At 67.0% G+C, this 57,671-nt stretch carries 1 protein-coding gene (running past one end of the window); it reads right to left on the bottom strand.

Annotated elements, in window-relative coordinates; all coding sequences use genetic code 11:
* Positions 1–57,085: the 5' portion of an MFS transporter gene (locus ON34_RS03970; RefSeq protein ID WP_040774450.1), read on the bottom strand. 24,476 nt of this gene lie to the left of the window's left edge; 57,085 of the gene's 81,561 nt are visible here — the first part of the coding sequence; the start codon lies at positions 57,083–57,085; the stop codon falls past the left edge of the window.
* Positions 57,086–57,671 lie beyond the last annotated feature (586 nt).

Here is a 57,671-nt window from a genome sequence, read left to right as displayed (position 1 = left end):
CCAGATGGTCGTGGAACCAGAGCAGCCCGTCGCCCAGCGTGACGCCGGACATGATTCCAGTGTCGATCGGTTCCCAGGTCAGGGTTTCCAGTCCGGAATTCAGTTCGGCGATCTGCTCGTCGAGCTCGGCGGTGTGATCGATCACCTCGAGTAGCCCGCCGAGTTCCAGGAATCGGGTGACCAGCTCCGCTTTCCGGTCCGCCCACAACGACCTCGACAGGGCATCCAAGTAGTCGGACAGCGCCGCATCGTTCTCCGGCGGCTCCGGAAGCGGCGCGACCGGTGCCATTTCCGCCAGCTCGTACCGCGGCACAGTGGTCGGATCCACGTCGAGGAACGCGCCGCCGAGTTCCAGCTGTGTCTGCAACAACATGCCGCGCAGTCGCGCAACGTTGTCCGTACCGGGGCGGAAATCCCCGGGCAGCACTTCGTATTTGGTGCTGTCGGTCTCTTTACCGCGCACCCAGGTCGGACCGTACATGCTCTTGCTGCGCGCAAGCCGCTGCTCGGTTACCCAGACCGTATGGGCCGCCGCCTCGAGTCGCGCGGCCTCGTCGAACAGCGGCTGGAGTTCGTCGGCCGAGGCGGTGCCCTGGTCGAGTCGCGCCCGAGCGACGTAGAGCTTGTATTCCAGCGCGCTGATCCGACGAACGTCGGTGTCGAGGGCGTCGATGTTGTTGACCGTCACCACCAGGTTGCGATGCCTGATCACCTGCTTTTCCGCATCGGCCAATCCCGCGGACTTATCCGTTCGCCCGATCAGTTTCGTGAGCTCGCGCCGCAGCCGGCTGTCGTCGACGAACTCCTCTGGCTCGATGCCGAGCAGCCGCGCCAGATCATCGCGCGCGTGGACGAAGCGGTTGTTCCATTCCTGCCGGGTATCCGAGTCCGGACGCAAGAGCTCCGCAACGTCCACCTTCCGATGCAGATCCTCCTCGAACTCCTTGCACATCTGAACGACGCTGTCGTGCATCGACTGGCGCTGCCGCTGGGCATTACGACGCATCCCAGCCAAGGCGGGACCCAGGTTGCCCTCGTCACGGGCGTGCGTGCTTTGGTCCAGCACCTCCGGGGCGGAGCCGGCGGCAGCAGGCGCCGCAGTACGCGTCTCGGGCTGCGCTCGCGGGTCGGGCGGCACCTGTTCGAAGCGGTGGCCGAGGCGCGCCAAACGCCAGTCGTCGAATGCGGCACGTGCTGTCGCCGCACCCTGGTCGTCGACGACGAACCGGAGTTTCCGCTGCCACCTCGATTCCCCCGGCATTTCGAGCAGACCGGCAAGGTCGTGTGCTATCCGACTCGGCTCGGGCCCCTGCACCACGACCGCCGCACGCTTCTCGTCGGAGCCCTCATGCATTTTCAAGTAATCCGCCGCTCGCTGGAGGCCCATCCGCAGCGCCGCCGGGGTGGCGCGCCCGTCCAGCACGACCACCGCCACTTCGTCAGCGGACTGAACGTCCCCGAGCACAGCGAATTGCCGGCCCGTGTTCCCGAGATCACGCAGATCCAGTGCCGCCGCATAGACCTTCGGACTGCCGGCCAGATGCGCGTCTGCCCACTGATCGACCTCGGCCAACACCTGTGCCGTTGCCGCCAGCTGCGCCGCCCGCAGGTGGCTGCCGCGCACACGCAGTTCGGCGGCTTCACGAACGAGCATCCGCAGATTCGCCTCGTGCCGCCATTGATACGCGACTCCGTCCAGGCCGACGATTCGCGCCGGCATGACCCGCACCAGTGCCCATTTCACGTCATCCGCAAGCGCATCCCACCATTTCGCGATCTGCCCGGTATCGGGGTCATTGACATTCAGTCGCATTGCGCTCCAGGCGCCTTCAGCGAGCTCCTGCTCCAGGGCGGTGGGGGCGGCGTCACGCTCGGCGGGCATGTCGCTGTGGCCGACGGCGAAGTCGGCGCGCGGGCTGGTGTGGCTGTCGTCGCCGACCGGGACCGCCTGCCCGGCTTTGTCCAGGAACATGCCGAATACCGGCTTTCCGGACGCGTCCGGTGGCACAACAAAGCTCGGCTTCAGATCGCCGCGACCGGGGTCGCGGAGCTCGATCCATTCCCGGCCGGCCTTGTCGATCCGGCGGACCAGCCAAAAGGCGTGGCCCAGGTCGCCTTCCCGGCCGGACGCGGTCGGCTGGAAGATCATCACGCCGACGCCGTTGCCGCTGCCTGGCTGCTGATCGTCGAGTTCCTTGCCCCAAGCTTTCAGCCGGGCAACCGCGTCGTCGAGATCGGCGAGCTGCTGAGCTCGGCCGCCGAGAATCTTCTCGATCGCACGGACAGTCATGCCCAACAGCGGGTCGGCTATCGGGATTGTGATGTCGTCGCGGTCCAATTCGTGCCGGATATCCGCCAGTACAAGTGGCGCGCACTGATTTCTGGCGTGCGACCACGACGACTCGTCCGGCGGCTGGTTGGGCGACCACCTGTCGAACGGCGAGTCGTACTCCGCGAGTCCGTCGCCCTCGGCCGGCGACAGTACGGGGGTTCGCCGCCACAGCCGGCCCAGCAGACGCTTGCGCCGATTCGCCTCCTTCAGCAGCGCCATGTCCACGGCGATGCGGGTCTTCTGCCACCGCGCCAAGGTGTCCACCGGTGACGAATCGTCTTGCCGCACCGACAGCCAGTGCAGGTCCCGCGCCGGGTGGAGCAGCCTCAGCGGCGTGAACATTCCGCCCAACGCGCCCTCGGCCAGCGCCTCGGGCGGATTCAGCTTGGTGTCGTCCTCGTCATCCTTGGCATAGCCGGGCAGAAGATCCTGATACTTGTTCGGCGTAAAGTCCGGCGGGAATACACCATGCGCGGCGAATTTCTGGAAACTGCCGACCATGCGTTCCGGCAGCAGCCCGCGCAGCCGCTCGTCGGTATCGAAATCGACGACGTGGATCCATTCGTGGCTGATGACGTGATAGAAGAGGTCTTCCGTCGAATACGTCCAGAAGTAGTAATCCTTCGATCTTTCCAGCAACTCCGCGGCATGGGCAAGGTCGACGGTGGCAACTATTTCGATCTGGATCGACGAAAACGATCCGCTCTTCATCGCGAGCCCCAAGGCATCGCGATCGCGGTGCGCGTTGTCGATATCGACGATGTGCACTTCGCGCAGGCTGCCCCGGCGGCCGTATTCGGCGATACGGTCGCGCAGCGCGCGAATGATGGATGCGACGGCCTGCACCTCGACACCCGGATCGTCCCAGCCGTAGATTCGGATGTGATGGTCCTCGTAGAGTTCCCGGACGATGCGCGCCTTGGTCTGGTGCGCATTCTCCGCCGACACGACGCCGGTATCATGAATACTATTGTCGGGAACCGATTTCGCTGGCGACGTCTCGGTGAATTCCGCCCACACTTCGCCCCAGGGTTCCACGCTCCCGGAGGTGGCTGCCACCAACGGCTCCGCCACCGCGGGGTCCACTTTCGCACTGTCGAAACTCCTGGAGGCCGGGGATTCGCCTCGGTAAAGCGGTTCGTAGAACCTGCCGTACACACAGGAGACGGATACCCGCAGGGACCGGGCGCCGTCCGGTCCGGTGGATATCCGAAGCTCGATCCGGACTTCGTTGTGGATCGCGCTGGAAGCATCTTCGAAATGTCTCAGCACGGCGTGCGCGGCTCGACGGACCAATTCGGGCGCAGCGTCGAGCTGGTCGGAGTCACGCCATCCCAACTCCCGCAGCCGGTCCCGGAGCGCCGCCGCGACCTTGTCCACCGAGTCCACCTGCGTCGAGAGGAGCGACACGACGAGATCCGGATCCGCAGGGCTCGCGTCCGCCGGCAGCGCCCGAATCGCATCGAAAGCCGAATCGCGGTTGTCGGCAAGGCCTGCCGCCGGGTCCTCGACGACAGCGACCGGCGACAGACATCCGATGTTCTGGTATTCGGCCACCGGGCCCGCATCGTGCGCGGCGAGCCGCAGCCGCATGCGGTCGAGGACGATGGTTGCCGCGCGGTAGGCACGCGCCGACTGCACCAGCGGATCGTCCCGGTCCTCTCGGCCCACCCGGGTCAACTCGGATTCATACCGATCCGACCGCAACTCGTCGATGTCGGCCACGCCGGCTGCTAACTGCCGCAGATCCCGCAGCGCATCCGCATAATGCCGCGCGCGCGTGACCACGTCACCGAGTAGCTGGAGCCGGGTTATCCCCATCACCGGCGGCTCGGTCTTGTTGCGGAATTCCTCGATCCACCCCACCAGCTGATCCGCCAGGTGATAGCGCCGCACCGCATCCCGCAACGCCTGAGCACTGTGCTCGGAAACATTCGCCTCGTCCAGGCGCCGCAATTCGGCCTCATGTCCGCGCGCCGATAGCAACTCCGTCAGCCGTACCTGCAGTTTCTGGGCTGCCTGCTGGACGGCCTCCAGTGCTTCCGTGCGTTCGACGACCAGATCCGCGTGAGCCTGGTCGTCGAGCGACGGATGCGGTGGCTCCGGAATTCCACGGATGAAGCCGTCCGGCGCCTCGCCGCGGGCGATGAGATCCGCCCTGCTCCGGCCTTCGACGAAGGGAATCTCCGGACGCCCGTCGATGCCGATGACGATGCCGAATACGTCCGATACCAACGGTTCCCGTGCCTGCAGCCACCTTTCGAGATCGGCTTCCGGGATGATGTGTTCGACGTCGTCTACCTTTTCGAACACCACCACCTTGCCCGCATCGGGACCGGACTCGATCCGCTTCACCCCGAAGGCGTGCGCACCCATCCGCCCGAAACCCATGGCCCCAGCGACCGCACCACCGTTCTGCCGGACATGCTCGATCACCTCACGCAGCGAACCGAACCTCCGCCAATCCCCGCCCACTGCCCGGGCGATCGCGTCCTCACGCACGCCCTGCAGGTCTATGACATCGCTGTCGTCGAGCTCGGGCAGATCCGGCGCATACCCGAGAGCGCCTGCGATGAATTCCTGGATGAACCGGACCATCGCCGGCGCGCAGTTGCCCGGCGTGGTCGCGGCCTGAATACCGAAGCGCAACTCGCCTTCGAGACCGGCGGCCAACGAGTACAGCTGGTTGAGCTCGCCGGCGATATCGACCACGGAGTCCAATCGCCAGAACTGTTCGGTATCCGGTGCCATGTCCCGGATCTCACGCAATGCCTCCGGGCCCAGCCGCAACACGTCCGCTTCGGTGAGCCCGCTGCTCCGCAGGGGAAGCGCACGAATCCGCTGGTGCAGCTCCTCGATCTGACCGTCGATGTAGCCGCTGCTGCGGGCCAAGTCGTCGAGGCGATCGGCCCAGGCCCGCAACCGCCGGAACTCCGCGGCCCACAGTTGATACGCGGCAGCGGCTTCCTGCTCCCCTGCGCCCATCGCCGCATACGCCGCCTCACGCCGGGAATACACCGCCCGCAGTGCTGCTTCCAGCGCATCGAGCTTGCGAACCCGAGCGTCGGCGTCCAGCAATTCGGTCGCGTCGGCGATCATCTCGTCGAGCCTGCGCAGCTCTAGACTCACCCCGAGGGCATCGGTATCCCCTCGCTGCAGTTTCTGGCTCGCCAGTTCGTCCAGCTGGCCGCGGTCGTACCCGTCGGCCTGCAACGGCATTTCCAGTTCCGCGATCAGCTCCACAACCCGTTCCGGGGTCAGGTCCGCCCCCAGCAGGGCGGCGTTGTCCGCCGCCAGCTGTTCGCGGATGGCCCGCAAGCGCACCAGCTCGGCAGGCAGTGCCGACATCGACACATCGTCCGAGAAAACCAGGCTCCCCGCACGCAACTCCCTGGCACCGTCCCGGAGCTCGGCCAGCGCGACGCCCAATTCGAGATTCGCGGGCAGGTTCTCGTCCTCCGGCGGCTGCCGCAAGTATTCGGCCAGGCCGTCGTGGAGATCAGCACCCAGGTCGATTTCGTCGATCATGCCCCCGAGCGCGTCTTCGACATCTTGGTCGGCAGGATCGGCCGAGTCGATATCGTTCGCCAATCGGCCGTCGGCGACCGCATGCCGCACAGCCTCCGCGCCGGTTCCGATTCCGAACAGGTGGTTGGCGGGCCGCCGACCATAAGGGGTACGCGACTGAATAGCTGCGTTCCATGCCGCAACCCCCTGCGCCAACATCGTGCCGTCCGCCTCGGCCCGATCGAAGGCGACGGTCTCGTCCTCCTCCCCCAGGGTGACCGCCGCGACGAGCGCCGCGTCGGCCCACTCCCGTTGCGCGTCATGCAGCAGCTCGACGGCTCCATCCAGCGACGAGTATTGCTCGAACAGCTCCGTCGCCATATCGGTTTCGCACCTGAAAATGGTCGCCGCGTCCATCCGGCCGAGCAGGAACTCCACCCGCAGCCTGCCGCCTGCGGCGTCTGGAACCTCCTCGAACGACAGCAGGGTCGCCGCCGGGTAACCGAGTTCCTGCGCCTTCAGATCGGCGTACGCCACCAGCATCTGGACTGTGTCGAGGTCAACACCCCGCTGCTCCAGCACCTTTCGGTTCGCCTGATCACGCACCGACGGTGGCAGCCCGATGGCACGACCCAACACCTCCGGGTGACGCTTCATCAGCAGATCGCGTATGTAAGGCGGCCACTGGGCCCATGCTGTGGCATTCCGCTCGCCCAGCCGCCGGGCTTGCTCGACCTCGGTGCCCGGGGCCCAATCACCCGGCAGCAGATCGGTCACCCGGGTCATCCCGACCCAGCGCAGCGCATCCCGCACTAGTTCCTCGGGATCGGCCCGCTGCGGCACGACCAGGTCGGCGTCGTCATGTTGCCGGATCGCGATCCGGCGCGCCATATTGTGCAGCTGGTCGTCGGCGAGCACAGTAGCCGGATCGGTATCGAAATGGGAGATCAGCACGATGTCCTGCTCCGGACCATCGGCGGTTGCCGGTTCCGGCCGAATGCTGATCAGGTCGGCGACATCCCGCGCCAGCCTGGGGGTATCCGACCCGAACCGGAATACCGCCCCCGTCGGCCGGTCGGGTGGCGCCGACAGCAGGTCGCTCATCAGCACGGACAAGCCCGCATCCGGGCTGGTGACGTGGTCCTCCCAGGCCAGTGCGTGCACCCTCAGCTCGGCCGCGATGTCGACCCGGCCGACGGCGAGCATCGGCTGCCCGTCCTCGCCGAGCGACAGCAGATGCACCTCCGGGTGCCCTGGCAGATGGGTAGCCCACCGTTGCGCAACGGTCAACCGGTCCACCCACGCGTCGAGCTTCCGTAGCCGGCTTTCGTTTTCCGGAGTGGGCTCGGCAGCCAGCATCCTGGTGCGTTCCCGGCCGAGCAGCAACCGGTTCGCAAAATCCCGTAGCTCAGGCGCAATGACCTTGTTGTGTGCCAGCAGTTCCGGCCTGGCATGCGCGATCGCCAGCAACGTTTCCGGCTTCGCTTGCTGCAGCGCACGCCAGGCGGCATCGACAAACTCCCGCCGGATCCGCTCTGCGACTGCCAGCGCCTCGACGTACTCCATCCCGGCGAGTTCGCCCGCCAATGCACGCTCGACGGCGGCACCTGCCCCGGCTTCGATCTCGGCGATAGCTTCCGTGGCCGCGTCGTGTTCCTCCTGAGTGAAGCCCGGATCGGGTGGCAACACGGTCCGCGGGTGTGGCGGGCGGGCGCCGGGCGCAGCCCCCAGCTTCCCCGCCGGACCACGGCGCGCCTGCACCTCGGCGGCACGTTCATGTTCCTCCACCATCGCCTCGCCGTTGGCCTTCAAGCCCGCCACATGGACTTCCGCGTTGCCGACCCAGCCTGAGACCACCCAGTTGTCCACGGCCTTGCCGCGCAGCAGGCCGCCTCGGGCGTTGTCGAAGACGACTACCTCGCCTTCGGTGAAGGTCTCGCCACGCGCCGAGGGAGGCAGCGCGTTCATCTTCCGGGCGAAATCTTTGTCCACCCTCGCCACGGCGAAGGCGTGGCCGAGGCCTTTACCTTCCGGGTCTACGCCGCCCACCAGGGCACCGCCGACTTGGCGTATGTGCTCGACCATGGCGTCGAGGCCCACGGTGCCGTTGCCGAAATGCTGCTCGGCCCAACCGATGTTCATGCCCGCGACGAGCTCGACCTTGTCCATGCCGGACAGCGCGATGGCCTGGTCGTTCCAATCCGCCGGGGTCATCCTCGCCCCCGCGTTGCCGGGGGCGATGTCGCGGACGAACCATTGCACCAGCGGACCGCAGTTGAACGGGCCGCCTTTGGCGTCCGGCGCGTGCCCGGTGACGTTCATCCACTGCGCGACGCCGTCGCCTTCCGGCGGCAACGGCGAGCGTCGGCCCATCGGGTCCGGCGGCAGTTGATGGCGCGGCGCGGGGGCGGGAGTCCGCTGTGGGGGAACGTCGAGCCGGTCGGCATCGGCGTCGCTACGGTCGGCGACGGGCCTGGTTTCACCCGCGAGACGCGGTTCGCCCGTGGGCTTGTGACCGCCGGCACCCGACGCGGGATCGGCGTCCTGAGGTTGCGTGGTATCGGCATCGGCGTGAGCTTCTGGTGACTCGACAATCTCGCGCTCGATCACGACGCTGGTCAGCACCACGCCGTCGCGTACCACGAACCGGCCGTGCAGGATCCGCGGCAACGGCGGGCCGCCGTCCACCGTGGAGCGGTCCTCGACCAGCAGCTCCGCGGTGAAGATGCGGGTCTTCGGATTGATGGTGATACGTGTGTCGTGGAAGTCGAGCGACCGCTCGGTCAGCGGGAACCAGGCCTTGAACACGCTCTCCTTGGCCGAGGCCATCACTTGGGGCCAGTGGATGTCGTCCCGAGTCCCCATGGTGGCCAGCCATTGCTGTTCCGCGGGAAGGACGAATTCTTCCATGCCCCTGGATCGATTGCTTTCGGCGTCTACGCCGATCGAACGGATCCGGTCGGTCGAAGCCGCCACTGCCAAGGCGTATCTGCCGTCCGCGCCGCGGGTGTGGGTGATACTTCCGGTCGTACCGGTCGGCCAGATCGGCATCCCGGTCGCGCCGTCCCCGCGCCGCGGAATAGGCGTGTCCGGGACACCGAGCTTGTGCAAGGCGCGGCGGGCGCACGTGCGCCCGTGGGTGATGTCGTACACCCGTCCCGGACGCGTGGCCGCCGTTATCAGTACCTGCTCTTCGGGCAGCAGCGCGGCGGTCGGATCTTCACCGACGATCTCCGCCGCCATGACCCCGGCAGGCAATCCGAGGCCGTCGGCGATCATGCCCGCCGCTCCGGCCGGTTCGACCCCCTCAGGGGTATCGACGACAATGCCCTGCCGAATCGTCGGCACGACACCTCGCTGTTCCGGGCGCCAGCCGAGCCAATCGGCCACTGCGTGCACTTTTGCGACGTTTTCCGGCTTTCCCCCGCCAGGATTGCCGAATACCTTGCTGACCAATGCCGCACTGACACCAGCCCCGGCCGCCACGTCTTCCTTCTTCACCCGTCGCATCGGACCTCGGCTCAGGTATCGCTGCACGAGTTCCGGGGGTAGTTCACCGACAAGTTTCAGCGCGATGGGGCCCATGTGCTGACGGATTGTCCCCTGCGTTTGCCCGGTCAGTTCGGCGATCTTGCCCGGGTACAGACCTTGTCCGAGGTACAGATCGGCCAGTCGCTGTTCGGCCGGAGTCAGCCGATCCCGGTGCGGTGTCAACACATCGGATCTGGATTGAATCGCCTCCACCAACAGCAAGGCTTGCCCTTCGGTCAACATTGCTCCGGTGGAAATCCATGCCGCCAACTGCAACTGGATTTGCGCGCGAACAACCTTGACCGAAACCGGCTCCAGACCCAACTGCTCAGCAGTCTTGTCGGCAGTCAGCGACTCCGCATACAGCAGTCGGGCAATGTCCTGGTGCTCCACCGGCAACAACTGGATTCCAGCGGCCAACTGCTGCGGCGCTGCGCCCCGGATCAGGCTGGAAGCCTTGTCCCGCGCCAACGGCGCTACCGGGGGACCGCCGACCACCGTAACCGGCGATTGCCCCGCTGAGCGATCGACCACGACGCCGGGCCGTTCCGCGCGCCATCCCAGCCGGCTTTCCGCCTTTCGGACGCGTTCGACGACTTCCGGATCGCCGGAGTTCGTCGCAAGGACCTTCTTGACAGTCGTTACGGAAACCCCGGCTTCGGTGGCAATGTCTTCGAGTTCCACTCTCCGCAGCGGGCCCTGACTCATATACCGCTGCACCAACTCGCGCGGAAGATTCCGCATGAGAGCTTGTGCCGTGTAGTAGAGGGATAGTCTGGTTCCGCTTTCCGAACGTTCCCGGACAACTGCCAGCTCGGCCACTGTGCAACCCCCGGCCAGGTAATGGTCGAAGCACTGCTGCTGGGTCGGTGTCAATTTAGGACGAAGTCGCTCGAGCTCGACGAAGTCGTACTTGGCCACAGCTTCGACCAGCATCAACGCAGCTTCATCGGAAGCCCCGCCACGCAGGTAGTTCTTGATCAGCGCCGAAGGCATCCGGCTGGTCAATTCCTGCGCTATCCGATTCAGCGAATACTCGATCTTCTTTTCGCTCGGGCTCCGCCCCTGCACGAAGTAGAGTTCGAAGAGATTCTTCGACTGATCGGACAGTTCGGAAAGATGCTGCTGCACCACCTGCGGGTCATGCATCATGATTTTTCGCAGGATTTCCGCAGCCCGAATCAGGGGGAGCTCTACACCACCTCTCGACAAAATTTCGATAGAGCGGGAGATTCGATACTTCAGCTTATATATATCTTCGGGTTCTTGCCCCAGCACAATCGCCACCACCGAGGCGGGCAGATCCATCACAAACAACAACTGGGCGGCTTCTCTGCGCTTTCTGGGCAGTTTCTTGATCAGCCGCCGCAGTTCGGACCGATCCATTTCCCGGATCCTGCGCAGCTTCTTGCCGTACGGAGAGCCATCCTGCGGCGGCCGCACCCGCGGGATCGGCGAGTCGGCCGGGCCGCCGTCGATGGTTACCGCCGAGCGCAACCCTTCGCGGACCCGCCGGAAGCCGATCTCATCCGCAGCGGTCCGCACTCGCGCGTGAGTTTCCGATCCCGCCTGAGTTGCGTCGCCGAGCGCTTGATTGGCGGTTGCCTTACTCACCCCGGCTCGCAACGCCACGTCCGGTAAGCCCATCCGCCGCAGCCTCCCGTTTCCGACATACCGTTCCCACACCTCCTCCGACAGCACGGGAGCGACTGCGATCAGCATGTTCTTCAGCGTTCGCCGGACATCATCGCGGGAGATTCCCCGTTCAGCCGCGATTACCGTCTCTCTCTTTCCTTGGTCGAGGTATCGGGTGCAGTTCTCCCGGTCCTCCTCGGAGAGATTCGCCAACAGTGGCGTCACAAGATCCCGCTCCTGCGCATACACCGCTTCCAGCAGAAGCAAGGAGGCACCTGCCGTCAACTTGCGCCGCCGAGTCATCGAACGTCGCCGCCGAGCCACCACATCCGCATCGACCAACTGACCGGTCAATTGCCTGATCAGTTCGTGCAACTGCATTCGGATCGTCTTCTCCGGGATCTCCATCACGGCGGCAATATCGGCTGCAGGCTGCCCCAGCAGCCACCGCAACAGGCACTCCTGTCGAATCGGATGCAAATCCGAAATGAATTCCTGAATCTCGTTCAGGCGAAGCTGTTTGACCGCCCGCAGAATAGCTACTTCCGCAGCAACCGCGGGCAACACCTCCACCCATCGCCCGCTTGCCGCGAGCAGAGCTCGCAGTGACTCATCGCCGGCCGTCAATACTTCCGACAGTGTCGCGCCCTGCAATTGCGACCGAATAATCGCCGAACGCCACTGATCACGAGCATCGTCGATCATCTGCGCCACGTGCGCAGCATCGGCCCGTATCCCGAGCAGTGCCGCCAACTCTTCGGGCGAATACCCCTCGAGGTCGGCCAGACGCAGCACCATCTGCATCTGATCCGGCAATGCGGCCAACGCACGGCCGACCACCGTATTCGTCAAATCCGGGTCGTTCTCCGGAGATTGCCTGGACGCCACCTCGTTCGCCACTTGATCCAGCACATGCCAGTCGTCGACGAGCTGTTGCTTTTTGGCGCGAGCAAGTAACTTGAAGGCTCTATTGTCTGCAATCACCGTCAGAGATCCGCCGAAGTTCGGCACCTCCGCGCCGGTGGCCAACATTTCGTACATTGTCGAGAAGCTTTCGGCAACCAGGTCCTCGACATTCTCCGCAGCCTCGTCGGCACCGACACGCCTACGCAGCCTCGCGCGGATTCTCCGGACATGCCTGTTGTACAACTCCGCGAACGCAGCCGTATTTCCGGCTCTGAATTCGGCCACCAGCTCTCGGTCGCGTTCGTCGTTCGCCGCCCACGCTGCCGCATCCTCCTGCCCCCGGTCCCTGCCGAAGGTGCGGTCGTCGGGCATCGGTGGGCGAGTCCTGTCGCCCAAGCCGGGCACGATCCGGCCGTTCTCGACCACAACGGCCCAGACCTCGGTCGGTTCCGGGCGGCCAGGTTCCGCGACCCAGCTGTCGAAGTCGACGGGCTCCTGGCCTTCCCGGATCACCATGACCCGACCGTCGCCGACGTGCTGCAGCAACACCGCATGGCCCATGCCGGACTCGTCGTAGACCTCGAACATCGCCGCGGCCGCACCGGCTTCGCGGCCGGCCAGTTCGGCCTTCACGGCAGCTCTATCGGTGAAGCCCGGCGGAGTGAAATTCAACGCGTCTTTGATCGCGCCACCCGATATCCCTGCCACACCGGCAACACCGAGTGCCACCCAGTCCACCAGGCGGGTGTGGGTCAGGTCTTCCAGGCCAGCCAGGGCCACCGGGACACAGTCGTTGCGGTGACCGGCGTCATCGTGGGCGATCCAGCCTCGGTTGAGCGGGACGGCTGGGGTGTGGTCCGCTCCGGGGGTCCGGTCGTGCACGAGAAACGGCAGCGCGCCACTGTCCGGCCGGGGCAGCGTGGCCTTCACTTCGATGCCCTCGGAGAGCCGATAGGGACGGTCCACGACCTCCGGGAGCTCGACCTGTTTCAGCGGAAGCAGATGATCCACGGCCAATCGAGCGGCGTAACGGTCTTTTTCGCGTTCCTCTTCGGTGAGCGCTCCGTCGCCGCGGTCGCTGTCGATACCCAGGCCGCTGTTGACGTATGGCAGGAACTGTGCGTCCCGTTCGCTGTGCTCGTCCTCGCGCTCTCGGGTCCCTTCCGCCGAATTCATCGGGCGGTCGGTGTTGCGCTCCATCCAAGACTGGTGCACCTCGTCGCTGATGTATTCGAGGATCTCGGCCATCGTGTCCAGTGGGGTCCGGTAGTCGAGTTCACCATTGGCGATCAGTTCCGCGGTGACCCGCAGCGCTGTTTCCGCGGTGGCCAGGTTCTGCCACTGGATATCTGCGGGCAGATCCTCGAATTCGGTGTTGGTGATGTCCAGGGTGTCGGTGCCGTGCGCGGCGATCCACGTTTCGTCCGTGGTCGGCCGAATGCGTTTGGTAAAGCGCAGCAGCTTCCCGGTCTCCGGATCTATCTCCTGTTCCGATCTGGGTAACCGGTATCGGGCCCGCCAGGTTTCGTGCATCCGCTGCGCGACCTGGGCGATATCGGCCGGGGTGATCCGCTCCCAGGCCCGCAGCTCCGCTTCGAGCACGGCGTAATCCTCGATACGGTCCTGGCTCTGCCGAACCGGCTCTTCGCTCTCCCGGGCCTGACTCCACAGAATCTGCGCCCGCCGACGGTAGGCCGGCGAGATCCGATACAGCCGCAGGTCCAAGTCGGCCAGCGTCCGTGCCGTCCCTTTCCAGCGGTATGCCGCGGATCCGTCCCCGCCGGGGCCTGACTGCGCCGACCGACCGAAAGCCCGACCCAGCCGCGAGCCCTCCGGTGTCCGGTTTGCGCCGTTTTCCTCGGCCGGACCACCTGCCACCGTTGTTCCAGCGCCATGCCGGATTTCCAGATACCCCTCACCGCACAGCCGTCGAAGGGCGCGTACCACAGTCGATTTCGACGCTCCGGACACCTCGGCGACGACTCGGGCCCCGGGCAGTCGCCAACCCCGCTGCAACCGGCCATCGCGGATCGCCTCCCGCAACGCGTCCGCCAGGGCCCCGACCTGCATACAACCGGCGACGATCGGCCTCAGGTCGTCCAACTCCACGACGCCGAGCACGGTGATATCCGAACCATCCTCGGAGGGAGACAGATCCGTCCGTTCACTGATGTCGGCCACCACGGTTCCGGAGCCTTGCCGGGACTCCACCAGCCCGTCGGTGTGCAACTCGGCGTACACCAAGCCAACCGTCGCCGGCGACACGGCGAAAGCATCGGCGAGCGTCGCGGCCCCGGGCAACCGCAGGCCCGCGGGCAGTCGGCCGTCGCGGATCGCGGCCCGGAACGCCGCCACCAACGTGGGGCGGGCGGGACTGCCGGCATCCAGCTGCGCCCATATGGCCTCGGCGTCGATCATCGCCAACAGTTCCGCATAAACCGGAACCTTTGTTCTACCAGTAGTGACATCGGTGGGCGGTCCGCCCGGCGGTGCGCCGCCACCGGCCGCGAGCGCCGCCTCCGGTCCGGCGTCGCGGAGGAGCCCGTCGAGCTGGTCGCGGGACACCGGGACGTCCTGGCCCCAGAGTTCGCTCGCCTTCGTCAGGTGGGTCCACAGCTCGTCACGCAGTGCGTTCCGACGCTGCGGGTCGATGCGCGGCGCATACACCAGCTCGTCGACCAGCCGCAACACCTCGCGAATGTGCAGGAAATCGCGGAACACCGCCCGGTTGGGGCCGCCCAGCTCGTCCGGGATGATGCCGCCCAGGTTCAGGTCCATGATCGCCCAGTCGTAAGCCGGGTCACCCCACAGCGCCGAGGTGAACCCGGTGAAGCCGCGCACCCGGTCGTTGGCGACCAGGATGTCGTCCCACTGGAGGCTCCCGTGCAGCAGCTCGGATGGGTTGTCAACCATGGCATCCGCGCGCGCCGCCACCGGAGCGAACGGATGGTCACTTACGCCGATCCGCCGAAGCACATTCCGCATTCGGTGCTGGCTCGGCGCCGAGAACAGGCGCATCTCGTAACCGATGAGATACCGAAGCAGGCCCGCCGAATCGCCATCCGCCGGATAGCCGCTCGGCAATTCCGCAGGTCTCTTCACCTTCGCCAGCTGTTCACGCAGGGTGATGAGCGAGGCCACGACTTCGTCTCGCATCAGCGGGCGCTCCGACTCCGCCAGCGGATAGCCGGGCAGCCGCTGCATGATGTAGGTCGACGCGCCGAATGCGGTGTCCTGTGCCTGCAGGAGATACAGCAGCCGTGGCACCCGGTCGACTCCGTCGCCCATCGCTGTCAGCACCGCAGAGTAATGGTCGCGCCATATCCGCAGCTCGGATCGGGAGCGGCCGCCCCGCCGGTCATGGGCAACCCAGAAACCGTCGCCGACGGGCACACCCCGGCGGTGCCTGCCCTCGACGCGGCCGATCTCGGCGCTATCGGCCAAAGCCACCAGCTGCCGCATCTCATCGCTGCTCAGCCCAGTCTTGTCGACCGGTACCTCACGGGTCAGATGTGCGTAGCGGCTGGCCGCAAACCTCGTGGTCGAAAGCAAAACCTCGGACGGACCGGTCATCACCTTGTCCGCACTGGTATCGCCGAAGTATCGGGTCCGCACTATGAAGCTGAACGACCGGTTGGCCCATCCTTCGCTGTGATCCGCCAATGCGGTTTCCTGTATTTCCCCCACCCAGTCGGTGATCGCGGACCGCGCTCGAGCCTGCTGCGCGAGCATCGTCCGACCGGAGTCCAGAACCGTGAACCGCACTGTCTTGTTCCACCACGGCTCGGCGGTCACCTCCGCCGTGACCACCACTTTGCTGGATCGGCTGCTCTTCAGCGCGTGCTGTACGGCCAAGCGCAGCACCTTGCGGGCTCCCGCACGCTTGGGCGCCGGCCAGTTCTTCATGGAGAATTCGAGCAGCTCCACCGCGTGGTCTGCCGCATAGTCGGCATACTCGTCGAAGCCGTCGTCATCCAACCCCAGCGCCTGTGCCTGCTGTTGTCGCCGCTGTAGTTCACCCGCAATGTGGTCGTCGCGCAGAACCAGCGTCTTGAACTCCGGTCGCGTCATACCGACCGACCGCCGCCCACGCTGTACCGCGAGGGCCGCGTTTTCGACAAGCTCCGCGCACCCCAGCACCGGCAGTCCCCAGGTCTCCCGCGCCGAGGTGTAGCTGGCCATATATGTGGTGTCGCGGCGCGGATCGTTTTCCCGGGAGGCGTCGTGAATCACCCGCTGGATATCCAGGAACTTGCGGAAGATCGCCATGTTCCGCCCGCCGATCGAGGTCGGGACGTAACCGGCGGTGCCGCGGTGATCCACGATCGTCCAGTCGAACGACGGCGGACCCAAAAGTCCCAGCTCCCAATCCAATACCGCGGTGAGGTTGCCCTCGTCGTCGATCAGAACATTCTGCGGGATGAGATCGCCGTGCAGCAGCTCGAAGTCCTCGTTCTCCAGCTGGTCGGCCAGTTCCAGGATCTCGGCGTACGGATTCTCCGGAATCTGCAACGCGTCGAACACATCGGCCATACCGCCGTCACCTTCGCGGAGCGTCTGGTAGATGCGCATCTGCTCGGCGACCAGATACCGGAGGAACCCGGCAGTGTCCCCGCTCTCCGGATAGCCCTCCGGCATGTGCCGCCGCAGCAGCTCTTCCGGAATCCTTTTCAGTTGGCTGCGCAGCTTCTCGAAACCGGCGAGGATCTTGTCCCGATGCCGGTAGAACTCCTCCTGGGTCGGGACATGGCCTTCCATCTTCCCCATGATGAGCACCGGAGTGGACGAATCCGACACCCAGCCACCGGGCAGCCGCACCCCATCCAGCACCTGGAACACCGGTGGAACCAGCTCGACGCCATACTTCTTCATCGTCTCCAGCAGCCAATGTTCCTGGAACTGCTTGGGATCCACGCCTTCGGACGGCTTCTTCAGCCGCGCCATCAGGCCGAGTTCGTCGATGAAATAGTTGTGGTTGTAGAAGCCCTCCTGGCGATCGTCCAGATCGAAGCACAGCTCGATCACCTCGAGCCCTGCGGCCTTGGACATCTTCCGCCCGGATTTTCCGCCCAGCGGCCGATACTCCCGCGCATGCAGCACACCCAGCTCGCGCCGCGGCATCTCCCGATCACGCAGACTCGATTGTTCTGGGGTGTCGGCGCCCTCCGGTGAGGTGGGGCCGGCCTCCTCCGCCCTATCCGCGCCTGTTCCGGAGCGGTCGTCGTCCGGGTTCGATTCGCCGGTGCCGCGATCCCGCCCGAAGAACCGGTCGCCGGGCAGCGGCGACTTCGGGTCGCCCAGGTTCGGCACAACCTTGCCGTTCTCGACCACCACCGCCCACACCTGAGTCGGCTCCGGACGATCCGGATCCGCGGCCCAGGTCTCGAAGTCGATGTCCGGCAGGCCCGGCCGCACCACCACCACTCGGCCGCCGCCGCGGTGCACCAGCAGCACCGCATGGCCCATACCGGTCTCGTCGTACACCTCGAACATCGCCGCCGCCGCACCGGGATCGCGGCCGGCCAGCTGGGCGACCACAGCGGCCCGGTCCGAGAACTCCGTCGGCTCGGCAGGCAGCGCCGCGTTGATCCGGCCACCCGAGGTGCCCTCCGGTCCCGGCTCGCCCAGCGCTACCCAGTCCACCAGCTGCGTCTTGGTGACCTCTTCCAGACCGGCCAGGGTCACCTGCGCGCAGTCGTTGCGGTGGCCGGGGTCTTCGTGCGACAGCCACCCCGGACGCCAGTACACAGCGGAACCCTCGGCCCGCCCGGGCGGGGCGGCGTCGGCCGACACGAACCCGACTGTGCCGTCGGTCGGAGTCAGCTTCTGCCAGGTGAAGCCGGTGGGGAAGTTTCCGGCCAGTCCCTTCCCTTGGAAGACTTTCCCAGCCCAACCCGTAGAGCCACCGAGACCGGCCCCGATGGCACCACCCACCGCGCCAGCGATCGCCGAAGGCGAGATACCGCCTGATGAGATACCGTCGCCGACCGCCGGTGTCACTGGCTCCGGCGGCGGCGTCACCAACGGGATCGTTTGCAGCAACTTCTCGAGGAGCTGCTGTTCCAGCTCGACGAGCTCGCGCTGGAGTTGCGGCAACTCAGGATCCAGACCCAGCAGATCCTTCACGTCGATACCGCTGCGGCTCGCCGATTCGCCGAGCCGCTTGCGTATCGTGTCGCGCTTCTTCTGCGTCTCGCGCAGCCGCTGTGCGAGATCGTCGAGCTTGTCGCGCTGGGTTCGCAAACGGTGCAGCCGCTCCTGCCACCGGGCCAACCGCGTGGTGGCGCCCGCCAGCTGCCCAGCCGCTCGGTCGTCACGGCGCGAGCGCTGCAGAGCAGCAAGCCGATTCGCCGCCTCTCGCTGCCGCGAATGCGCTTCTACCAGAGCGTCTTCCAACCTGTCGAGCACGATGCCCTGGACCACGGCATGTCCATCGGCGTCGACGAACGCAGACGCGAAGCGCCGGACCACATCGAGTTCGACCAATTCGTGGACGACGTCGATCGCGTCCGAGCCGCCCAGCCCCGGCTCCAGCTGCCCCGCGATTTCCGCGACCCGAGCCGGAGTCAGATCCTGCTCCGTGACGTCGCTGAGCAACCCAGCCAGCCGCTCAGCCAGTGCGTCCCGCCGGTCCTTCAACTGGTTCAGCTGTTCAGGGCCCACGCCGTCCAGGAACAGCCCGAATCGGGGGCCGAGCCGAGCGAGCACCGCGCGGTACGCATCCCGCCGGTTCGTTGTCGCCAGCCGCAGTGCAACCAGCTCTGCCCCCAGCCCGATCCTGTTGTCGGGCAGGTTTTCCGGCGCAGGCCGGGCCGAGACCACGTCCGCCAGACCGGTATCCAGCCGGTCTTCGAGTTCATGCAGCCGGGACGCCTGCGCGTCGATCTCGCCGAGCACATCGATCAGGCTGCGCAGCCGCTCGAATTCCTCTGCCAGCGGCTCTATTTCCAGCACCCGGACAAGATCGCTGCCGAGCAGCCGTGCGACCTGTTCGACGGTCGGTGCATCCAGATCCACCCCGGGCAGAGCGTCGGCCAACTGCATCCCGGCCGTCGCAAACCGGTCACGCAACACCTGCTCGGCATTTTCGCTCGGTCGCAATTCCCCAGGCTGCCAACCATATTCGGGAGCGCCGAGAACCTGCTGCGGCCACAGCGGCTGGTCCTGCACCTCATGCCGCTCGGCCGCCAGTCGACCCAGCCGAGCGGCGTCCGCCGCCAGCGACCGGAACTCCTCGGCGCGCTCACCATCTCGATACGCCTCGAACAGGAACGCTTCCAACCTGTCGACCTGCCCGATCCGACGGGAGAGGCGATCGGCCTCCTCGAACAACTTCATCTGTTCGTACAGATCGGTGAACAACCGCTCGATCGGCTGCACTATCGCCGCGGGGAGACCCATCGCCTGCAGCTTCGCAAGCTCCCGTCGCACTGTGGCCTCATCGGTCAATGTCCCGGATGGCAATCCGCACAGGCCCTCCAACGCCCGCACCAGGGTGAAGTGAGTCAGCGACAAACTGACCTCAGCAAGCGCCCCTGGGACCAGGTCCTCTTTGCGGAAATCGTGTCGGATCAGCAGTTGCGCATGTACCTGCTCCAGCCGCATTTCGGCGGCGCGCCGCAACGCGACCAGCGCCGCAGGCAGCAGTCCGTCAGCCGGCTCGTCCCCATCCTCCGGCGGTGGCGACGGCGGGCCGTCCCCGTCTCCCCCCTGGTCACCTGCGCCGCGCCCGCCGGACTCGACGGAGCTACCGGTGTCACCATCGATGCGCCCGTCCACGTTTCGCGTCGAGGCATCCGCACCGGTCGACTCGCCGCCCTCGGCCGCGTCGGGCGAGTCCAGCTGCACGACCGTGCCGTACCGGTCGATCACGATCAGCTCGCGCAACCCCACGATCGGCCTGCGGCTCAACTCCCGCGCCAGCTCCTGCGGGCCGACGCCGGCTTCGACCAGATCCACCACGATCCGGTCGGCCGGCTTGCCTGCCACCGTGTGCTCGAGCCAGGAACGCAGCGCGCGCAGCCCGGACACCCGCGGCGCGACATGCGCGAATTCCCTGCCATCGACCCGCAAGTCGAGTCTTTGTTCGACCCGGAAACCGGTCTGGGCCAACAATGTCGCCGAGGCGTGCTGGGATCGGGCCAGATCATCGGCCAGGCCGACCGGGAACCCGACCGGTGCGGTGCGCGCCCCGACCAGCACACCCCTGATGCGTCCCTTCGGCCTCGAATGGGCGATGATCTCGGCCCGGTCGCGACCCTCGACGAACCGCTTCTTCGAGCTGGGATTCTTCTCGGCAACGATCCCGAGTACCCGTCCCACGCCGACGTCGTGCCACTTCGCCAGCCACTGCTGCACTCGCACGTCGCCGATCCAGTGCTCGACCTTCCCGGCAACCCTCTCGAAGACCTCGATCTGGCCGTCGGCACGCATCTGCACACCGAACGCATGCCCGCCCGCATCGCCGAATTCCATCACACCGGCCACCGCTTTGCGGGTGCTCAGGTCCGCCGGGTCGTAGTTGCGGACCAACCGCAACACCGCGAGCAGCCCGTCGACCCCGACTCCGAAGCCACCCTCTTCCCACTCGAGCCCGACCCCGCGCGCGATCGCATCCTCGTAAACGCCCTGCTGGTCGATCTGCGGCGAATCGGCCAACCCCGGCCCCCGCTGCGCGCCGATCTCGTCCTGGAAGTCGTTGATGAACCCGACCATCGCAGGCGCACAGTTGAACGGTCCTTCCCGCAACACCTCCGGGAGGATGAAAGCGGTTGTCTCGCTTGCTATTTCGTGCGCATTCGGCTCCCCGGCACGGGGGCCGGGGAACCCGGACATGGCCGGGTGCGACGCAACCGGGGCGCCGTCATTCCGACCAAAGTGCCAGCTCCGCACATCGCCGTCACTGCCTTCGATCGCGACGTCGAGTCCGCGATTCTCCTGGGGACCGGCGAGTATCACTGTCAGCTCACTGTCGATGCCGGACAGTGCCAGGCGCAACGCCTCGACAATGCGCGTAGACCGCGGCCAGCCGACCACCAGTCCGGATATCAGTCGCGACGCGATGTCGGCCCGCCGTGGATCATCCTGGCGCAGCGGCATTTCCACGCTCACCGCAGCGTCCGGGCCGGCGCCGACCCGGACGGTCAGCACCGGTCCGTTCCGATCGACGACCGGGATACGGGCAACCTCGCCGACCACTTCCACGTCGCCGATCCGGGCGCCGGGGAGGTTGAGCGCGCCGTCCACCAGCCGGAGCACCGCATCCCGGGGGGCGGCGTCCAGATCTTCCACCGCATCCACCACCGCCTGCAGCCAGCCGGTGTCGGACTGCTGGGAGTCCGCCAAAGTGGCGGCTAGCTCGGCGTAGAGTCCGCGCAGCCGCACATCGTGGTCGCGGAACCCGTCGAGGAATGCGACGAGCCGCCGCAGCTCCTGGAACCGAGTGGTGAGTTCGGCTTTCGCGCTGTCGGCACGGGCCTGGGACCGCAATGCTTCCCGACGCTGTATCCAGGCCGCGCGCTCCTGCTCGTCTTTCGGCGGATCTTGGGAATCCAGCGCGTATTCGACAATCACCTGATGCAGTTCTGGGGTCGGCGCCCATTGCTCCAGATCGGCGTCACTCAGTGGCATCGGGTCGGTGCCCAGCAGTGCAGCCAAGTCCCAGCGGGCTTTCTCGCACTTGGCCCGCAGCCGCGCCTCGAGGTCCCCGCCGGTGATCGTCTGCCCGGGAACCAAACCGTGCTCGGACAGGATCGCCGTGACCGGGCGGTCACGCACCGGCTCGGGCAGCCGGGCCCGGGTCTCGAGGGCCAGCACCGCCGCGGCGGCGTCGTCGGCCCGGGCGACGGCGGCGGCTATCCGGCGGAACTCCGCGACCGTGCACGTTCCCTGCCGCAGTCGCCGGTAGGTGTCGCGCAACCGATGCTCCAGCGCGGCCAGCTGTCGTGCCTGCCGTTCGTGCCGCTCGGCCTCCTCGAGCCGGATCAGCAACTCGTACGGCTGGTCGAGCGCCTCCGGCACCTGCTCGCCCGCGGCGCGCCGCTCGGCGACCAGCTGTTGCATCTGTTCCGCGGAGACCATGTCCTGCGGGCGGACTCCCATGTCCGCCAACGCTTCCCGCGCTCGCTGCTGCTCCGCCAGCAACCGGGCCCGCGCCGTGGACTCCGGCCGCAGCAGTCGCGCCAGCACCGGGTCGGCATGCAGCTGTCGCAACGCGAGTTCGCTGTGGTGGCGCAACCGGACCGACGCCGGGCCCGCATCGGTCAACTCCTGTCCGGTCGCCGTGCGCACCATGGCGTCGGTGAGAATCGCGGTGACCGTGCCCCGGGCGGCCGCGTCGAGGCCGCGCAGCCGAGGAAGATGCACTTCGGCGGTCGCGGTGGCATCCACGCCGATCCCGACCCGGACGGTCAACAGCTCACCGGCCCGGTCCAAGACCCGGATCCGGCGGATCCCGCCGACCACCTCCACCTTTCCGAGCCACGCGCCCGGGAAGTTCAGCGCATCGTCGAGCACCCGGAGGGTTTCGTCCCGGGTGCTCGCGCCGACATCGTCGAGCGCATCCAGCACCGCCTGCATGCGGGCCTGTTCGGTAGCTTGCGCCGCGGTATCCCGATCGCTCCCAGACTGGTGCACGGCATTGCCGCCCGATATCGGCATCGCCGCACCAGGAGCGAAGACAAGGCCCCGTCGAAGTTGAGAGAAACGTGCGGTCTGGGGGGAGCCGGGCCTGCGGACCGACCCATTGGGCGCTTCAACCCCGACGCGACCGTCACGCGACCCGTCGATATCTCGCTGGCCATTCTCCGACGGCGGGCTGGAAGCCGATCCCGTACCGGCTCCGCTGAGCTTCGGCGACGACGACCGTTCGAAGGGACCGGGGCCGGGCGCATCGACATCGTCTCTGTCGAAATACATCGCCAGGTCACCCTGGGTGCTTTCCACAGTGACATCCAGCTGCCGCCGGGACAGTTCCATAGTGAACACACCGTCGGCGCCGATCAACTGAACGTGCGGCAGCCCGAGCTTCTCGCCCGCAGCGGAGGTCCGTTTCAGGACGGTACTGAAAACCTGAGCGGCATCCTCGTGGTTCCAGCCGGACAACAACTTCGACAGCAGCACCCGCGCCATCGGCACCCGGTGCGCCCGGTCGCGGCGCAGGTACGTTTGCACGATCACCACACCGTCGACCACCCTGACATCCACCAGGCGGCTGCCGTCCGCTTCCCGGACCTGGATGCGATGGCCACCTTCGATGCGTTCCACCGGCCACAGCCGGGTTCCGGTGCGTCCCAGAGTATCGGTGAGCATCGCAACGATCGCGCCACGAGTGTCGGTAGCAAGATCCGGCAGCTGATCCACTGCTTCCAGGACCTGGACCATCGGGTCTACCGGCGGTGGCGTCACCGGGTGGGCCAAGGCATCCAGGCGGCGGGCTTCGGCGTCCTTTTCCGACAGTGCTTCGACAGCACGGACGATCGGGTCGACCGCGATGAACCGTTCGCACAACACGGCCAACCGGTCGGCGAACAGCAGGCGCTCTTGGTCATCCGGCAGTCGTCGCAGTTGTCGCTCCAGTTGCGCCTGCCCCAACAGGTTGTCCACCTGTTCCGGGGTCAACTGGTGATTTTCGATGCCCAGGAACGCCACCAGCTCGTCACGCGCGTCATCACGCTGCCGCGTCAGCTGCCGCATCAGCGGCGTGCCGGGACGCACCTGGGCCGGATCCAGCGACCATTCGGCGGCGAGCTGATCACAGGCAGCCTGCTGTCGCTCGCGACTCTCATAGGCGTCGAACGTCTCGGCCAGCAACCGGACCCGTGAATACAGCCGGTGGAAGGCATCCAGTCGTTCCACCGAATCACGACTCTGTGGATCTCTCTTGCGGCGCAAGACCTCCAACCGAACCGAAGTCGGTCTCAGTTCGATCAGGTCCTCATCGGAGAACTCCGACAGGGCATCGCGTGCCTGCTTTTGGCGTTCCCACGTCTGTTGGCCCTCCTGCTCCAGTGCGTCCAGGCGGGCTGCGACATCGATCTCGGTCCACGATGCCACGGGCTCTTCCGGTTCGACCCCGTGGGCGTCGGCCCATACCTGGTGGTAGAACTCGGCGTATGTCTTCCCGGCCAAGCGTGGGCCGATGTGTTCCATGAGCGGTCGCACCGCAGCGACACCTGCGGCCCTGGCGAGCTCAATTTCGGCTTCGCTCGGCTCACGTCCCCGAACAGCCTCGATGACATGCCGATATGCCGTTGTATAGGCAAGTTCCACCGCGTCGGGTGGATCCGTGTCGAGTTCTGCTTCGCGCAGCTGCCGCATCGCCTCGGCCCGCCCCGCTTGTGCGTCCGCTTCCGCGTCGAGCCTCTTCGGGACCCAGTCCGCAGGCGTCTTCGATGTCATCAGCTCCCGGACCGCAGTGCCGTCGCCCCGCGAGAGCTCCTGTTCAACGTGGACGGCCCCGGCAACCATCGCTGCCGCCAGCTCGGCGTCGGAACCTCCGACATCGAGTACCAGAACCTTTCGCGCCGGGTACAGCCGGTCGTCGGAATTCGGCTCCAACAGGATGTGAATATCGTTGTCGCGCAGTATCCGAGCCGCCCGTTGACCGATCGGGATCTGGTCCAGGAGCTGCCACACTCGGTTCAACCGCTGTTCCGCAGCCCGTTCGGCCAAGTTGAGCCACGGCACATCAGGCAGTTTTTGTCCGAGTTGCGGCTGCGGGTCCCGTACCCCCTCGAACCACACCATGCCGTCGATTTCAGTGCCGACGGCCAGGTACTCGACATCCAGATAAGGGAGACCGGCCAGCTCTGGATGCGCGGCGATCGCCTCGTCGCGGAATCGGAGGTGATCGACGCCTTCTGTTGCGACAACCAGGCGCGGCCGGTTTCCACCGATCACCGCGACATGGTCGTTCAGCATCATGCCCGGTCCGTCCTGCAACACATTCTGCAGAACATCACGGCAGGCCAGCGTATCGAGCTCCGCGCTGATCGCATCCGCATCCTTCGCGGCCTGCGCATGCCACGCGACGAGGTCGCGCCGCTGCAGCGCGGCATGCGCACGGCGGCGAGCATCGGCTTCCGACACCGGCTCGAGCGATGCGGCGCGGTGCCGTTCCGCCTCCCGGGCGATAAGGCTGTCCAACAGGGTGAAATCCCGATCAGCGGCGGCTCTCGCCAAGGCCAACCGCTGAAGTTCTGCCGCTGTCTCCGGCGTGCTCGGGGTGTGGATATTCAACTGCTCTGCGCGCTGTCGTTCACCGAGCCAAACCGCGCGAGCCGTATTCCGGTAGTAACTCGGTTCGCCGATCTTCTCGGGCGCATCGACACTCTGTTCCAGAGCACGAACACCGGCTTTGTAACCTATTTCTGCCAGTTCCGTCCGAGTGAGATCCGGATCGGACTTCCGCGCCTCGGCTGCCGCCGTGTCGGAAGCTTCCGTAAATACCTGCTCCTCGACTGTGACCGGAACATCATATCCACATGCGCGCAAGGCAATACCAAATAGGACCTCTCTAGCGGATGCCCTGGCTTCCAAATACATATACCGGTGGACGAATTCACCACGAGTCATCGTTACCGGGTTGTGTCCGAGTCCGCCGACGTGGTCCACAGCATGCTGGTTCTCATGGATCAGAGTGATCACTTGAATCAGAAGATCCATACCGCGTGTGGCGACGAAATTCGTCAGTTCAGGATGCGAATAACCTCCGTAGTCACCCGGCGCCAATTTCGACACATGTTTGACCTTGACCATCGCCAACAGCTGATCGGCCCAACCCCCACCGACCTCGCCGATCAGCGACCGCGCCATGTCCGCCGTCGTGTCTTGCACCAACCCCACCCGGAAGTCGGGGTTCGGGCCGCCGGTCCCGGGGCCGGGGAAGTGGAGGGGTTTGGCGTCGGGATCGAAGGCAACCGCCCAGATGCCCTTCAGGAGCGCCACTTGTCCAATGGACATGGCATCCCGGAAGGGGCCGGACAGGCCCTTGCCTTCGTCTTCGATCTCGACGTCGCCGTTGCGCCACACCAACCGGTAGGCATGCCCGGAGACTCCGTCTTCGTTGCTCATGAGGTAGCCGTCGAAGACGACAACCGACATCTCCTCGACCGGGAGATTCTTGTGCTGCCTCTCGGCAACCAGGGCCCGGAAGGCCTTGACGAGCCTGCTGTGTGGCTTGCCGTTGAAGTCGATCGGGAAATGCCGGATATGCAGTGGGCTGCCGTTCGCGTGCTCGACAACGTCCGTCACCAGCATTCCGGCCAGGCTGACGTCCTCTGCGTCGGGCACAACCACATTCCGGTTGCGCTTGCGCAGCTGCTGCAGCACCAATCGTCCACACTGGTTGTCCGCATGACCGGTTCGAGGCCGGGGCAGCGGCGGTGTCCGGTCGGGAATGGCCAGCGCCTCTTCCTCCGCCGAGATCCGGCCCGACCGACCGCGGCCCCGAGCCACCTCGTCCGGCATCGCCGTCGCCTGGTGCGGCGCGGATGCCTCGGGCACGGACCGGCCGACGCCGCCTGCCCGGGCGGAACCGCGGCGGCGTCGCCGCCGGGTGCGGCTGCTGCGTTCGCCGGTACCCGCCCCAGCCGTGCTCCGCTGCTCGGCGGCGTTCGCTTCCGCTACCGGGCCGCTGTCGCGACCTGCTTCGACGGAGACTTCCGTGCTGCCGGTGGAGCCCGCGACATCAGTGCCCGGCGGGAGCGAGTCCAGCTGCGGGGCGGCCCGGCGGGCGACACCGTAGACACGCCAGCGGCCCTGCGCGTCGGTGAAGGAACGGGTGGTGACCCAGCGCAGGTCGTCGTGCACTTCGAGCTGCTGCTCGCTGCTGTTCCAGCGGACCCGGGTGCCCTCGGGGACCCGCAGGCGCAGCAGTGGCTGCCGGTCGAGCCGGTGCGACGGCTCCTGGGTGATCTCCCAGGCGATGCTGTTCGCGTCCACGATCGGTGCGTCGTCGAGTGCCTGGACGCGGACCGGGTCTATACCTGCGGGTAACGGGCCGACCAGCAGCAGGGCACTCGGCATCGCTGTGCTCTCGCCTACGGGGACGTCGAGCACGCGGCCGGCGTAGTTGTAGGCGATCTGCTCGTGGCTGAAAGTTACGGTGCCCTTGGCAATTTCGGCATCCGCCACGGCCTGTTTGGCCGTGCGGGACAGGCCCGCGAAGGTCTCCCCGGACACTTCCAGCGGGCCGCGGTCGCCCAGTATGGTCCTCAGCCGTTCTATTTCCCCGCCCCACAACAGGTTCGCCTGGGTGTCGACCAGCTGCCGGTGGTAGTACACGAATTCGTAGCACGCGCGTTCCAGCGCACCGACCGGCGGTTCGAGCCCCTCGGGCAGGGCGCGCGCCCGCTCCCACACCGGCCAGACCTGGGTCTCGGTCAACGTCTGCGCGGTCGCCCCGGCCAGCCCCGACACCAACTCGGCATCCGCCGCACCGGCCGCGGCGATCTCCTGGGCCAGGGACACCAGGCGCTCTGCCGCGGCTTCACGCTCCGCCCCGCCAGGCAAATCGGACCGGTGCAGTTCCTGGCCCGGGATATCGGCGGCACGCAGGAACACGGCGTCGTACTCGGCGAGGACGCGGTCCAGTTTCCGTGCGGTTTCGTCCGCGTCGGCGCGGTCGGCGACGTCGATCAGTTCGGTCAGCTTCCGCACCCGGTGCGCGGCGTCGGCCAAGGCGATGAGATGCGTGTCCCCGGTCAGCTCGCCGAGCCGACGCAGCGGGTGCTCGTAGTCGGACGAATAATTACCGTCCGGGACGACACCGATCAGCTGAGCCAGGGTCGCATCCCAGATCTCCTGCAAGTCCTGGTACTCGTCACGCCAGGTGCCCAAGTCGAGGTTCCGGGACACCGACTGCAGCGCATTCGTGACCGAACCCGTTCGAAGGCTCGACGCGAGCCAAATGGGCAGATCGCTCGGCTGCAGCCTGGCGGCCGCGATCTGCCACCCATCCTCGTTCAGGTGCGACAACAGGGAGTCGACGAGGCCGAAGACATCGCGCACCAGGTTCGGCCAGCGCAGGTGCGCCGGGTCGATCTCCAATAGCCGGGCCAGCTCCGCACGGGCCTCGGCCAAGTGCTCGACCGCCTGCTCCCACGGCACGCCGAGCTCGGCTGCCAAGGCGTCCCGGCTACCGCGCAGCCGTTGTGCCACTTCCTCTTTCGTCGGCTGCTGCTGGCTTTGCGTCGCGGATCTCGAGTCCGGTAGCCCTGGCAGGCCAGCTTCCTTTCCGGGCTCGGACGGGCGTGCTCCGATGTCCTCGGCCGGGCCAAGAGCGGCGGTCTCCTCGGTCAGCTCCACTTCCGGCTTGCCGAATTCGTCGAAGACGATCGCGCGCACGTCCTGTACCCCGTCGGCGGCCGCACGGGTCCAGCGGTCTACTGCGTCGTCGCCGATCACCCAGCCGTATTCGTTCGCGCCCGGGTAGCCGGGGTCGAATACCACGGTGTCGCCCAACCGTGCGTCGGCCAGTTCCTCCCCATGCTCCACCTTCAGATCGAGGGTGACCTGGAGCACCGCGAACGCGTGCTGACCGATGATGCGATCCGCGCTGCCGATGCTCATCGTCCCGGCGACGGCCATCTTCCCGTTGCCGCCCTCGGACTTCTTGCGTACCTCGCGTACCGCGGCGGCCAGCCCGGATATTCCTCGACCGATCGGATGTTCGGCCCATCCCGCCACAAGGCGGGTTGCGAAGTCTGTTCCCGTCATCCCGTTGATCTGGATGTCGGTGTCGTGCTCCGATGCCGGGGACATCCGATCGCCCTTGGGACCCAAGGTCGTCTTTACCCGCTGCTGTACCAGCGCACCGCAGATGGGCGCGCCGTTCAGCACATGTCGCACCCAAGAGGTGTCCGGAATGGCAGCGGCGGCGGGCGCGGGAGAATCCGTTCGCTCGACGGTCAGACGGGGGCCGGTGGCTTCGAGGCCCGGGTAGCCGAAGTCCCGCAACCGCTCCACCACGCTGTACACATGGGTGCGGCCATCCTCGTCGACGAACGTCCGGGTCCGGGCGATGTTCAGCTTCCGTTGCAGCACGAGCACGCGTTGCTGGGGATCCCAGTACACCGCAGTGCCTTTCGGCACCCGGATGTACTGAAGGTCGGACTCGCCGAGCCGATCCGACGGTGTCTCGGTGATCTCGGCTGCGATGAACCCGTCATGCGTGCGCCAGCCCCGCGGGCCTTCCGCGTAGCCGGGAAGCAGTTTCGTTACCACCATGATGTCGCGCTCGAGCTGCCGCATCCCCGGCACCAGGGTGTCGGTGTGCAGCAGAGCATCAGTGGTCAAAATGGCTGCGACGAGCGGATGGTTGGGTGCGCGCTCGTCCGACGGCAAGCGTAGGAAGGCGTTCATGGCCTCGAGCTGACCGTGTAGGCCGAATGCGCCGCCTCCAGGTGACCACGGCAGCCGATCCTGATCCGCAGGCGTGAGCGAACGGCCCCACTGACGATCGGCGTGGACATAAGCCGCGTCGTCGCTTGCGAATTGCAGTATGCCCGCGGATATTTCATCTCGGGCAATGACGTGCTTGGTGGCAGTGGACAGTTGGTCGAACACCCGCGGGTGCACCGCATTCGGACCGTGCTGCGCCAATTCCGCACGCAGCCGCCGTATCTCGGAATTCAGGCTTTCCCGTACGCCGTCGGCTCGGGCCTGTTCGCGTGCCCTGACCACCTGGTCCAGCTCGCGTGCCAGCGCCCCCGCCGCTTCCCGATCAGGCCGGTGACCGATCACGCGGCGCTGCGCAAGGCCGTGCGGCTGACGGCCGTGCAGCGGGATCTCCGGGTCGCGGGGGCCGTCGAAGACGATCGCATCCACGTCGCCGACGCCGACACCCGCGGTCTCGGCCCAGGCGTCCACCGCGTCGGTGCCGATGATCCACCCGTCGAGCGCGCCGTCGTAGGCGTTGTCGAAGACCACGACCTCGCCGATACGCACCCGGTCCCGCAGCACCGGGTTTTCGTCGATCAGTTTCCGCGTCATCCGCACCACAGCGAAGGCGTGGTCACCGAACGGGCCGAGGTTCATCACGCCCGCGATCGCATGTTTGCCGCCCCGGACCTCTGCCATTGCCGCGGCCAGACCCGCCGCGCCGACGCCGAGCGGTTCAGCCCGGAAATCGGCGTCCAAACCGGCCGCGAAGGTCAGATCCGACATGCCCTGGGCCCGGATGACCGCATCATCGACGGACGCCGGGCGCATTCGGGCAGCGACATTGTCGCTCATCGCCGCGCGGATCACCGCTTGGACCAACGGGCCGCAGATCTTGGGCCCGGCGCCCGCCAGGTGCGCTGCCGCGGTGGGCGGGCGTTCGTAGTCGGCCAGGTCGGCGGAGAGGGCGTCGCTGACCACCCTGCTGACCGACGCCGGCTGTGCGGCGTCGGTCAGCAGGGTGGTCAGTTCCTGGTCGAGCCGATCGGCGTCCACCGCGGCGGCGTGGAAAGCCTCGGCGGCAGCGATCCTCTTGCCGAACTGAACGTACGCATCGGCCAAGAGGTGGGTGTGTGGTGGCAGCGCCTGCTCACGCAGCAGCTCACGCACTCGGTCGGCGTTCAGGTTCTGCTCCGAAATACCGAGGTCGCGGCGGACCTCGGGGCTGAGTTCGGCCAGCAGGCCTTGGCGTGCGGTCTCCTGATGCGTACGCAGTCGGGTGAGTACTGCCGCGGCGCTGTCCACGTCGTCCGACACCCGGCGCAGGTCGGCCGCGCGCTCGAGTTCCCCGTGGCGGGCGGCCAATGCCTCCCGGGCCTGCAATCGCTGTTCGGCCTTCTGATCCAGCTCATCCGCTTGCCGGTCGAGCCGCTCCTCCAGCTCGGCCATCGCCCAGTGGGTTTCGGCGATATCCCGCAACCGGCCCAGGCCCCGGTGCCTGCGGGTCGGGTCGAACCCGGTCCGACCGGGACCGGTCGGCTCGGCATCGGCATGCAGGCGGCGCAATGCCTCCAGGTCGGCCACCGTCCGCGGCAGGGCGGTGTCCTCGCGGAACCAGGTCAGGTGCTCGCGGCGCACGGCATCGAACTGATCCGCGAGCACGGCACGCTGAGCGGCGACCTGGCGGCGCCGGGTGGACAGTGCCTCGATGGCGTGCAGTCGGCGGCGCGCGACGAGGAATGTGTCGACATCCCGCAACAGCGCGTCCACCTGGTTTCGGCGCTGAACCGTCTCGCGGTCGGATCCGTCGAGTTGCCTGCTCAGGTCGGCCAGCTGATCCCGCATCCGCTGCGGGTCACTCGGGTCGATACCCAGCTCGGCGGCCCGGCGCGCCAGGCCGGGCTGCAACGTGCTGAGCTGGTCGGCGTCCTCATCCCGGAGCCGGGCCAGCGCGGGCCCCGCCGCGACCGGGACGGGCTGTTTCGCATCGGACCGCCGCTCCACCTGGGCCAGGATCGCGGTGATCTCCGTTCTCGCATAAGCGATCCGGGCCCAGCGGTCGTCTTGCGCATCGGCCACCTCGCCCAGTTGGCGGAGCAGCTCGAACTGCTTGGCCAACGAGAATCGCAGCGACACAGTGACTTCGTCCACGCCGCTGGATGACTGCGCCGGGTCCGGAGTCAGCTCGGCCAGCTCATCCGGGGACAATTGCTCCGGGTCGAGGCCGCCGAGCGCGGTCTGCAACTGGTCTCCCACCTCGGTGCGCCGGTGTCGCCACCGCTCGACGATCTCAGCCGGCTGCTGGGCCGCCAGCTCGTTGCCGCCGTGCTGGGTCAACCGAATCGGCTCGCCGCGCACGTGTCCGGGCTGCGGAGGGGGGGCGTCCTGCAGCTGTTGCAGCTCGCGCTGCATCTGTTCGAGCCGGTCGGCCTGCTCGACTGCCAACCGGACGACACCTTCACGGGTCAGGCCGTATTCCTGGGCGAAATATCGTCGGAACAGCAGGTCTTCCAGCAGGTCGACCTGCGCCAGACGTTTCCCGTACGCGGTGATCGCGTCGAGCTCACGCTGCATGCCATCGAAGAACGCGTGCTTCTTCGCCACCGCGGCCAACGCCGCCGGCGTGTCCGGGTTCGCAAGCAAGTCGGCGAGCCACCGCGCCTCCAGCCCGAACGGTGGCATTTCTATCCCTGGGTAGTTGTTCAGCTCCGCTTGCGCCGCGCGGTACAAGTCTGTCCATTCCGCCCGCTCCGGCGAATCCGCGACCGGTATCTTCGTCGCGTCGAAGTCCGGGCGGAGATAGCCGCTGCCTTCCTCCTGAATCCGGTAGGCCAGGGCCTGCACCATGTCCCGGTACTCGGGGGCGAGCCGGCGCCGAACCCGGTTCAGTTTCTCGACCGGTTCGGCGAGCTGCGACGGCGCAACGGGGACATCCGGTGCGACGGATGGAAGCGCGAGCGACGGCCGGTTGTCCTGCGACGGATCCGACAGCCAGCCCTCGGAAGCCCATTCCCCGGTCCGGAACCCGTGGTCGGCCACCGCCTCGTCGGCCAACGCCGCACGCACGAACTCCTCCGCGCCGTCGACGGCGATCACCCGGATCACCGGCCGGCCCGGCGCCTGCGGGTTGCCGGCCAACTGGCGGCGGGCTTCGCCGAGGCTCGCGAGGTCGGCAGCCAACCGCCGCGGGTCGGTGCCGTGCCAGGTCACCACTGCCTGAGCCGCGACCCGATTGGCCCGCAGCTCATAGTTGTCGACCGCGCTACCAATGCCCGCCTGTAGTGCCTCCGGGGTCGGTTCCTGCGCGGACACGAAAACCGTGATCTCCATGGCGGTTTCGGTGTCGTTGATCGCGACGGCGGCGCGGTCCGATGGGTCCGCGTCCGACAGCGGCAGGGCGAGCGGTTGCAGGACGAGTTGCGTCGGTTTCATCCACCGCGTTGCTTTGGCCAGGGTGTCCACCCAGGCTTCCAGGCCCGGCAACTGTTCGCCATCTTGTTCCGGGATGCCGAAGTCGGCCAATTCCCGGTGCAGCCGCTGCAGGCTCACCTGCATCTGCAGCACGCGCAGCACGGCTGCGCCGCGGTGCGACCCCACGATGCCGTCCACCGCCGCGACCAGTTCCGGCCGGGCATTGGCGAAACGCCGCCGCTCTGTTTCGCTCCAGTCCGCCCACTGCCGGGCTACTTCGCGCAGCGGGCGGTCGACGATCAGCCGCTCCTGTTCCCGCGCCTGCTCCGGCGACAATTCGTCGGTTTCGCCGAGCCCGCCGAACAACTCCCGTTCGGCCGCGAACAGGTCCGACTCTTCGGCTTGGACACTGTGGATGCCTTCGGCCGCCAACCGGTCCTCGGCGAGTGCGGCTTGCACCACCGCGGCACCGTCGTCCGCACCGACCAACTCGACCCGTCGCAGATCGGTGTCCTGATCCGGATTCTCTGCCCGCCACACCGCATTCCCGGCCACGACCCGCCGCGCCACGTCGTCGCCGTCGGCGCGCGCCAGATCCACGGTGTGCGGGGCGCGGCCGTGTTCTGCCGTATCCGGGTCCAGACGCAACACCGCTAGCTTCGACACCGGGGCATCACGCTGACGTTCGGCGTCGAAACGCTTCATGGACGCCACCGCGGTAGCTTCCAGTTCACCATAACGCCGAGCCGTTCTCGGCACGTCAACGATCAGGTCGTTCGCGTGCTCCGCCCCGTACCCGAGCACCGCCCGCCCCCGCGTGCGGGCATCCGATGGCCGTGGGAACGACAACAGCGATACCGACGGGTTCCCGGCCAACTGTTCGGCTCGGCGCTCGGCCTGCTGTACCGCGTCGTGGACCCGCCCGAGTTCGCTGGTCTCATCAGCTCGGCCTTCCTCGGCGGCCAAGTCCGACAGCCGCGCCAGCTCCGCCCGGTTCACCTCGTCGCGCACCTGCCACGGAATACCCTCCGCCTCACCGACGACATCCGGGTGCAGCATCCGCAGCGCCCGCTTCTCGTCGTCGCTGCTTTCCCGCCACAGCCTGTGGTTGACCAGCGCCTTTTCCCGCGCGTCGGCGAGGTCTCCGCTCCCGAGCATGTCCGACGCGTGATCCAGCCCGGCTCGGTCCAGCACTTGGCGCACCAGGACTTCCGCCCGCGGGACCGGACCGGCCGCGGGCGAGTCCGCGACCAGGTCCGGCGGCGCACCGATCGCGCCTCGAATTCCAACGCTCGGACGCTCGGCGAATTCGACTAACGGGTCGAAGTTTTCGTCGAGTTCGATCCCCTGGATCACTGCGTCGCGGCCGGCGACCCGCACCGCCCAGGCGGCGATCGCCTCGTCACCGACGATCCACCCACCATTGCGGCGGGCAACCGGGTCGGCATTGTCGAACACCACGACTTGGCCGATATGCCCACCCAGCCACTCGGGATTCGCCGCAGCCAGCTCCGGTGTCACCCGCATAATCCCCGTGGCGTGTGCACCGATCTCGCCGTGGTCGGCCACCATGGCAACCGCGCCTCGACCACCGGTACGCACCGCGTTCCACGCCGCCATCACCCCGGCCACACCCCGACCGAACGGCTGCTCCCGCCACCCGGCTCGCCGCCCGGCGGGCAGGTGGGCCGCCAACTCCACATCGGACATGCCTGCCATCGCAAGCTGCTGGTCCACTGGGATCGGCTCGATGACTTCGGCTTTCCGATCCCCGACCAGCTGCTCGAACCGCAGCTGCACCTCGCCACCACAGATCTTGTTGTCACCCTCGGCCAGGTGCTGCGCGGCCCGCAGATGCGACACCACCGCGCTGTTGTCGAGCTCGGTCTGCGGCCGCTGATACGGCGCAATCTCCACCGGCTGCCTGTCCTCGGTCTCGCTGCCCCACTTCACCAGCAGCTCGGCGACCGCCTCCGGTGACAAGCCGTGTGTCATCGCATGCGCAATCCGGGACGGATGCGACAACGGCAGCGAGTGGTTCAGGAACCCATCGACTGCTCCCTCCGCGAGAGCCTCCCCCGGGTTGAGGAAGTGGTTGGCCGGCCGCAACGCGACCACGGCCTTCTCGATCAATGTCGCGATCCGGCCCAACCAACGCTTTTCCGGGGCAGCGGGGTTCACCCCTGGTTTGAACGAGTATCCCGAAAGCTGCTGGACCCATTTCCGATAACTCAGATCCGGGGCGATCAGGCCGTCTCTACGGTAGATCCGATAGGCCGTTTTCAACGCCGCGGGAAGGTCGTTGCGTAACCTGCGGCCACTGGCGTCGTCCACTACATGGATGAATTCGTGGAAAACGACGTGGTATATCGAGTTCGTCGCAAATGCGGCATACATATCGTCCACACCGGAAGTACGCCCACGCTCTCGCGCTTCGCGCCATTTCTCATCGGACAGCTCCGGATCGGTCAGCAATATTCTCTTGATTGCGATGCTGGAATAACTTCCGACATTGCCGGATGAAGTCTCTCCCCGGCGCGACGCCAAAGCGGGGTGTTCCATCTCAGCAACAATATTTATCTCGCGCAGCTGGAACCGGGTGCCGTATTCGGCGATCCGATCGCGCAGTGCGCGATCGACGGACTGGAGCGCGCGCAACTGGATTTCGTCATCGTCCCAGCCGTAAACCCGGATGTGGAAGTCGTCGAAGAGCGCATCGACGATGCGGGCCTTCTCCTCTCGCTCGCTCAGCGGCTGCCGCGGCTGATTCCAACCATCCAAGGCCGATCGTGGATACTGCGGCCCGGTCCGCACCGGCTCGGCATGGAACGTCGCCCACACCTCTCCCCACGGTTCGATGCCACTTTCGAAACCGACGCCGCTTTCGATGCTGTTGCGGGTGAACGATTTCAGCAGGGCACGGGTCGGCGCGCCGACATCGTTGCTGCCGTGCCCCGGCACAACCAAGCCGTCGTCGATTACCCCGCCCCGGGCTTCGAGGCATTCGACGGAGATATTCAGCGTCCGGTGACCGCGCGGTCCGGTCGCGGTCTTGACAAGGATTTTCACCGGTGGCACGAGGGGTTCCGCCACCCCGGACCGCTGCACCTGCAGCCGATAACGGTCCAGATAGTCGAAAGCGTCGTGCCCGGCGTTGCGCACCAACTTGCGGGCGGACTCGACCTGGTCCTGGGGCCATCCGTGCTGTCGCAGCAGCTCACCCAGCCGCGCGGCACCCGCGCTCAAGCCGTCGCGCAGTCCGAGGCCGAGCGATAGCTCCAGTTCGAGTTCCCGCTCGCCCCGATACGCCTGTTCCATAACCTGATCGGCTATGAGACCGAGAACCTTCTCCGCCGGGTCGGCGACCATTGCCGGCGGGTCCAACACCGCCACCGGCGCACCGATCGCCCCCGCCAGACCGATGCTCGGGCGTTCTTCCAATGCGACCACGGGGTTAAGGTTGTCGTCGAATTCGATGCCCTTGATCGAGGCGTTTCCGCCAGCGGTCACCCGCTCTCTCCAGGCAGCGATCGCCTCGTCGCCGACGATCCAGCCGCCGTTGCGGCGGGCTTGCGGGTCGGCGTTGTCGAACACCGCCACGTCGCCAACCCGCAGGTTCGAGTTGGCGTCGGCCAACGCCTGGTTGACCCGCATCACGCCAAAGGCGTGCGCGCCGATCCTGCCGTAGTCGATCACGCCCGCGACCGCGCCCCGGCGGCCGTCGCGCACCGCGTCCACCGCCGCCTTCAACCCGGCGACGCCACGGCCGAACGGGCGCTCCCGCCACCCGGCGGCCAAGCCGTCGGCGAAGGTTCCGGCGGTCATCCCGTCCAGCTTCAGCTGAGCGGTCAGCGGGACCGGATCGATCCGGGATCCCTTGTCGCGCAATAGCTGCTTGAACACGACCTGCACTTCGCGGCCACAGACCTTGTCGTGCCCATCTGCCGGGTCCAGGTGCGTCGCGGGCGGAGGCGGGGGCGTCGGTGCACCTACCAACTCCGCGAAACCCGCTCCGAGCTGGATGTTCTGGACGGTCGCTTCGGCCTCGAACTGGTCCAGCTCGGGCGGAGCCGATGCCGGATCGGAATCGGTGACCGCTCCGTCGGCCTCGGACACCGTCAGCCCCACGAAGTTCTCGCGAGTGCGGACCCAGACGGTCAGGGTCCGGTTTCCCCGCTCACCCGATACCGACACGTGCGCCTGCCCCGAAGTCTCGGTGGCGGCGAGGAGGAAGTGCCGATCGACCGCCTCCATCGCGACCGCGGCCGCCTGCGGCGGCGTAACCCAGTCCCGGGTCAATCGCCGGATCGACTGCTCCAACGCGGTGACGCGCTCCGGTCGACGGGCGCTGAGTCGTGTGGACACCTCCACCGCCGGCGGTTCGGAGGCCACCAGCCGCACGCTCGCCTCGGCAATATCGGTACTGGCGCGCAGATCCACCAGATGTACGGTGTGCCCGGATTCGTTGCGTTCGGTCCGTACTTCGTCGGCAGGGCGCAGATCACCGGCGGTGGCATCCAGCACCGCATCGGTTGCGGCCGCCGCCACCGCCCGAGTGTCGGCGTCGACGTCGGTGAGCCCGGCGAGCAGGGCACGGGTCCCGTGGAAGTCGGCGGCCGTCGCCTCGGACGGAGCCTCATGATCCGGGCCCGGCTTGAAGATGCCGAACCAGATCACTTTGCGGTACGGATCCTGCTCACCCGGGGCAAGCGGATGTCCACCGATCCGATCCACTGACTCGCGGACGACGAGCCGGCCCCGGTTCCGGTCTGTCCTCCGGTCCTCACCTGCCTGGGCAGCGGGTGCCGGGGCGTCATTCGCGTCCGAGTCTTCGTCTGCCGCCGAGAGATCGAAGCCTGCCAGGAACGCATCGTCATCGGCGTCGAGGTCTGCGTCTTCGTCGGCACCTAGGCTGGCAAGCAACGCGTCGATGATGTCGTCTCGGTCGGCGTCCTCGGCCATCGCGGCGAGCTGGTTCTGCTCCGGCGATTTCATCCCGGCCGGCAACGGCGGCGGGAATTTGGTGCTGACGTCGAGGGCTTCCACCAACACTCGTCCGGGCCACCTGGTATTCCCCGGTATGTCGATGACGGTAGCCCGGATCAAGACCGGACCTTCGGTGTGGTTCAACGCATTTCCGCCCCATTCGGACACGGCTCGACGGGCGTCCTCGATCAGGTCCTGCGGCCAGCCGCGTTGTTCCAGCAGCTCCACCAGCCAACGCCGAACCTTCGCGACGTCGGCTTCCCGCGCGTCGGGACCAACTCCGACGAGTAGTTGAGCGCGATGGCGACGAGGCGCATTCTGTCCGGCGGAGGGCCGTTCGAAGAATTCGAACCGGAACGTGTCACCGTCGGCAGTGGAGTCGAGCTGCCAATGTTCCGCTGTCTCGGCCAACGCCCTGGTCGCCGCCACCGTCGACTCGTCGGACAACTGAGCGCCCGTGACGAGGACGTCTACTTGCACTTCCCGGCCACCCGGACTCCCCTGCACCCGCGGCAGAACCGTCACCTGCGCCTCGGGGGTGTCGGCGAACACTGCGTCCACCACCGATGCCAACAGCGTCACCGCATCCTGCGTGCGCTCCAGGTCGGTCCAGCCGTACCAGCGCATTTGGTCGGCGAACCCGTCGAGCACCTGTTCCCGATGCTGTTGCCATACCTCGCGGTCCAGTGCCTGCGGCGTGACCGCTTCGATCGCCAGCCGGGCCGCGGTCAGATTCTTCTCCCGCTCGGATGCAGGTAGGTCCTCGTCGACGGTCAGCCCCTCGAACGGGCGCATTTGCTCGGGCTCGGCCGTGGTTGCGGCGCCGCGCTGCTGCGCGAAGACCTTCTCGTGCACCCAGGATTCTTGAATCTGGGCGGCCACCAACTCGACCGCCGACGGCGCGAACAGGTCCACGCCCGCGTCGTGCGCTGCCTGCGCGGCCCGCAACGCGGCCCAGGCCTGCTCCAAGTTCACCCGCTGCCAATGTTCCGGCAGCTCCTCGAACGACAGGTTCGCGATGTCGACCTGCTCGTTCCGCGGGGTACCGCTAGGGACCGGCTTGCCGTCCGGCATTCGCCACTGCGGGGTGTAGCTATCTTCGGATTCCCGGAACAACTCCCGGTAGGCCTCGTGCATCTGGGCCGCCACCCGACGAGACACCTGGTCGAAGTGCGAGCTGAACCGACGGGTGGCGCCAGGCATGGGCTGTTCGATGTCGGTGCGTTCGCGTTCGACCCGATCGATGCCGCGCACCAGCGCGTACGGGTTCGTCAGCATCCGCACCTCGGTGACGAAGGCCTGGGTGGCCCGACGTTCCAGGATCGCCAGCTGTCGCACCGGCCATTTCGCCGCCGCGGCCACCATGCCCAGTTCCTGCTGGTGCAAGAACCGCCGCCGCAGTATCCACCGCTGTGCCGGGGGCAACTGGGCAAGCGCGGTCTGCAGCACCTCAGGTGCGACCCCGGTCAGCGGCCCGGCCGGCATCGGGGAGCCGGCCGGTTCGCGCGGCACCGCTGGTTGGCTCGCGAGCTGGATCTCGGTGCTGCGTGCACTTCGGACGAACGCCGCCCAAGTCCGCTCGGTGAACGCCTGCCACCGTTCATGTTCGGCCACCACCAAGCCGATCCGGCTGCCCAGCCAGACGCTGACATTCCGGCCCGGCGGCAGCGTCCCGGCGAACACCAGGTCGAACACCCGCTCCCGCAGCCTGCCGGCCAGGTCTTTGTCGTCCACCTCCGTTTCCAGCCACGCCAGCACCGCGGCGTCGTACTTGGTGCGGAACTCACGCAACGCCTCACGGTCGCCGTCCTGTGCCCTGCGCAGCAGCGCGCGGCGCGCTTCCTGTGCTGCGTCCGGCTGTTCGGCCGCGACGGCCCCGTCACCGAATCCGTGTGAGGTCGGGCCGGGGGTGCTACCGTTGCCCCCTGCTTTCTGCGCCAACATCGCCAATGGCAGCATGGCGATGGCGGTCATGACGGTGCCTATCCCGAGCTGCCCGTGGCGGCGCTTGGTCGTCCGCGGTTGCGGGTCGGGCAAGGGGTAGCCGACCAACCGTGCCGCTGCGCGGATATTCCGCTCCAGCCCCGGCCCCACTCGGTAACCGTTGCGCACCTTGCTGACCGGCGACGTCGAGCAGTCCGCCACCCAGGCCACCGCGGCCTGAGTCGACGGCCCCGGCAGGCCGCCCAGTCGCTGCGCCGCGGCTCGGATCGCCTGTGCGTCTTGATCGCTCACCCGGTGGTCGCGGCCAGCGAGCAGATCGATAACAGCCACCGCGTCCACCCCGGCAGCGGCGGCCACCTCCCGTGCCCGGCTTTCCTCGGGCAGCGCCGCCAACGCCACCTCCACCGACTCGCGGGCAATTTCCGCCTCCGGAACCGCGGCGTGGCCGTCACCGACTACCGCGGGCGGACTGCCGGTGGCGGACGCGGGCAGCGACGGCAGGTGGAATGCGCCGATGATGGCGGCCCTGCCGCGCCCGTCGTACCGGCCCGCATCCCAGTTGACCAGGTTCTGGATGGCGTCGAAAACCCGGGCACCATCCCCGGTTTCGACCGGCAACCGGCCGTCCAGCACCAGCGCGACGGTGTCGGTGTCCACCCCGGCCGCCGCGGCAATCGCCGGAATCCGCGAGCGCACCGCCCGGAAACCAGCGGGCAGGTCGTAGTAGCCCAACTGCAACGCCGCGGCCAGCGCGCGACGGTGCGACGGGTCGTGCACCGGCGCACGCCGGGACACCACCTCTCGCACCGTCTCGGACGAAACTCCAGCGGCGGCAGCCACTTCCCGCGTCGTTGCCGCCGGGTACGGGTCGTCTTGTGCCTCCGGATCCACCACCGGCGGCTGCGGCAGGTTCAGCCCGTGCTGCTGCGCGGCCGCCGCCACCCGCTCTGCGATCTCCCCTGGCAGCGGAATGCCCTTGAGTACACACAGCACCGTCTGCACCGACACGTCGGCGTCCACCGCCACCGCCCGCCACAGCGGCAGCTGCGGCACGTTGCCGTGGTCGATGTCGTCGACCGCCGCCCGCGGCTGCGCAGTGTCGGCGTCCACCTCGGAATCCGGTGTTCGCTCGGTCCGGACCGGCGGTGCGGGATCATGGCCGACATCGGCACTGACGTCGGGGCGCATCGGCGATTCGGCGGGCTCCAGTCGAGCAGCACCTGCGGAGGACTGCCGCGGACCCGGCGGAATCAGCTCCGTCGCCGGTTCTTCTCCCAGCAGCTGGCGCACCCTTTCCAGCACCTTCGGAATTACCGGATCGGCCACGATCTGCTGCTGCGGAGCTACCGAGGTGCTGCGATCGAGCTGGAGTTCGGCTTTTTCCACCTGTGCGGCTTCGTGGAGAATTCGTGTTCCCGACTTCCCCTCGACAATCGAGTTATGGAACTCCTGCCCGCTCATTCCGTCCGGAGCTGTTCTGGCCAACCCGTTCAGTTGCCAGGACAGCTCACGCAATCGATCACGATTCGAATCGGACAACGGAAGCCGTGGCATCCCGTCCACGTCGAGCACAAATACCCGGAGATCCCCCGCCAAGGCGTACTTCGGGTCCGGCGGAAAATCATTCACGACAACACCGGCGTTGTCGATCACGATGCGATGACCAGCCAAGGAGATGATCAAATAGCTGTGACCAAAGAATCTGTCGGCATAACTTTCGCTCACATATACGAGTCCATTTTTCGGAATGATCTCGTCCAGTTCGACATAATCGTCGACAACCTCCATCCGGGCACCAAGGGCAGCCGAGACCTCGAAATTATAGGTACCGACGAGCGAGGTGTCATTCTCTACCGGTTCGATATTTGGATTTCCGGTGAGCGCCGCCGCTGTCATAACCGATCTAGGGGCACAAGGGCCTCGGGAAATTTCTATCGGATCGACCGCGTATCGACGTTTCGACAACCGCGCTTCCAATGCTCGATCAGCCTTTTCCAGGTCCCTTTCCGCCTGCTTGACGGCTTTCTCCAGCCTCTTCAACTCCGCATTCGACGCCCGGTCTTCGGGATTCAGCCCTTCGGCAGCCTCCTGCGCACGGGCAGAGACAATGCGGTGTACCAGAACCGCCTGCCATCTGGCTGCATCGAGCCGGGTCAGCTCGGCGACCTCTGCCGTGATCCGCTGATGGCGGTGTAGCACCTCGGCGAGCTCGTTCGCCTGACGCGCTCGGGGTCCCTGCCCTGCGGCGAGCACACCCAGCTCGGCGATCACCTGTTCCCGGTGCGCCGGAAGTAGCCGCTGCTGCGGCAGTTTCAGGTCGGCTGCGAGTTCCTGAGCCCGTCGCCATTCATTGCCGCGTTCGACGTGAACGGCAAACAGCCTTTGCGCCTGGGATACCCGCTGTGCGGAGCGGGTCGGTTCCGTTGGCGAAGGGATAAACCCATTCGGTTCGATCGGGAGCAGCATGGAACCGTCGGCGCGTGCGATAATGCCGTAGAACGGCCCGTTGCGGAGAGATTTCGGATCGAATACTTCGACGGTCCGGTGGTATCCGTCGCAGGCCACCTTCATGATGGCGCCGTCGTAGTTGACGATCGTGTAACGACGAGGATCCGCGTAGCTGCGGTCCACTACGGCAATTGCCTCACCCAGTGGTAGCGAATCCAGCTCTGCAACCATCGCTTCGCGGTCTCCGAGATAGGAGAGCCGCCCGCGCAGCCGGGCTTGCAGCCGGGCATCCTGATCGGTCCGCGACAGGAGTTTCTCCGGCGATTCCACTACCCCGGGCCCGTACAGGTCCTGGAATGTCCGCATCACCACATAGGTGTCCAGCTCGTCGGCCGCTTCACCGTAGAAAAGCTCCGGCTCGGCCAGTTCGACCATGCCCTCTTCCAGCACGCGGCGGAGCCGGAGTACCTCGTCGTCGGCTTCCCGCAGCTGTTCGGCCAGTTGCTGCAGTTCGGCAAGCTGTTCGGCTTTTTCCTGCCGCTGTGCGGCAGTCCAGTTCTCGGTTCCGGCGGTGAGCTGTTGCGCCAGTGTCTGTTCGCTGTCGTTGTCGACCTCGACGCCGAGCGCCCGGATTCTCTGCTCCAGTCTGCTCGCCCGCAGCGTGCGTGCAAGCAGGGCCTCGTTGAGGTCGGCGCTCACCGCGTCCAACCAGGTGTGCGCCTGCTGCAGATAGTGATAGCGGCGCACCGCTTCGATGTGCTCGCGGTTCTTGGCCGGGGCGGCGGCCGGATCACCCAGCCGCTCGACATGTTCGGCAACCGGGCGAGTCACGTCCAGCTTCAGTTTCACCACCGCGGCCCGGTACTTCTCAGCCGCATCGAAACGCCATTTGTCGGCGCCACGCTGCAGCTCCGACACATACCGCAGGTCCGAACTGGTGAACCTCCCGAGCGCCAGATGACCCGAATCCTCCCCCCTCGAACGGACATAGGGGGCCGCCGGCTTCCGCACGTAATCGTCGGTGCGGGAGCCCAGCCACCTCCGGATCGGATTCCGCCACGCCCCGATAGCCTTGCCCGGGCCACGATGCTTCGCGACCCGACCATCCAGCGCAGGCACCCTGCCGTCGACCACCGGCAGCGCGGCCCGGCCGTTACGGCCGAACGCGACGGCATGCAGCTGCTCCACGCCGGCACCGATGTGGTGTGCCCACCGGTTCACTGCGTCGCCGCCGACGATCCAGCCCTCGCGCGTTCCCGGGTAGGCGTTGTCGAACACCACCACCTTGCCGACCTGGTTCCCCAACTGGTCCGGGAACCGGTCGGCCAGCGCCTGATTCACCTCGACCACCAGCACCGCGTGCGCGAGGTCGTGCCGGCCCTCCACCGCCAGCGCCATCATCCCCACGTCGCCGTTCGGGTCCCGCACCCGTTCCAGCACATCGAGCACGCCCACCCGCCCGGGTGCCAGCGCCTCCTGCTGCCAGTATCCGGCGAGGCCGCCCACGAATCGGGTGCCGGACATCCCGTGCTGGACCACATCCGGGTCCTGCGCCGACACCGGCTCCATCAGCGCAGCCTGCTCCGGGGACACCCAGACCTGCGCAACCCCCTGCACGAGTGCCGCGCAGTTGTTTTCGACCGGATGGTTGTCGAAGTACTCGTAGTCGGCGATGCCCGGGCCGACCTCGGGTATCTCCGCCGACTCCGGCGGCGCACCGACCACGGTCCCGAACTGGTTGGCGTAACTCGGCAGATCGGCATCCGCGGCTACCGCCTCGGACGCGCCCGGCAACCGCGGACGCTCGGCGGCCCCATCCGCCTCGGACGTGCCGCCGTCCGGCGGGACCGCGCCACCCGGCTCCCCGACGAAGGAAGCCCCGGCCTCGGCCAACCACGGTGCCAGCACCGTCGAATGGAACTCCCGCAATGCCGGAGCGACCCGCTCGGCATCCGGCCCCAGTTCCACATCCGCAAAACCGGCGGTGAGGGCTCCGCCCTCATCGGCGAGCACCAAGGTGAACGTCCCGGATTTGCCACCGACCAAATTGATCCGCAACTTCACCGACAACTGGCCGACGCCCGGAACTACCTCGGCCACGTCCATCCAGTAATCGTCACCGAAGCCGCTGAACAACTCCCTTGCGCCTGCGCCTCCGCGCGCAATAAGTCGGCGGGGATCCGGCTTGATAGCACTGGATTTGAATAGTCCATTTTGGCCTCTCTCACCGAATTCGACGGTAGTGAGGTCTACGCCCTGTTGCCTGAGCCAAAATCGAAGCTGAGCGGCGAATTTCGGATTGTCCGACGCCTTACCAAATACTCCGGAGCCGGAGGAGACCTCTCTCAGGTCTCCCTTGACACATCTCAAGAGCCCGATAACGATAGGGCCCTGTTTCCGGTCCCTGTACATCCGGTACAACGACGGATGCGCAACCTTGGTGACGTGCCCCGTTCGGATGGTGACCCCATCCGCATCGATCATGAATACATGGAAACCACGAGTGTTGAAGAGTTTCCCATTCGAACCATAGAATTTCCCGTTCTGCACGGTGGGAAAATGAACATCAGGATTCGTAGCGCCTTCCGGACGAACCCAGTTCGGACGGTCCGGCTGCGCCACCTCATATATGTCCTGGTCGCCAGTGCCTGCGCCGTCCCCCGGGGAAGACCCGCTCGGCCAGTCCTCCCGCGCCCCCAGCGGTTCGACCGCTTCCGGCCCACCCGGACCGTAGAGCTTGAACCATGTCACCTTGCCTGCGTCGCCGCCCAGAATCCGGACGCCGCGCTCGTCGGCGACATCCGGCCCGGTCGGCGCCGGTGATTCCGACACCTCGGTACTGCTGTCGAACACCTCCACCAACACGGGGCCGCCATGATCGGCCACGGTCACCGTCATCCGGAACTCGCCCGCGCTGGTGCGCAACGAGTCCTCAATCATGGATTTGGCGATGCGTTCGGCAGTCGCACGGAGTTGCTCAGTGCCCCAGCCACATTCACGCAACCGATCGACCAACCACTGCTCGATCTTCTCGCCGTATTCCAAATGGTCCCACTTCGAGAACCCATCGATCACCACCGCACACTCGGCCTGCCAACGGCCTTCGCCTACAGTGGACCAACCGGTCGGCCGCAACGGAGACGGGAGCTGACGAAACACCTGCTCGGTGCCGTGCTTCCCAGTGAATTCGTACGATTCGGCGATATCGATCTTTTGTCCCGGGAACCGGCCCGTCAATGCGGTGTCTATCATTCCGCGCACAACATGGAAACCACTGTGCGTGATATCCGTATCCACGAAAGCAAGAATGACTTGCACTTCGCCGCTGGGGTAAATGCTGTACCGGATATGGAATTGCGCCGCGAAATCCTCGAACTCGACGCGCATCATCATATTTTCGGGGAGACCCAACGCCTTATATATGTCGCCGTGCATCGCACCGCGCACCTCGGAACCGTGCAACGTCAACGCCACATGATGTCGGCCGTCGGCTCCCACATCGCGCTGGGCTACCGTAGCGGCCTGGTTCTGCTCGCCGACTCCGATCACCACACCGGCGGTGAAACCTCGCAGTTGGTTCAGTCGGACGGCTACGACCTTGTCGACTGTGTGCCTTTGGAGTAAACCAGTGGTCACAGGAGGAATACGCAACTCGGGGACCGGCTGCGCCACCTCATATATGTCCTGGTCGCCAGTGCCTGCGCTGTCCTCCGGGGAAGATCCGCTCGGCCAGTCCTCCCGCGCCCCCAGCGGTTTGACCGGCCCATGAGGTGCAGGCTCCTGGCTCTCGGCCAGTGGCAGTTTCGCCCGCAGGGCCTGGTCGAACAGCATGCCGTGTACGTGGGTCACGCCCGCGCCGGCCCGGTCCACCCAGGCGTCCACCGCCTCGGGGCCGACGATCCAGCCGTCCTCGTCGGCTTCCGGATCGGCGTCGTCGAACACCACGACGTCGCCGAGATAGTCCTGCAGCTGCGGGAATTCGTCGACCAGTGCCTGGTTCACTTCGACAACGGCGATCGCATGCGCGAAGCGCTTGCCGCCTTCCAGTGCACCGGCGATCAGACCCACGTCGGCCTTCGGATCGCGGACCAGCCCGACCAGCTCGGCCAAGCCGGCAGACCCTTGCGCGAACCCATCCGGGTGCCAGTCAGCGCCCAAGTCCTTGGCAAAGTTCCGGCCGAGCAGACCCTCCATCGCGACGGTGGCGTCTTCGAGCGACCGGAGGTTCATCCCGGCGGCGTTCGGGCCCGCCGCGACCGCGACCACGTTCTCCACCTTCACCCCGCACAGCCGCTCCGGCGGGTGGTGGTCGGTGAAGCCGTAAGCGGCACGGGCGGCGTCGGCTCCGAACCGTTCGGTGACCTCGGCCAGCGTGTCGCGCAGCTGATCGTCGACCCACGTCCGCATGTCGAAGCCGAATTCCGTGGTGAAGCCGGCCAGCTCGTCGTCCGCAGGCCGGGTCGGCGAGGCGGCGTCCGCGGGTAGGTTGGCAAGCAGTGTCGCCCGCTCTGACAGCCAGTCGAGTTCGCGCTCGGCCCGGCCCAGTTCGGCCACCACCCGGACCAGCTCGCGCAGGTTGGCGTACCGCTGCTCCGCACTCGACAGCGCCGCCGCCCACTCGGCATCCGCATTCGCCAGTTCCTGCTCGATCCGTTCCGAGGTCACCTGCGTCGCCGACACTCCGCCGAGGCCGAGCGCGAGTTCTTGCAGCGCCTCAGCCCGCAGCCGGCGCAGGTCACGCAGCCGGTGCGGGCCCACGACAGTGTCGGTGGAAAGCTCGAGTTCACGCCGCAGCCGCTCGGCTTCCGCCCGGTTGGCTTCCCGCCGCGCATACGCGTCCGGCAGCGCCGCCGCCAGCACCTCCAGCCCGGCGACCTGCGTTCGCTCACGCAGGTGCCGGATTTCCGCGTCGAAGACCGCCAGTTCCGTTGCCGCGCCGATGAGATCGTTGATTCGGTTCCGGTCCTGATCGGTCCGAGCCAGACCGGCAAGCATCATGATCCAGTCGCGGGCCAGGCGCGCATCCAGCTCGGCCAACTCGACCGGCACCCGTGCGGCAAAAGCCGCGAATTCGGCGGCGTCTTCCAGGTGCATGCTCCGGGCCAGGTCGGCGATCTGCACGGCCAGCAGCTGACGCCGAGCCAGCACTCGCGCTGCTTCCCTGGCCCGCGCCCCGTCGTCGAGCCCGGTCCAGAACTCCGCGTTGCGCCCGGCCTTCAAGTACTGCTGGAAACGCTGTTGGGTGGCAGCCACCGCCTGCAGCTGCGCCGCCAGCCGGGCGAGCTGAGCATGCGTGATCGCGTGCTCGTCGCCGGGGTACTCGGCAGCCAGCTCCCGCAGGGTCTGGTCGATCGTGGCAGGGTCCAGCCGCTCGAGTCTCCTGCGAGACGGCAAACTTCCCGTCCGCAAGTCCCTTATCAGCCGCTGGATCTCCTTCCTCACTTGGTTGTAATCGCGGCCGAGGCCGATTACCGCGCGGGCGAGTTCCCGGTTCGGATCGGAGAACCAGGCGTATTCGGTGTCCGCGACCGCCGTATCGACCTCGCCCCTCGAACCGAGGACCGCCATCGCGTCGCGCAACGTCTGCGCGCTCCGCGCAGTTGCGAGAAGGTGGTTCTCCGGCCGCAGTCGGTACGGGTGCAGTCGGCTACGAGCGCTGGTGTCCGCCACAACTTGGCGCGCCAACCGCTGCCCGGCCGACGCGAGCCGGATCTCGGGTGCGAGGGCCGCAGCGGCAGGACCGGCCACCCGAACCACCGCGACCACGGCATCGGTGTCCTCGGTGACCAACCGCTCCTGCGCCCGCGAAGCGGCGGCGTCCAGCACCGACCGCAACTCGGCCGAATCTGCCGCGATGCCGTATTCCAGCCGGTGCACGCGACTCGCGCGAGTCGGATCTCCCCAGGCGATGGTCATCTCCACCGCGCCGTCCGGCGCGCGACGGTAGGACATCAGCGACACCGGCGGTGTGCCGATGGTCTTCTGTCGCAGCGCCGTCGCGAGCGTGGTCATGGTCCGATCCACAGTTCGCAGATCGTCGCGCTGCCGTTGCTGCTCGGCGTCGAGGCCGCGGTTCGCTACCGGGTCGTTCTCGGCCAGCCCTGCGATCTCGTCCAGCTTTGCGAGCTCGGCTTTCACCACCGCGAGATTCGCCACGTGACGGACACCGGCAGGCAGCCCAACCGCGTTCCCCAGCACCTCCGGATGCCGTTTCAGCAGCAGATCCTGCACGTAAGACGGCCACCCGTGCCACGCCGCCGCGTTGTCCGCGGCCGCCTGCGCCACCTTGTCCAGCGACGCGTCCGCCGCAGGCACCATGTCGCCGATCTTCGCCAGCCCAGCCCAGCGCAGCGCATCCCGCAGGATCGTGTCCGGATCGGCGGCCGCGGGCGCCGGATCCACATCGGAGGCATCGATTGCCGGGCGATGCTGTCCGAACTGGTCGACCTGCGCCTCTTCCAGCAGACTCCGCACGTTCGGTCCGTGCCCGAACACGGCGACCGAAGGCGTTAGGCCGGCCGAGCCCCTGGCTGCGTTCACTCCCATGCCGAACTGCGTCAGCTCCACCGCGTCGTTCCCGAACCAGAACACCGACGACCGAGGCTGTTGCGGCGTGCCCTGCGCCACGTCGCGCATCACCGCACCCAGGGCGGACAGCGCTTCGTCGGATCCGCTGTTCCCGACATGCATTGTCGTGGCAGGAACATCGTCCCCGACCGCGATCACCACGTGCCGTGGCTCGCCCAACTCCAAGCGCAGCAGCCGCACCCGCGGGTGCCCGGGCAGGTGGGTCGCCCACCGCTGCAGCACGCGCAGCTGGTTGATCCATTCGTTGATCTCGCCCAGTTTCTGCGCGTTCTCCGGCGTCGGGGTGACATCGGGTGCCGCCAGCTCGTCCCGGATCTGCCGCAGCCGCAGCCGATTCAGCTCATCGGCCAGCACATCCGGCAGGTCCGCGGCGGTTGGCAGCGGCGTCTCAGCCAGCGCCTGGGCGATCGGATCGGTCAGGTACCCGAGGATCTGCGCCCGGGTGCCGGCATCCAACTCCTGCCACCGCTGCGCCATCAGCTCCTCGGTCAGCCGCTGCTCCGCGCTCAGCGCCTCCATGGCCGACATCCCGGCGAGCCGGGCCGCCACCGCGTCGTCCACACCCTGCCGGAACTGCGCCCACGCCCTCGGCGCCTCGCGCAACCGCTGCCCCTCCGGCATCGCCGGCAGGACCGGGCGGGGTTCGACGTAGCCGGGCGGAGGTGGCTCAGCGCCGACCGTTATGTTCTCGAACTCCCGTGCCCACCCGGGCAGTACCGCATCAACCGGGATGTCCTCGGCCGGGTCGGCCGTAATCCGCATCCCCAACACCGCGACATGCTCAGGCGGCGTCCACTCGCCGAACGGAACACCTTCGCCTTCCATCCCGTCCTCGAACACCAGCACGACACCGTCGGCGCGCCGCTTGATGTCGATCGCGTGCCCCCACTTCGGCGGCTGATCGCCGACACCCGGGTACACCAGCACCGCGACCACCGCGCCGCCGTCGCCGGCGACCAGACCACGCGCCGTCTCGAGCGAGCGGATGGCCGGGTCCAACCCGACGCCGACCAACCCCGGCACGTCGCTCAGCAGCACCCCGGCCGCCCCGGCAGTGAACCCGGCCAACCGCTCCGGAGCCGGACGCCCGACCGCCGCCCACGCATCCCGCCCCGCCACCGGAGCGCACTCCTTCGGCCCCTCGGCCAACAGGTGTTCGATCCCGCCCCGCGGACGCCGATATCCGGTCGTCCCATCGGCAGTCGCGGTGGTCGCCGCCTGCGCGTCCTGGGCGGCCAGTCCGGTGCGCAACGCCGCGTCGAGCCGGTCGACTTCGACAATGGCCGTGGCGTGGTCGACCGCGGCTTCGACCGCACTGTCGATCGCCAGCACTGCCCTGGCCTTGGCGTCCAGATCGCCGTCCCGCTGGCCGGTCGCGGAATCGGTCAGGGGACTCACGCCGTCGGGTTGGATCACCATCTGCTCGATCACGGCGATCGACAGCGGTTCATCCTCGTCGGCCTCCGGCTCCGGAAAGCCCATCTCGCGAGCGAGTTTCGTGTGCAGCAGGCGGGTGAGTTCGTGCTGAAGCGTCAGACGTTTCGCGCGCAGCACCGCAGGCAGTTCGTCGGCCGGGGTGCGCCAGAACTCCTTAGCGGCCTTCTCCTGCAGCACGCCCCAGGCACGGTCGCGGCGACTCACCGCTTCGTGGCGGCGGCGGGCCAGGTCCGTGAGGTCGTCCACTCGCTGGTCCAGCAGAGCAGCCTGTTCACTGCAACGCCGGTGGTTGTCGGCCAGTTCGAGCAACGCACGAAGTGAGCGGCGCCGCCGTCCAACCGCAGACGCCCACTTGGCGCGGAGCGGGGACGAATTATCCAGCGCGCCGGACAACTCGGATTCGTCTTGCGGATACCTGCTCACATGTTCGGCCAGACGCGCCTCGAATCGCTGTGCCGTCACCGCGGTCCGGGAATGCGCCTGGCGCTGCGCCGCCTGTAGCGCGGCGATGCCCCGGATCCGGGCATTGGCGTCCAGCAGTCGCGTTGCGTCCGCGATCGCCTCGTTGAGCTGAGGCCACTTCATCGCTATCTCGGTCGCTGCCCAGTCCCTACCCTGATCCCGAAGCCGCGACAGCTGAGCGCGGATCGTGGACGGCGTCACCGGCTCGTGCGGCTGACGTGGCAGCTGTCTTTCCAGCAGCTCCCGTTTGTGGCGCAGCCGGTCCAGCGCATCGGCATCCAGGGTCGTCGGGTCGAGGTCCAACTCGCTGCCGGCGTTGCGCAGGCTCCTGGCCAGCCGGACCCGTTCGGCCGCGTCGGCATCGGCGAGCCTGTCCAGATCACCGCTCAGCACGACCCGGGAGACCGGGTTCGCTGCAGCGGGTCCGAGCGCGGCTTCGATCTGCCGATCGAATTCGCTGGTGAGCACCCGCAGTCGCGCGTCGCGCTGCTCGACCGCCTCGACCAGGGCAAGTACCTGCCTGCAGTCTTCGAACGACACGGCCAGCTCGTACTTTTCCTGCTCCCGCAGCAAGTTTTCCGGGCGAATGCTGCCCGGCCAGGGCTTCGGGGTCCGTGCTTCCAGCTCGGTGAGGAACATGTCCGCCGGATCGGCGCCCAGCAAAGTCCGCAGCCGCTCCCGGGTATCGGCGTAGCGGGCCCGCACCTGTTCCAAGGTCCGCGGCCCCACCCGCAGGCTCGGGCGGATGCAGTAGGCGTCGGTGATGTCCCGGTCGCGCACCAGCCCCATCGTCGGCATCGCGTCTTCGGTCTCCTGGAGCCTGCCCGCCAACTCCCCGAGGCTCACGACCTGTCCGGCCAACTCCCGGACCGGGGCTGCCGAATCCAGTCCCTGCTCGTAGCGCGAATACGCGTCGTAGAGTGCGTCTTCCAATGCGTCGATGCGACGGGTCCGGGTGGTGTAGCGGTCGATCTCATGGACCTTGCGCATCACCTCGTAGTGCCACAGGAACCGGTCCGCGGCACGCTGCACCTGGGCCGGACCCCCGCGCAGCCGCAGATCTGCGTATTCCTCTTCCACCCGCCGATCGACGGTCAAATCCTGCTCCGGGATGCCCAGCAACTCGGCCAGCTCCCGCCGGCTGTCGCGGAGTTCTTCCTCGACGACGCGCCTGGTCCCCGAATTCAGGTCCAGCAACTGCGTCACACTGCGGCCGGGGCGCGCGAACTGGGCTCGCAGTTCCTGGTGTAGCTCGGCGAGCCGGCGGTGGTCACGGCGGCGCAGGTCGCCCACCGCCTCCAGCAACTCGAGCGACACCGACGGCGCGGGCCCGAACTTCGCGCGCAGCGACCGAACCAGTCGTTCCCGGATTCCGGGCATATCCGCGGCCGCCGAACCACCCGTGCGATCGCCCGCAAGGTTCGCGAGGGGATAGCTGCCGGTCGGCTCCTGCCCAGGAGCCAGCGGCCGCAGCGCCTGCCTGTGCTCGTCGAAAACGATGCCGTGCAGCGCCCCCTTCGGCTGCGTCCACTCGGTGAACGGAACATCGATGACCTGGTGGCCTTTGCGCTCGTGCACCCACACCCGGCCGTCGGCACCCCGGTACAGCAGGAACGCGTGCGCACCGACCGGCTCGTGCGTGACAGCGCCCATGACGAACATGCCGTCGGCGGCCAGCGCCCGCATCTGCTCCAGGGATTCGAAGGGCTTTTCTTCCCAGTCGGCGCCCAGCAGCTTCGCGAATTCGACCGGACTCAGGCCTTCCAGGCGGATCTGCGCATCGAGCAGTGACGGAATATTCCCGGGCACCTCGATACCGAGCAACTTCGCGAAGTGCAGAATCTCGACCGCGCAGATCTTCGGAACGTCATCGAGCCGGTGCGACAGCTGCGCCTGACTCGGTTCCACCGCTCCATCGCCGACCTCCGGGATCGGTGACTCGGGCACCGGCCTGCGTCCGGCCTGCTGCGCCGGGTGTACGCCGAAGCCGGGTTCCGGCCCGTCCGCTAGCCGTACGGCTGTGGCCAAAGCCTGGTCGAGCTGCTGGTTGTACCTGACCTCCGCATCGGTATCGGCCATGATCGCGGCGGCCACGCGGCCGACGGCCACCGCTTCGAGCCGGTCCGCCGCCTCCCGCAACCGGGCGAACCGATCTTCCCAGGCGACGTGCTGTTCGGCGGCCGCACGCAGCTGGTTCAGCCGCTGCACCCGCTGGCGCCAGTCCTCCCCTTCCCCGACAACCTCGGCGATACGAGCAGCCACCCGCGCCGGATCGATCGGCCCCGTGACGATGCCCAGGTACTCCCGCTCGGCGGGGAGGTCCTCGACAAGGCCGTCGAGGGTCTCGAGGTAGCGCCACCTGGCGGCCAACGACTGCCGGTGGGCGTCGCGCAGGCCCCTTTCCAGCGTGGTGATCCCCGCGACCGATTCCCCCTCGGCACGCAGTCTCGACAGCGTGGCACCGAGTTCGATCAGGGGTGCTTGCGGCCGGGCTTCTGCTGCCTTCGTGAGGTCTGCCAGCAGTCCGTCGAACAGGTTGTGCAGCAGGTGGTGCTTGACGAGGTTCGCTTCGTTCGTGGGGTCCAGGGCGATACCGAGGTTCACCCCGACCAGCTGCCCGGCAACCTCGTCGAGGATGGCTGCCGCCGAAGCGAAGTGCGCGAAGACCTGCCGGGTGTCCGTCCGCTCCCGCATGCGTGTCGCAGCGTCGCGCAGCGCCTGTTCCGCGTCGGCGAGTCGCGCGAGTCTGGTGTCGGCACGCTGGATGACGCCGAATTTCTCCACCGCCTCGTGCAGTATCTGGAACTCGACGTCGTCAGCGTCATCGGTCCGCCGCGACTCGTCTTCCGATGTCGACTCGGACCGAAGTCTGATCGACCGGGCCAATTCGCGCCGCGCTTGCTGTGCCGTCATCGGGTCGGCAAGCAGGTCCATGGACAAATCGTGACGCGCGGCAACCTGCGGCATCAGCTCGTCGTATCGCCGTAGCAACTGCTCGCGATCCGGCGAGTCCGGTGCGAGCAGCGCATCCAGGCTGGTGCCGGTTGCCTCGGCCAGTCGCCGCACCGCGGCCCTCGCTTGGACACGGCGCTCGGCTTCCTGGAAAGCCGCCGCCACCAAGGCCCTTCCGAAGTCGGGCTCCCGTTCCCGCCGGTTGTCGGCGTCGTGGGTGGAGAGCATGACCTGCGGCGCCCGCCCCGACAAGTACCGGGACTCCAGCACCTCGGTGATTCGCTCGACGAACGCCGCGAGGTCCGAACCCCGCCACACCAGCGTCGCGACCGCATCCGAGTCGTCATCCGAGTCGTCCTCCAGCTCGGCGACCGACTGGTTATGGCGCTCGAGGCCGAGGGTCAGACTCTCATCCAGCGAAATCGGGTTCGTGCGTCCAACGGTGGCGTGAACCTCTATCCGCCGCGCGGTTTCGAGGTCACCGAGCACCACCTCGCCACGGTCACCCCACCCGAGCGACAGCGCGCTCGGCTCCGGCCATCCCCCGACCTTGATGGCGAACCGTCGCAGCACCACCCGCAGCTGCTGCAACTCGCGTCGCCGTTGCCCCTGCAACTCGGCCGGCTCCGCCAGCACCGCACGCTCGAGCTGCTCCAGCTGCGGGTCGAAGTTATTCAGCCACGGGTCGTCGAGCATCGGGTCACCGTCGAACTCGGCTCGCATCCCGGGTATTTCGCTCGCCGCGCGCACCGCGTCCGCCGCGGTGCCATGACCGAAGAGCAGCATCCGCGGCCGGCTTCCGGTCCGGACTTCCCGGGCCGCGTTCATCGACGCCACCTGATCGACCAGGTTCCGGGCGTCTATCTCGGTTCGGATTCGCAGTTTCTCGGTGTCGAGGTGTGCCGCTACCTCGAAGTCGCTCATCTCGTCATCGAGCAGCATCACCAGCGCCACCCGCTTGGAGGGGTCCTCCTGCTTCTGCCGTTCGAGAAGATACGCGGCCTGCTCGGACGCCTCCGGTTCCTGCCCGGGCAGGTACCAGATCACCGTGTCCGCCGTTTCCAAGATGTCGGCGGCGTCGGCGCCTGCATCGGTGTCCCCGATCACCACCAACAGTTGCGTCCGCCCACTGTCCGACAGCTCGGCGTCCGAATCTTGGTCCGGCACATACCGGGCCGACAACAGGCGCATCCCCAGCCCTTGCTCCGCGATCTGGTCTCCGACCAGCTCGAGCGTCTCGGCCGCCTGCTGCAACTGCTGCGCCGCGTCGTTCAGCCCGTAGCGCCGCAACTCCGCAAGCTGCGCCTGTAGGTCGGCCCGGGCCTGGATGTCCAGATCCACCGCGGGGAACGCCCCGACCACATCCCGCAACGCTGGGTAATCCCGAATCAGCGCGGCCGGTGTTATCCCCAACTCCTGTGCCTTGGCACGCAGTTCGGCCACGATCCGACCGCGTCTCCGGGAGACCGCGACGGCCTCGTCAGGCTCCGCGCGCACCGACAGCGCGTCCTCCAGCCGAGACACCCCGGCCCGATCCAAGATGTCCTGCATCCCGTACAGCTCCGCAGCCTCGTTCAGCGCCGCGTCCAGATCCCGCTTGGCGCTGGTCGCGGCACGCCACTGCTGCGCCATGTCGTCGGGAAGCCGATGATGAACGCCATCGACGTCGCCCGGCGACGGCACGTCCTCGTCACCCGGTCTGGAAGAGCCGACCTGGAAGTCCGTCTCACGCAACCGAACCTCGCCCTCGGCGTCCGGCAGCACCGTAGCGACATCCGCCTCATCCCCAACCGGCTTACGCAAGAACAACACCGTGACCTGCTGCCCAGCCGACTCCGGCGACGGCGTGAAATCGCGGTGGAATTCACCCATTCCCGGATCACGGTGCTCGACACGCACATTCCCGTCCGCATCCACCCGTCGCACCAACCAGAACGTGTGTCCGAGATCGCCATGCGGCCCGCTCCCCCGCACCGTCGGATCGAACACCAACACCCCGACCCCGTCGCCGCTGCCGTCCTCCTGCTCGTCGAGCTGCGCCCCCCACTCCAGCAACCGCGCCTTCGCCTCCGCGACATCGGTCGACACCTGCGAAACCTGCCCGCCCAGCGCATTCTCGAGATCACTGACCAACGTCCCGGCCAACTCACCGGACTCAGGCAACGCCCCCAACTGCAGCCGGTACTCGGCCGCAATGTCGGCCAGCACCATCGGCCCACACAGGTCGAGCCGATGCATCCAGGAATGGTCTCTGTCCGCCGTCGCCGCATGCGGGGCTTCCCATTCCGCAATCGCCGAGTGCGGCAGGCCGGCGTAACGGCCGCGCGGATACCAGTATTCGTTTTCACGAAGCGTCGTCAGAACGCGTGTTGTGATCTCGGGATCTTCTTCTACGCCGTCCAGAACACGCCTGAATGCACTTTCCGGCACCTCAGCCGCCTCTATCAGTCGGAACTGCGAGGACGGCTGCGGAGTGAACGCACCGGGAACGAAACGATCCGCTACAAAGTGGGCGGGGACGAAGCGGTGCACCGCGAATTCGGGATCAATCGCGTTCCGAAGTTGTTCCGGAAGCGGATACCCCAGCCACAACGCCGACACCAGGACCCGCTGCGCGGCCTCTGTCGACGTCGGGCCGTTCCCGGACAGCAACTTGCGAATCGCTGCGTTGGATACTCCGGACAGCTGGGCGAGGTCGTTCAGGGTAGGCGGCTTGTCCACCTCCCAGTCACCGAAATCAAGGAACCGCTCGGCCAACTCGACGAAGCGCACATTGTCCGGATTTTCGATCTCTGTTGCGACCCGGTCCAATTCGACCGCAACTCGGGCGCGGTCGAGCAGACCCACCTTCAACCCGAGCACGTCGGCCAACTCCAGCCGCAGTGCCCGAACTTCCTCGACCCGCACTGTCTGCTCGACGAACTTGCCTCGAACGAAGTGATCCGCCTCGAAGTGCCCGGGGATGAACCTGCGCGCCGCCAGCCGAAGATCGACTTTCCCTTCGAGTGCCACCGGGACCTCGAAGCCCAGCCACCACGCCGCGGTCAGGATCTGCTGCGCCGACTGCGTCGCCATCGACCCGTTCCCTGCCAGCAACCGGCTGACCGTCGCCCGGTTGACTCCGGCCAGGTCGGCGACATCGTCCATCGTGGGTTTCCGGGCCAGTGCTTGCTCATCCAAACGGAGGAACCATTCAGTGAGCTGAACCAACCTCGTCAACTCGGCCGAACGTCCCGCTCGGTCGGCCAACAGTCGAAGTTGGGTCATGGGCTCACCCGGACGCGGGATTCGTCGCGGTCGATGCGCTTCGGACACATCGAGCAACCGGGCCAGATCCCGGTTCAACTCGGCGTCGAAACCGCCGGCCCCCAGTAGCGCTTGACGCCCCATCCACAGCGCGATCTGCCCCCTACGGCTGGATCGTGCTACCCGTTCCCACTCGACGTCACTCAAATTCTGCAACTGCGTCTGTACTGCCGCAGCCGCCCAGCGCACCGAATCTTGGGTCAGCTGCTCGGGCTCGACACCGAGCAAACCGGCGAACTCCACCAGCAAGGACCGCAACTGCTCGAACGGAAGCGGGCCCTCCGGGATGGGATGCTCCGCTCTCTCCGGTTGGCTCTGTTGTTGCAGTGCAGCAGAAGGATCCTGGGCCGATCTGGATTTCAGCGCATCATACAAAAGCTCTGGAACAGCTATCCCCAACTTCCGGATAGTTTCTCGCGGAAGATCCGCAATAGCCCTGAACTCGGATTCGGGTAGCCCACCCATTCCCTGCAGGTACACAAGGTCTGCGATCAACCGATGTTTTTCGGTCGGCAACCCATCGACGGCCTCCACGAAGGCGGTGAGATCGCCGCCCATCGCATTACGCAGCGATTCCGGCAACCGACTCTCAACTGCTTCCAACAACTCCACATACGCCGGTGAACCAACCGGCGGAAGCTCATCCACACCCAACCGGAACACAGAGCCACGAGTAAGCCATGCTTGCAACGCATCCGGGATGAAATTACGAAGCTTCCTGATCGTATTGAATTCGACCCCCATGGCACGAGCCATCTCCGGAGCAGGAAGATCTTGTCTACCGTGCAAATACTCTAGTTCAGCGAATTTTCTCCGCTGCTCCGTGCCGAGCGATTCGACGGCG

Source organism: Nocardia pneumoniae NBRC 100136 (assembly GCF_000308755.1).
Classification (GTDB): Bacteria; Actinomycetota; Actinomycetes; order Mycobacteriales; family Mycobacteriaceae; genus Nocardia; species Nocardia pneumoniae.
The sequence above is the reverse complement of the archived record's forward strand: the minus strand, read 5'-3'. Positions and strand labels throughout refer to the sequence as shown.